This window comes from Paenibacillus sp. 32O-W (genome assembly GCF_007679495.1).
Taxonomy (GTDB): Bacteria; Bacillota; Bacilli; order Paenibacillales; family NBRC-103111; genus Paenibacillus_L; species Paenibacillus_L residui.
On record NZ_VEGP01000012.1, the window covers coordinates 1 to 57,671 of the forward strand.

Below are 57,671 nucleotides of genomic sequence, written 5' to 3' on the forward strand. Positions count from 1 at the left end.
TGACACATATCTCGTCATCGCCAATATGTAGGATTCGTTGCATCCGAATTTACGCCTGTGGAGTGTCATACCAAACGCGAGTAGCTCCGGCAAAAGCGGACACGGCGAAACAGGAAGCAAACAAGGATTTATAGACTTTTATAAGTTTCTTGGCAACGGGTTTTAGTGAACGATCAATTAAAGAACGATAGAAATCATGGTGCCGCTCTCGGCAAAAAAAGGAGTTGGCCTGCAGTGCTTCTTATTTTCTTCTTGCTGCTGGCCGTACTGGTTACTTTGATTGCCCTATATATTGTCAATGGCATGAAGCCGACAGCCTCCAACGGCGAAACCGCGCGCGTTACTATCCAGCCGGGATCGGGCTCCAAGCAAATTGCCGAAATGCTGGAGCAGGAGGGAATCATACGGAATCAGTGGGTATTTATAGGTTATTTGAGATATAAGAAGGAAGGGCTGCGGTTCCAGGCCGGAGAATATGAAATGAGTCCCGGGATGACCTTCGATCAGATTATCGCGAAGTTAAATTCGGGGGATATCGTTAAGGAAGAGATGATGCGTTTTACCATTCCGGAGGGCTTCACCATTCGACAAATCGCGGAGCGATTGAGTGAGCAAGGTTTTGTTGATGCGGAGGAATTTATTCAAATCGCGCAGGATCCGTCCGCAGTCCAATCCCCTTGGCTCGATTCGCTTCCCGAAGATCCAAATGTGAAGTATCGGCTGGAAGGATATTTGTTCCCCGAAACCTATGAGCTTAAGCTGGACAGCACCCCCAAGGATATTATTGTACGTATGGTAGACGAATGGAACCGGAAGCTGGCTAAGCTGCCTCCTGATTGGCAGAACGTCATGAAGGAACGCGGATTATCCTTCCATCAATTGCTTACTCTCGCGTCGCTAATCGAACGGGAGGTAGCCGTGGAGGACGAGCGTCCTTTGGTGGCCGGAGTCATTTATAATCGGATTCAGCAAGGGATGAAGCTGCAAATCGACGCTACGGTCCAGTACGCGCTGGACAAGCCTAAAGAAAGGCTGTACTACAAGGATTTAGAGGTGGACAGTCCCTATAATACCTATGAGAATGCAGGATTGCCGCCTGGGCCGATCGCCAGCCCCAGCTTGTCTTCTATTGAAGCTGCGCTGTATCCGCAGGAAACGAAGTACTTGTACTATGTGACTAAAAAGGATGGCTCCCAGCGCCATCTGTTCGCCGAAACCTATTCCGAGCATTTGAAGAATAAGGAAGAGAGCGAGAAGCAGTAATTCTTGAACAATAAGTTGAAGCCAGGAAGATGGCTAATTCGTTGGAACGGCAGGAGGGAAAGACAATGACCAAACCGGAGCTGCTGGTTACGGCAGGAACACTGGAAGAAATGGAGAGATTGATCGATGCAGGGGCCGACGCGGTGCAGCTTGGCGAGCAGAGATACGGAATGCGGCTGCCGGGAGACTTCGATCTTCCGATGCTGGAGCAAGCTGTCCGATTGGCCCATTCCAAGCAAGCCAAGGTCTATGTGGTGGCCAACAACATAATGAACAATGACGTATTGCCGGAATTGCCGGCCTACGTTAAGGAAGTCGCCCGGATCGGTGCGGACGCTCTAGTATTCGGAGATCCGGCCGTCTTGATGGCTCTGAAGCAGGCCGGTGTCGAAATGCCCCTGCACTGGAATCCGGAAATGACGGCGACCAACTATGTGACGGCCAACTATTGGGCGGGCAAAGGGGCTACCCGTGTCATTCTTGCCCGGGAGTTGAATCTGGAGGAAGTTTTGGCGGTCAAGCAAAATGTGAAGATGGAGGTTCAGGTTCAGGTTCACGGGATGACGAACATTTTCCATTCGAAGCGGGAAATGGTCTCCAATTACCGGAAGCATCAGGGGCTGGCTCCAAATCCGTCTGACCACGGCAAGGATCAGGGATTATTCCTTATCGAGGTGGAACGGCAGGAGGAGAAATACCCCGTGTATGAGGATTGCAACGGTACCCACATTATGAGCTCCGATGACATCTGTATGCTGGAGGATTTACACGAGCTTCTGGCTGCCGGCATCGATAGCTTCAAGATAGAAGGCTTACTCAAGCCTCTGGAATATAACGTAACGGCCGTTAGAGCCTACCGGCAGGCGATTGATGCTTATGCGGCTGATCCGTCCGCTTATGAATTTAATCCGGAGTGGCTGGAAGCGATAGAGAAGATTCAGCCGGCCGGCAGGGAGCTTTCTTTCGGATTTTTCTACAAAGAACAGGTTTATTGAGGTGATATGATGTCAGTGCAATTGGAAACGTCTGAAGGACAAAAGCGGACGCTTGCCCGACCGGAGCTGCTGGCGCCGGCAGGCAATTTGGAGAAGCTGAAATTTGCGGTTCATTACGGTGCGGATGCGGTTTATATAGGCGGACAGAAATACGGGCTTCGTTCGAATGCGGACAATTTTACATTCGAGGAAATGCGGGAAGGCGTCCAGTTTGCCTCCCGCTACGGGGCCAAAGTGTTCGTGGCTACGAATATTTATGCCCATAATGAGGACTTGGAGGGACTGGAGGATTATTTGCGGACTCTCCAAGACATAGGTATTGCCGCCATTATTGTCGCTGATCCGGCAATTATCGAAACTTGCCGCCGGGTGGCGCCGAAGCTGGAAATTCATCTGAGCACACAGCAGTCGACCATGAACTGGCAGGCGGTACAATTTTGGAAGGACAACGGGGTCGACCGGGTTGTTCTGGCGCGGGAAGTCAGCATGGCCGAAATTAAAGAAATCAAAAAACAGGTGGACATCGAAATTGAAACCTTCATCCACGGGGCCATGTGCAGCTCTTATTCCGGCCGCTGTGTGCTGTCCAACCATTTTACCGACCGGGATTCGAACCGCGGGGGCTGCTGCCAATCCTGCCGCTGGAAATACGATTTGTTTGTAGGCAGCGAGGACTCCCCTTTATTTGAACCGGAGGATGACAAATTTACAATGGGGTCCAAGGATCTGTGCATGCTTGAATATATTCCCGAGATGATCGAGTCCGGGGTGGAGAGCTTCAAGATCGAAGGAAGAATGAAGAGCATCCATTACGTAGCTACCGTTGTGAACGTTTATCGCCAGGCGATAGACAGCTATCTGGCGGATCCCGAGCGGTATGAGCTTAAGCAGGAATGGCTGGATGAAATTCACAAGGCCGCGAACCGGCCGTTGAATACGGGATTTTTCTTCGATGCCCCGGATCATGAGGATCATATTTTCGGGCCTGAAGAGAAGCTGATTCCATATGAATTCGCCGGCATGGTTATGGAATATGATGAGAGCACCGGTATGGCCGTAATCCAGCAAAGGAATCATTTCAAGCCGGGGCAGGAGGTTGAATTCTTCGGCCCGAACGGCACGGCTTTCAAGCAAATCATCGGCGAGATTTGGGACGAGGAAGGTCAACCGCTGACTGCGGCCCGGCATCCTTTGCAGATTGTAAAGCTTAAAGTGGACAGCCCGGTTCAACCTTTGGATATGATGCGGAAAAAAATGGACGGTTAATTTTTAAAAAAGACTAAAAAAAATGGGTCGAAATGCCGAGAAAATAGTCATCAAGACTTAAATAGGATGGTGGCTGTCTTTGAAACTTTCGAAAAACCCATTTAAGAAGCTGTTTTCACGCAACCAAAGACCTATTTCTCAAGATGGTCGCTCTTTTTCCTGGAAAAATATAAAGCTGAAAAGCCCGGGCAAATCCGTAGGAATGAAGCTGTTTCTCATTTTCTTCTTCAGCATTCTGGTGCCGGTAGTGTCACTAGGTATATTTTCCTATAACTTGTCCAAAGACATTATCGAGAACAAAGTGTCCCAGGCAAGCGAGCAGACCGTTGAGCAGGCGACGGATAAGCTGGATCTGATCTTTCAGAATATTATGGATGTGACGACCCAGCTTTTTGCCGACAGTGAATTTTTGAGAAATTTGCAGATGATCAACGTTCAATCCACTGAAGACTACACCACTTATGATTTAATCAACAAGATTCAGCAGCGCTTGAATACGCTTATCAATTCCAACAACATGATGTACGGAATTTATTTGATTCCGACGGGAGAAGGCCGGATGCTGGGCAGCGGGTCCCTCAGCACAATTAACAGGGCCGAAATCGTAAATGAAGAATGGTTTAAGGAAACGATCGAAGGCGGCGGAGTTCCCGTATGGCTGCCCACCAAGAGATACGGATATGTAGGCGGGGATACCGTCTTCGGCATATCGAGGCTGCTCTCCAAAGAATACGTCATTCTCGCTGAAATCCGTGTCAACGTACTGAACTCCGGCATAGCGAACATTGCAACTGCCGGAGGGGAAGCGGTTATCGTGGATAACCAGAACCGGTTGGTCAGCGTCGAGGATATTGATCAAATCGGAGAGGTATTCGAGATTGATACGACGGACAACAACTCGGCATATGCAAGCTCCGTGTCCAAGAAAGAGGTTTATAACGGGGAAGAGCATTTAATCGTCTATAAGAAGATGAATGCTACCGGCTGGGCTGTTGTTACCAACTCCCCGTTGGCCGGGCTGGTCAAAGACACGAACCAAATATCGAACATTACTCTAATTATGGTCATCGTTTCGGTAGTGGTTGCTGTCCTGATCGGAATGTATGTCGTTCGGATGATCGGCAAACCTCTGTCTCATCTGCGGGATCTCATGAGTCAAGGGGCACAAGGGAACTTGACTGTGAGAATCAAGCATTCCGGTAAAGACGAGATCGGCGAGGTTTCGACAAGCTTCAACCAAATGATGGAGCAGATTACTCGTCTTGTTCAACAGACGAACCAGTCTGCCGCCGATGTATTGGATACGGCCCGCGTCCTTCTCCATTCCTCGAAGCAGACAGCGACCTCCGCAAGAGAGATCGCTATCGCAACGGAGGAAATTGCTAACGGTGCTTCGAGCCTGGCCATGGAAGCGGAGAAGGGGAACGGTCTTACTCAGGAGATCGGCATTCAGATGAAGCAAGTGGTGGCCGCCAATGTCGAGATGGGATCTGCTGCGGCTGAGGTTCATCAGGCAAGCGAGCAGGGAACGGCTTACATGGGTGAACTGACCAACAAGACGAACCTTACGGAGAAGATGACCCGCTCCATGGTCGAGAAGGTGGACAAGCTTAAGGAAAGCACCAGCTCCATTCGAAAAATATTGGATGTGCTTCAGAACTTGACGAGACAGACCAACATTCTCTCGTTGAACGCTACGATTGAAGCGGCACGGGCCGGCGCGGCAGGCAAAGGATTCATGGTTGTCGCCGACGAAATCCGCAAGCTGGCGGATCAGTCCAAGCAGTCTATTGAAGTCGTAGGAGAGATTACGGAGAAAATCCAAGGCGAAATAGATGAAACGGTGTCTGTTCTGTCCGAGGCTTATCCGGTGTTCCAGGAGCAGATAGAATCGGTTAAAGATGCGGAGCTGATCTTCCAGAAGGTGCAGGAGCAGATGGGAGCATTCGTGGAGCAATTATCCGCAGTAACCGACTCCATCCAGACGCTGGAGGAATCACAGGTTGTTCTGCATGAAGCTATGACGAATGTCAGCGCCGTGTCCGAAGAATCCTCCGCTACTTCTGAAGAAGTGGCATCTCTAAGCAACGAACAGCTTAATGTCAGCGATGAGCTGGTCAAGCTCTCTGAAAAGCTCGAAGAGCTGTCTAACTCGTTGAAAGATTCGCTATCTAAGTTTACAATATAAAAGTAGGAAGAACTTCCTGTTCCTTATCCAAGGAGCAGGTTTTTTTCTACGGGCATATCCGCTAAACCGGGAGCGGAAGCATTGGTTCAAATATATAGAAAAGTATAAATTTTGCCTTATACCTGTTCTTAGATTTCATCGGTTAACGCGCCTGTCCCAAGGACGGCGATAGCCGTTTATCCTTGGGGCAGTCAAAGAACATCAAAGGAAGTGTGGATCACAAAGTGAAGTATCCCGTTTATAAATGGTTTACCATTCTGCTGCCGACTCTGATTATCGGAGGATTCGAATTTATCCGCCACGAATTCCTGCTCGATGTTCTTACGATGGAAGCCGGTAACGTTTATATTACCGTCATGACTCTGATTCTGTTCTATCTGTTTGCGACCTGGATGTTCCGGCATATTGAAATGACGAACAAGAGACTGGCAGAAGAACAGGCGAAACGGGCCGTCTACGAAGAAAGAGAACGGCTGGCTACGGAGCTGCATGATAATATCGCGCAAACGTTATTTTTTCTCAACGTAAAGCTGCAGAAGGGCCAGCTTGAGGAAGCGCGGTCCATGATTTCCGGGATTAATAATGATTTGCGTCAAGCGATCTTTAATCTGCGGTCTTTGCCGGAAGAAGGGGTTATCTTCGAAGATCGGGTAGAGAAATGGCTCGATGAATGGAGTTTGGTGACCGGGGTGGAGGTTCGCTTGAAAATGGAGCTTAACGGCCATCGGTTTACTTCTGCTGAAGAGGTTTTGTTATTTGGAATTATCCAGGAAGCGTTTACGAATATCCGCAAGCATGCGCGGGCCAGCCTCGCTGAAGCGCAGTTGGTAGTACAGAAAGAAGGCTGGATGCTTAAAATTGCGGATGATGGAATTGGCATTATGCCGAATAATGATCAGGATAGAAGATATGGACTCTCGATGATCAAGCAGCGCGCGGATCAATTAGGAGCCGTTCTTCATATCGGCAAAGGAGCGAAAGCAGGGACGGAGCTTACCGTAGCCTGCAAGAAAGGAGGCCTCCTGCAGTGAATAAATATCGGGTACTCATAGCGGATGATCATCCGTTAGCGAGGCAGGCGGTAAGAACTTTGCTGGAGGATGATCCGGCATTCGACATCGTAGGTGAGGCAACCAACGGAATCGAGGCCGTGGAAGCTTGCGAACGGCTCCGGCCGAACGTGGTGCTTATGGACATCCATATGCCGGAGATGAACGGTCTAGAGGCGACTCGGAGAATTAAGGCGCAGGATCCTGCCATTAAAATTGTTATCCTGAGCGTATCCGACGCCGCCGCAGACTTGTTCACGGCCATACAGTTCGGGGCCCAGGGATATTTATTGAAAAATATGGACCCGGGGGATTGGGCCGATTATTTGCATGCTTTGCTGGAGGAGGATACCGAAACCGCCCGCCGAATGGCTGATAGATTATATTATCAATTTAAGGCGGTGAAACCGTCTCAAGGCCCTCCGCCGAGCCTGTTAACCCCAAGGGAGAAGGAAATTCTCGCTTACATTGCCGAAGGCGACACGAACAAGCAAATCGCCGACAAACTGGTGATTGCCGAGAACACGGTTAAGAATCATGTGAAGAATGTGCTGGAGAAGCTCAGTCTGGACAACCGCGTTCAGTTGGCCGCCTACGCCGTCAGCCACCGGATTTCCCGTTCGGGTGATGAATAAGTTGACCTCCGTAAGCTGACGGCAGCGAGGCGGTCATTGACCGGCCTCCTTATTCCTCCTGTTCCACTGCATGGATAAACGGTTTATTCGGTAAATAGTGCAGCGTCTTGATAAATCGTATGGTTCTCGTCTTTACCCTCATAACAATGGAATGCGTCTCTGCGCGCTGTCCGGGCAAATAGGATACCCCGCCCAGAAATTCGCCGGGAGTAATCCCCGTGGCAGCGAAGATAACGTCTTCCTCGCCAATCATATCCTTCATGGTCAGGATTTGGACGGGATCCTTCAGCCCCATTTGAATGCAGCGCTCATATTCCTGCTCTCCGGAAGGCTTCAGCCTTCCCTGCAGCTCACCCCCCAGGCAGCTTAACGCAGCGGCGGCAAGCACTCCTTCAGGGGCGCCGCCCGATCCGAGATACAGATCGATACCGGATTCCGGGAAGGCGGGAGCCATCGCTCCGGCAACATCGCCGTCGCTCAGGCATTTAATTCTTACTCCTACCTGGCGCAGCGTGTTCATAATTTCCTGATGGCGGGGTCGGTCAAGAATCATTACGGTCAAATCGGACAGCGGCTTGTTCAGTGTTGAGGAAGCGGTGCGCAGAGTGGCCTCGATAGGGTCATCGAGACTTACCTTACCGGCAAGCGCAGGCCCTACCGCAAGCTTGTCCATGTACATATCGGGAGCATGCAGCAGATTGCCCTTCCCTGCAACAGCAATGACGGCAAGCGCATTGTTCAGGCCTTTCGCCACCAGCTCCGTTCCTTCTAACGGATCGACGGCGACGTCCACCTCCGGTCCTTGAAGATTACCGACACGTTCTCCAATATAAAGCATTGGCGCCTCATCCATTTCCCCTTCGCCGATGACGACCGTCCCCCGTATGGAAACCGAGTCGAGCATCGTTCTCATCGCTTCGGTGGCTGCGGCGTCTGCGTTTATTTTATCTCCACGTCCCATCCAGCGGGCAGATGCCAGCGCGGCCAGTTCCGTTACCCTCACGATTTCCAATGCCAATTCTCTCTCCATCGTTCTCTCTCCCTTGTTGTCAATTATGTAATGCATCATAAATAATTTTATGATATATCATATATATGTGCAATTATTTTATTTTGCTTTATTAAATTACGAATTAGGGTGGCTTTTATTGGCAGCAATATGACGTTATAATAGGGATTGTTAAAGGAAATCATTCGCAGGGAAACCTGCTTAGATGTCAGGAGGGAGCCGTCATCGAATTATCTACCCGACAGTTGGAGATCGTGGAGCTGGTCCGGCGGCATGCACCGATTACAGGCGAGCAGATCGCCGAGGCGCTTGGTTTGAGCAGACCGACCATCCGCTCTGATCTGTCGCTGCTCGTCATGCTTGGATATTTGGATGCCAAGCCTAAGGTCGGTTATTTTCTCGGGACATTCGCCGCGGAAACGTCGCGAACTTATGCCCGCACTCTGGGATTGAAAGTAAGAGATGTTCAGGCGGTGGCGGTCGTTGTGCAGCATACCAGTACGGTTCAGGATGCGGTGGTCACTCTGTTTACAGAGGACGTAGGCGGGCTTGCCGTACTGGATGACAACGGCCGGCTGGCCGGGGTTGTTTCCAGGAAAGATCTGCTCAAGGTGACTCTCGGCAATGCGGCCGCCGCTTCTATGCCCATCAGCCTTGTTATGACAAGGGAACCGAATATCGTCACCGTTACTCCGGAAGATACGGTGCTGGATGCGGCCCGCAAGCTGATTTCTCATGAGGTGGACATGCTGCCGGTCGTGTCCGAGGAAGAGCATCCGGATGGTAAGGAAGTGGTGGGCCGGATTACGAAAACGACCATAACTAAAGTATTCATGGGGATGGCGGGAGAGTAGAACCATTCAATTACGGACAATGGTACGGACCAGGTCCGCGGCAGGGAGGAAATATCATTGAACGAGAGTAAAAGCTACACAGTCTATATTTGCTCCGATTCCGTCGGCGAGACGGCCGAAGCGGTTGCGAGGGCCACGATTCGGCAGTTTGACTCGCAATCTGTACGACTTCGCAGGTTCGGCCATATTCAGACTGAGGATGAGATTAGGGCGGTAATGGAGGAAGCGGCGAGCACAGGCGGTTTCGTGGTCTACACGCTGGTACAGCCGGAATTAAGAGAGATGCTGCGGGCCGAGGCGATTCGTCTCGGAATAAGAGCCGTTGACATTATGGGGCCTATGATGCAGGCGTATATCGATACGTTCAACGGTTCGCCCAAGCGCAAGCCCGGTTTGCTGCATGAAATGAACGACGATTATTTCCGTTACATTGAAGCGATCGAATTTTCCGTACGATGTGACGATGGCAAGGACACGCATTCATTAACCCATGCGGATGTGGTGCTGATCGGAGTGTCCCGGACTTCCAAAACTCCGCTCAGCATCTTCCTGGCATACAAGGGCTACAAAACGGCGAATATTCCGCTCGTCCCGGAAATCAAGCCGCCGAGGGAGCTCTATCATGTCAACCGGAAGAAAATCATCGGATTGACTATGGAGCCGGAGCATCTGCTGAAAATCCGCACGGAAAGGCTGCAAGCCGTCGGGCTTCCCTTTGGAGCCAAGTATGCCTCTATGGAAAGAATCTGGGATGAACTGGAGCACGCGGCCCGCGTGATGGAACAACTGGGCTGTCCCGTTATCGATGTGACGGCCAAAGCCATTGAAGAGACAGCCGGTTTGATAATGAAGCGCTTTTGAGGTTTTAATGGAATGGAAGGGGAGGCCCGGGTCTTGTTGACCTTAGAGGCAGCCCTTTTTTCATAAACTGAGGCTTCGGGGATTCCATCGCTTCTCCGGGATACGGAAAGAATGCCCAGTTTGCTTTGCGCTTCTGACTGTTATCCCCTTTGCTCAGAAATGTCCCCGTAACCCGGGTTCCATCCGACTGACTTCATCCATCTGTATTGTTTCAAACCGTGAATAAGCCCGGCGCTTCTTCTTGAACACACCTGACTGAAGGGGATAGTGCCCGGAAGGGAGCTGCGAGAGGGATTACGGCCCACAACGTGAAAGATCCTGAACGAAAGGGATAATGGTCGGTATCTATTTTTTCAGGGAAATTATCTCTTAGGGATAACAAGATAGGTTTTATGTCATCAAGATAAGGGACTAAACTGATATTGTGTTGACGGAAGCAAAATTTGGTTAAAAAAATCTGGGTACTTTTACCTTGAAAAGGCGTACTTTGTGAAAAGTTGAACGTTTTCATAGAAAAAATAGGAATAAAGTGGTGCTTTTGTAGTCTTTTTAGCCAGAGAGAGGGAAAGCAAGATATGTTAACAGTTCAACAAGAAATGAAAATTATTTGCTTTTAACGTATGTTAAGATTTGATTGTCGAAAGCGTTCACAAATAAATGGGCGGGCTTCCGGTTAACCTATGTTGTGAAGGAGGGACGGATCTTGAAAAGCTACACCCACTTACCTACCAACCGGGCGCTTTCCAAAGACAAAATTTATATCCGCAACCGCGAATCGGGCATTCAAACGTCCTGGCCGCTGCACTCTCATGAAGGCTATGAAATCTATTATTTTATTGAGGGAGTGGCCAGCTATATTATTGGGGACAATATTTTTCAACTGCTGCCGGGAGATATGCTGATTTTTGAAGGGCAGACTCTCCATCGCGTCAATCCGGATACTGAAGTGCCGTATGTTCGCAGCTACATCAACTTTTTGCCGTCCTATCTCGAATCGTTGGTGCCTGCGGACCTTCTTGATAAATTGTTAACCCCTTTCAATAATGTCAACGGCAAGTTGATTCGCTGGGGGGCGGAAGAGAAGGAAGAGATTGAGTCTATTTTTACCCAAATCGTTTGGGAAAGGGAGAAGGAGAAGACCGGGCATCGGTTCATGGTCCAGGCCTATCTGGCCCAATTGCTGACGCATATTTACCGCAAATCCAGAGAGATGGACCCGGCCCTCGTCGTTCCTAATGCTACGCAGAAGGAAATGTACGTGCATCGGATCCTCCGTTTCATCAACGATCATTATCAGGAAAATCTGTCACTGGATCAGATTGCCGGCTCCCTGCACCTGAACAAATATTATATGTGCCACTGCTTCAAGGAAGTGACCGGTTATACGATCAATGTCTATCTCTCCAAGAGAAGACTGGATGAAGCCAAGAAAATGCTGAGGACGACCGATCTGCCTATCGGACAAATATCCGACCAGATCGGATTCAACAGCCCGATCCATTTCAGCAGGCTGTTCAAGCAGCATTTGGGCGTCAGTCCTCAAGCGTACCGGAATATGAATACGAATCCCGATTATTAAATTATTATCCCGTTAATGCCGATTCATTACGGTGTAAGCCACAGCCGTTCTTTGGTCGGAATGGCTGGTCTTAAATAATTATTATTTTAAAAAGGGAGTTGTCATGATGAGAAAAACATGGAAACAAGCTGCAGTCCTTCTTATGTCTGTCATTCTCGCGTTTTCTCTTGCGGCATGCGGCGGCGGGTCTAAAGAAGATTCTACCGGAGGCGGCAAGAAAGTTTCCCTTGATTTCGTTTGGTTTACGGACGGAGTAGAGGGAGAGGTCATGAAAGGGCTGATTAAAGAGTACGAGGCGCAGAACGAAAACGTTAAAATCAATTTGATCGAAGTAGCCTATAAAGATTTGGGAACCAAGCTGAAAACGATGATTTCCGGCGGTAAACCACCCGCATTAAGCCGTGTATCGGATACCGGAATGTTTGCCAACCAGGCTCTGGATTTAACGGAATATCTCGGAACAGCGGATGAGTTTTCTTCCCAGTTTATCGATTCCATCAAGCCGTATTACATTGTCGATAACAAAGTCATCGCTGCACCGATGGATGTGACGGCGAACGGAATGATCTATAACAAGACGCTGTTTGACAAAGCGGGTGTTCAGGTGCCGTCTTCCCCGGATGATGTATGGACCTGGGATGAATTCGCAGAAGCTCTTAAGCAAGTCCAGGAAAAAGGCGGAGCGAAATACGGAATGGTCGTTGACGTAACTCCGCATCGCTGGTCCACCATGCTGTATCAATTTGGCGGCAGCGTGTTCAATGAAGACGGTACCAAGACGCTTATTAATGATGAGAATGCCGTCAAAACTTTGGAATACTTTAAAAAGCTTCACGCGGACGGAATCATGCCGGATTCGGTATGGATCGGCGGCGAAAATCCGAACAACCTGTTCCGCACAGGCCAGGTAGGGGTTCATCTGGCTGGAAACTGGATGCTGAGCAACTATAAGGATATTAATAATTTCGAATGGGGCGTCACCTATATGCCCAAACAAGAAATACGATCTTCGGTTCCCGGCGGTAAATACTTGATGGCATTCCAAAATTCCGGAGTGGAGAAAGAAGCGGCAGAATTCATCAAGTTTCTGACCTCCAAGGATATCAACAGCAAGTACAATCAGGAATCTCTGTTCATCAGCCCGCGCAAAGACAGTGCGAAGCTGGATTATGAATTCGGCAAGGAATTCTTCGAGATCTTCTCCGAAGAATTGGCGGCTACCACTCCCAAAGCGGCTAATGACTGGTCCAGACAAGATGTCATCACGAAGTTTACGGACGATTTGAAAACCAATATCATCGAGTCGTTAACCGGCAAGCTTACTCCTCAGGAGGCGTTGGACAAAGTAGCCGAGAAAGCTGCGAAAGTTATCGAAGGGAAGTAAGCGGTATAAGGAAAACATAGAGTGGCTGCACTGGAGGCAGCCTCTCCTGTTTTATCCCATTAGGAAAGGAGCTTGAGCTATGGCGGATAGCATCACCGGCGGCTCCAACGAATACAGAGCGCCTAAAAACCCAAAGTGGAAAAAAACGATCGCTCCCTATTTGTTTGTCCTGCCAAACTTAGTGATATTTACAGTGTTCATCGTCGTTCCTGCCTTATTCGGGCTTATTTATTCGTTTACCGATTACGACGGGATTAACAAGATGAACTTCATCGGACTGGAAAACTATATTTATATTTTCCAGGATTCCGAATTTTGGTCGGCTCTTCGCCGGACTGCGGTCTATGCCGTTTTTGTCGTGCCTTTGCTGTTTGCGGCCGCACTAGGAATCGCCATTCTGCTTATTCAGCAGGTGAAGGGAAAGGGAATTTTCCGTTCGATTATTTATTGGCCGACGATGATTTCCTTCATTATTGTCGGTCTCACCTGGAAATGGATTCTCGGCGGCAGTTTCGGGATTGCGAACTATGTCCTCGAATCGATGGGAATGTCGCCTATCGGCTGGCTGACCGATCCTTTCTATGCGAATGCATCGGTTATCGTGGCCACGCTGTGGTCCAGAGTAGGATTTTTCATGGTTATCTTCATTGCGGGTCTTCAAAGCATTCCGCAGGATTACTATGAAGCGGCCAAGATGGACGGAGCGGGCAAAATTCGTTCCTTCCTCAGCATTACTATGCCGCTGCTGAAGCCGACGAGCCTGCTTGTTCTGATGCTGTCCCTGATTGATGCGTTCAAGGCTTATCCGCTTATGTTCGCGCTTACCGGCGGCGGACCGGGACGCGAAACGACTTATGTCGTTCAGCATATCTACCAAACCGGATTTACGGCCCAGGAGCTTGGCTTGGCCAGTGCCATGTCGGTCGTGCTGTTTATCATTATCGCTATTTTCACAGTGTTCCAGTTTAAACTCGGGAAAGGAGGGGCGATCGACTGATGAAAGGGGCAAACAAAGCGTTCGTTTACACCGCGCTCATCATCATTTCCCTGCTGTTTCTGTTTCCTGTCCTGTGGGTGGTGCTGTCTTCATTTAAGAACAATAACGACTTATACGCCTGGCCGCCTCAAATCTTTCCCAGCGTGTTTACTCTGGAGAACTACAAGGCAGCCTTCGATAAGGGAAATTTCGGCGTTTATTTCATGAACTCGGCTTTTGTCACCGTCGTTTCCACCGTTTTGCTGCTGCTGGTTAACTCCATGGCCGGATTCGCTCTGGCCAAGTATAGATTTAAAGGGGATACGCTGATTCTGGTCGGTTTTATCTCTACGCTGATGATTCCGCTCGAGGTCATCATGATTCCGATCTTCTCGGTCATCAGTAAGCTGGGATTGTACAACTCCTTATGGGGAATTATTATTCCTCCGGCGGCTACGCCTACAGGGGTGTTCCTCATCCGTCAGTATCTGCTGTCCGTGCCTAATGATCTGCTTGAAGCGGCAAGAATGGACGGAGCCTCGGAGTGGAAAATTTACCGGAGCATTATCCTACCTATTGCCAAACCGATTCTCGCTGTGTTGACGATCTTCTCCTTCATGTGGAGATGGGATGATTTCTTATGGCCGTTAATCGTTATCAGCGATCCGAAGAAATACACTATCCAGCTGGCGCTGTCCAACTTTATCGGTGAATATAACGTAGACTGGAGCAGCCTGCTGGCGATGTCTGTCATTACAATGATTCCGGTGCTGATCGTTTTCCTTATTTTCCAGAAGCAATTAGTGCAGGGAATCGTCACTACAGGAATGAAAGGTTGATTAAAGGTTATGGAGAATGAAGCCCGCTATAAGCCTCTTCGCCTTAAGCATCAAAGCATCAATCGATGGCGGATCGGCCAGACAATAGAGCAAAGAGTTCGTTTTGAACCGATGACGATGGATGGAGATATTAATGCTTGGCTGCTGGAGGGGTTTGCGATCCATGAAAATCCCTGCAGGAAAGAATTCGTAACCAAGCGGAGAGAAAATACCCCCGAACCGCCCGGAAGAATGGAAGGGGGCGCAGGTACCGGCGGCGGTGCAGATTCGGAGCCATCGGAGCTGTACTTCCCTTGGGGCAATCCCAGGGTGGAAAGATCCGGTTTCTGGATGGTGCCTACTCATCTGTCCACGTACGCCGTGACGCAGATTCACTCTCCACGCGCCCATAAATCGAAGCTGAAGCTGATTACTTGCGGTTCTATCACTTTGTGGATAAACGGCAAGCTGGTGGACGATTTCACTCCGTTTACCCGAAATCATGAGGCGGAGAAAGAAATCGAAGTCGAGTGGATGGAAGGAATCCATACAGTGGCGGTTTGTTTCGAAGATTTGGCCGAAAGAGACACGCAGTATTACTTCCGGCTCGATTACATGGGGACAGAGGACATAGATATCGTTCTTCCTCTCGGCGAGGTGAAGGAGGAAGAGGTACGGCAGCTGGAGAACGCTTTGTCTGAAGCTTATTTCTCGAGAGATACGGTTTTCTCGGGTCCGGTTGTGCTGAATATCCGAAACCCGCTTAATCGGGAAATTCCGTTCCGGCTCCGGTTCGGCAGCGACATCTTCGGGGATCTGCAAAGCAAGGATGCGGTTCTGCCGGACCGGGCGGAAGCGATGGAATTGGGCCAGGCGGAAGATTTCGGGATGGGCTATAAATATATCGAGCTGTCTGCCCGCATCGGCTCTCTATCCATTAAGAAACGGTTAGGGGTGCAAATTTATCCGGAGTCCGCTCTGGAATTTATGACGGAAGGCGATATTCGCGCACGTAAGGATGCCGCTCTGAAGACCATTGCCCAATATGGCGAACCGAATATTCATACGGCGCTGGCCTTGCTCAAGACAGGCGGGTCGGTGGAAGCGGCGGAAGCGATGATTCGTGAAGGAATGGAAGGCATTAATTCCCGTGCAGACTGCAGTGACTTCTTCCTGGTTTCGTTATTCCGTATTTGGCAGGATTACAGGGACAGCGGCTTATTCTCCGAAGCATTCTGGGAAGAGATGCGGGAATGCATTCTGAATTTCCGCTACTGGATGGATGAGCCCGGGGATGATGTGATGTGGTTCTTCAGCGAGAACCATGCCCTGTTATTCCATACTTGTGAACTTCTGGCAGGACAATTATTTCCGGAGGGGCATTTTACGAACAGCGGGGAAACGGGGGCGCAGCATCAGGCGAAAGCGGAAAGCAGGCTTAAGGAATGGTTCGAGCGGTTTATGGCTGAAGGGTTGGCGGAATGGAATTCGAGCGCCTATTTTCCTATCGATGCGGTGGGCTTCATCCAATTGCATGATTTGGCACAGTCTCCGGAAATTCGCCGGATGGCGAAGGAGGCTCTGGACCTGCTCTATTATTACATGACACTGAATTCGCACCGCGGGGTGCTGGCTTCTACTTATGGCAGAAGCTACGAGAAGGAATTGAAGGGTCACTATATCGTAGGAACCTCATCTATGTGCTGGATCGGTTATGGAATCGGGTATTTGAACAATTACTCGTTCAGCAACGTTTCCCTGTGTCTGTCCGAATATGCTCCCCCGGAGGCCTACCGGAAATATTTAACCCTGGGTAAGGACGAGCGATTTATCTTCCGCTTTGAACAGGGGATCGGAGGATACGCCAAGCTGTATAACTATAAAACCGGTCGATACAGCTTGTCCTCCATAGCCGATTTTAAACCGGGTCAGCCAGGCTATCAGGAGCACGTCATGCACTTGACCTTCGGACCTGAAGCTAATCTGTGGGTGAATCATCCCGGAGAATTGGCCGTTCACGGATCAGGCCGGCCGAGCAATTGGGCAGGCAACGGCTATTTGCCGAAGGCGGGACAGTATAAGGGACTGGGCATTCTTCTGTATCAAATTAATCCGAAGCATGACGTTCACTTCACTCATGCTTATTTTCCGACCGGTATTTTCGATGAATATGCGGAAAGAAACGGATGGTATTTTGCTAGAAGTGGAGACAGCTATGCGGCCATCTATGCGGCTAATGGCCTGAGGCTTCAGCAGCATGGTCCGGACCGGGGCAAGGAGCTGCTCTCCGACGGCTTGAATAATGCCTGGATTATCCGGGTGTCCGATCAGGACGAGAGCGGCAGCTTCGAGCAGTTTATTGAGCGTATCGCCGGCATCGCGATAACCGCGGAGGGCGGACAGCATCTGGCGCTTAACGACCCCGACTATGGAAAAGTCGAACTGCAATGGGATCGTCCGATTATAGTCAATGGCGAGGAACAGCTTATCGAAGGGTTTGGAATACAAGGAAAGCTGGAGTATTTGTGATCGGTTAGGGGAGGGAGAGTAATGACTGTGAATAGAGAGCAAGTAATGGCAGCCATTCACAAGGTTTCGGAAGCCATGAAAACTATGAAAAACGACAGCATGGAAGAGCAGTATCCTATCGGACTGATCGATATTCATTTATGGGAATGGCCTCAGGGCGTGGGACTTTACGGCATGTATCAATACTACGAGGAAACGAAGGACGAAGCCACCTTTCAATTTCTGGTGGACTGGTACCGCGCTCGGATCCGGGAAGGATTGCCGGAGAAGAATGTCAATACCTGCTCGCCGTTAATTACGTTGATTTCGATATGCGAGCAGACAGGGGATCCTCAATTTGAGGCGGTGTGCGATGAATGGAGCCGCTGGATTATGGACGGGCTGATCCGGACCGGAGACGGGGCGTTCCAGCATATGATTACGGGTGATCCCAACGACGGGCAGATTCTGATCGACACCCTTTTTATGACCGTGCTGTTCCTGGCGAAGGCGGGCGTTTATTTCAAGCGCCCCGAATATGTGGAGGAAGCCAAGAGGCAGTTCCTGATTCATATCAAATATTTGTACGACAAAACTACAGGCTTGTTCTATCACGGCTGGGATTTCTACGGCAAACATAATTACGGGGCGGTCCGATGGGGCAGAGGCAATGGCTGGTACACCTGCGGGGTAGTCGATTTCATCGATATGATCGGACTGGAAGGCGGAATCAAGGATTATTTGCTTGATACGATGCGTACCCAGGTAGCCGCGCTGATCCGGCTTCAGGATGAGTCCGGATTATGGCCGACGGTTCTGGACGATCCGTCCTCTTATTTGGAAACCTCCTGCACAGCCGCATTCGGCTATGGCATTTTGAAGGGAGTCCGCAAAGGATATTTGGATTCGTCCTGCTTGTCCAGCGGCATACGGGCGCTCGAAGCGGTAATGGGACAGATTGACGCTAACGGTGTCGTCGGGCAGGTCTCGTATGGAACTCCTGTCGGCAACGACGTGCAATTTTACAAGGATATTCCGATCAGTCCTATGACTTATGGACAGGCGCTTTCGCTGCTCATTCTGATGGAAGGCTTGAAGCTATCCTGATACAAAATGATTCATAAAATAGGGAAGGGGCATATCAGCATGATTACGCTAACCGGCTTTGCCGATGAAATTTCCGCAGATCTGAAAGAACAACTGGATTGCCTTCAATCCGAAGGAATCCGTTATCTCGAATTTCGCGGGGTATGGAATAAAAACGTCCTCGATTTGACGGACGAGGAATTGGCTCAAGTGAAGGAAATGCTGGATGAACGGGGAGTACAAATTTCCGCTATCGGCTCCCCGATCGGCAAAATTAAAATTACCGATCCTTTCGAGCCGCACATCGAGAAGTTTCATCGGGCGGTGCAGATCGCCAAGTATTTTGGCACACGCTATATCCGAATCTTCTCCTTCTTTATACCGGAGAACGAAGACCCATCCGTGTACCGTGACGAAGTGATGAGGAGACTGAAGGAATTGGTCAAAATAGCCGAGGAAGCGGACGTTATTCTGCTTCACGAGAATGAGAAGGAAATTTACGGCGACAACACGGAAAGATGTCTGGATATTCTCACGACCTGCAGCTCCAGTCATTTGCGCGCCGCTTTCGATCCGGCCAATTTCGTGCAATGCGGTGTCAAGCCTTTCGATCAAGCTTACGCTCCGCTTAGGCCTCATGTGGAATATGTTCACATTAAAGATGCGCTTTTTGCCGACGGCTCGGTAACTGTGGCCGGACAAGGGGATGGCCAGGTTCCTGAGGTGCTGGCGGCTTTGAAGGAATCGGGATATACGGGCTTCATGTCGCTGGAGCCTCATCTGCAGGCAGCGGGAACGTTCCAGGGCTTTAGCGGCCCGGATTTGTTCAAGGAAGCTACCGGCGGACTGAAGAAGCTGCTTTCCGATTTGAACTGGTCCTGGAATTAACGAAAATTTGCTGGTTTTACGGCATTGTTAACGTTTGCAATCGCTGAGATCGATCCGGTCGCCCCGCCATGCATTGCAAAGCATGATGAAGCAGCTCGCGTTAAGAAAATTTCTTAATGACTCGCTGTGCTATTGGTTGGGGAACTGCGGCATAAGCATGTAACGGCTTCCTTATGGGGGCCGTTTTGTCATTCCACCAGTCCCATAGCCATATAATCATGCTGGTTGACCACCCCGTCGACCGGAAGGCCATGCGCCTTTTCATAGGCCTTCATAGCCTGTTCCGTAGAGGCCCGGAATTTGCCGTCGCAAGGCCCCTCATAATAGCCTGCACTGCGAAGCCGGCTCTGAATGAGCTGCACATCGGCTCCGCTATCGCCTCTGGCAAGATCCCGCGGGTTGCGGTGAGGTTCACCGAGCGCATGCCCAAGGATGGAGACGGTAGTTCCCACCTTCACCCATTCAAACAGCTCCTCCACCTGGTGGTTTCTCATGCGAATGCAGCCGTGGCTGGCATCCTGTCCAATGGAGGAAGGCCGATTCGTTCCATGGATTCCATAAATGCCCCAAGGCACGTTCAGACCGATCCAGCGGGTGCCGAAGCCCGAGCCCCAATGGGTATATTTGTTAATGACCTTCCAGTCTCCAGCTTGTGTAGGAGTCTGAGGTTTCCCCAGAGCGATCTTGTATTTTTTGTACAGCTTGCCGTCAATCATAACTCTTAATTCGTTACGCAAAGGCAGAATTTCAATCGTTACCTCGCCCGGCGGGTGAGGACTTGGTTTTCCCCCTTGAGCATCGTTCTGAACGATAGCTTGTTCCATGGATCCAATAACTGTCGAGCCCATCCATTCCAGGGAAGAGCAATTCTCCAAGGATTGAGCAGATTCCCGGACTATCCCCCGTTCCCTATCCGGATGCATCCAAACCAAAGCTGTTTTCCGCTCCAAGGGGCCGTCAACATCAGGCAATGACATAGAGGAAAAGGAGAAGGTTTCACACAGCAAGCCGGCGGCTAGAAGCAGCATAATCGGGTTCATGATTCACCTCTGACGACCGTCAAGAATGAACGGATGATTCCATTTTATTAAAGGGAAGCAGTTCGGAGACGGTAACAAAGCGGAAGCCCCGCTGCTTGAGTTCGGGCAGGATTTGCTTTAGAGCCTCAACGGTCTGCGGATTTTTCTCCACATGGTCGTGAAACAGTACGATGTCACCATTCCTTGCATTATCGAGTACTTTACGGACGATTTTATCTACCCCAGGAGAACGCCAATCCTTCGTATCCTGATGCCATGACCAGAGTACGGTTAAATAGCCTGCTTCCTTTGAGGCCTCCACTATATTCTCACTATAAAATCCGCCAGGAGGCCGAAATAATCTCGGTTTGTGCCGGGTGAGCGAAGTGATTAGCTGCTCATTTTTCAAGATTTCCTGACGAATCTGTTCGATCGGGGTGCTCTGTTTGAAATACGGGTGATTATAAGTATGGTTGGCCAATTCATGTCCCTCATTCGCTTCCCTGCGGACAAGATCCGGGTACTTCTCCATGCGTTTGCCTACCACGAAAAAGGTCGCCTTGGCGTCATATTGCTTGAGCAAGTCGAGAATTTGCGGGGTTTGTGCCGCATTCGGGCCGTCATCGAAGGTGAGGGCGATGACTTTCTCATCGGTATTGATCTCCCATACGATCTCCCCCCGGGCTTCATAGTATTCCCGGCCTTTATCGTTGCTTCCGCCTTGCTTCTGAGCTGTAACGAACGAAGGGAAAGGAAAGGCGGCCAACACCATGGCGAGCGGCATCAATAGGAGAATTTTTCTAAATATAATGGATCGCATAGCTTCCTCCGGTAGTCTTTAATCTGTTCACAGGTTGTCCAGCCCTTCTCCATTCCATTCCGGGCATGGCTGGGTATGAAGCATAGTATTACCAAGTCCGCTTCCGATAATTTATCCGGCAGAATGTTCATATTAAAAAGCAAATATTATGGCATGGTCATATGAGATCAATGCCCCTTAAAGGTGATACGCAATGAGAATCAGATCTTGGATAGGGTTGCTTCTAATAGCCGTAATATGCACCGGATTGGAGCCGCCAGCTGCTGCCCGGGGACGCCCGGCAGATTCGGCCTTCCTAACGGTCAAGAGCTCTCCCTCCGCTTCATACGAAACGACTGGGGAACTGCCCTTCAAAGGGTTAAAGAAAGCCATTGCCGAAGCCGATCGTGTCCATGCAGGAGCTCTGCCTTATACGGACCGTTATCTGACTATAAGAAGCGGGGGGCAATCTTCGGTGTGGCAGGTAGGGAGAGACGGGAGGTTGTATAATGCGGAATCCGGGGAACGGCTGCAGTTGGCCGGAGAATGGACAGATAAGTTAAAGCAGTATGCCGACGAAATGAGCAGGAAGCATTACGGGGAGCTTGTAGACTGGACGGAGGCCCGTCAAGCGATTTCCGTTAAAAGCACAGTGACGTTGATCGATTTGGAGACAGGTCTGTCGTTCCGGGCACAGCGCAGAGCGGGGCGGCATCATGCCGATGCGCAGCCGGTTACGAAGGAAGATACGAAGGTGATGAAGCAAATTTATAATGATAAATGGAGCTGGAAAAGAAGGGCGGTTCTGATTCGCCATGGAGACAGGCTGTACGCGGCCTCTATGCATGGAATGCCGCATGGGGGAGACGGGATTCCGGATAACGGCTTCTCCGGGCATTTTTGCATTCATTTTCGGAACAGTACCACCCACGGCTCCAAAGCTAGAGACCCTGAGCATCAATTAATGGTTCATAAAGCCTCGGGCCGCCTGGAAGAGTATGTGCGAAGCCTGGGCCCGCAGGAGTTAGCAGATGCCTTCATCGCGGCCGTCCACCTCCAGCAGCATCACATGCTCGGATTATTTTTCAAATCTTCCCGTTCCCCGGAATATGTCCGTCTTATGGAAGAGGTACGTCCGCTGATCTCACTCCGTCCGATCCAACAAAAAAAGGAGATCAGTCAGGAAGCAACGGGATGGGCCGCGGAAATTCCGGCAGAGGTACAAATCGAGAGAGCAGGGCGGAAAGCGGTCCGGCACAAGCTGCTCTTTAGAATGCATAGGGATGCCGCTGGAAGCTGGGTTTTAGCCGGGGTGGAAGGACTTGCGAACGGCAAGCCATAGGAAATCCAACGAATAGGAGAGTGATCCTGGTGAAGCGATGGCTGTTCATATTCATATTACAGGCAATTTGGCTACCGCCTCTGATCCTTGGACCCGGCATAGCTTACGCCAAGCCCGATAAGATGAGGCCCAACATGAGCTCGGCGGCCGTGGTCATTGACGATTTTGGCAATAACATGAAGGGAACCGACGAAATGATCAATCTTCCTTTCAAAATAACCGTAGCGGTCATGCCTTTCTTGCCCTCGACCAAGCAGGATGCGGAGAAGGCATATAAGGCCGGGCATGATGTCATCGTCCATCTTCCGATGGAGCCCCTATCGGGGAAGAAGAGCTGGCTCGGCCCGGGGGCCATCACGACCGATCTGCCGGATGAGGAAATTCGCCGCAGAGTCCATGCCGCCATCGATGATGTTCCACATGCCATCGGCTTGAACAATCATATGGGCTCCAAAGCGACATCGGACCCGAGAGTAATGAAGGCTGTTCTGGAAGCATGCAGGGAAAGGGGACTCTTCTTCATCGACAGCCATACCCATTACCGCAGCGTTATTGCCCAAGTGGCCGAAGAGGTTGGGATCCCTTGCCTGGTGAATCATCTATTTCTGGATGACGTTAAGTCCAAGAAGCATATGACCAGGCAGTTATCTTATATGAAGGAGCATCTGGATGACCATACGCCTTGTATAGCAATAGGCCATGTGGGAGCCGGAGGCAAGCTGATGGCAGAGGTTCTGGCGGAAGTTATTCCCGGTATGAACAAGAAATTTAACTTTGTCGGAGTATCCGATCTGTTGGCCGAAATGTACCCTATGGTTTCCGATCGTTAACTAAAGCTCCCCGCAGCGGCAGGGGAGCTTTAGTGCTGAATCAGGCCAGGGGGCAGGTTGACTTCCGGATGTTTAAAGTGCCTGGCAGGACAATTTCCTGAGCCTGCATCCCGGCGGGCTCCTTGACCTGCTGGAACAGCAGCTCCACCGCCATGCCGCCCATTATTTTGGCCGGTTGGATTATGGAGGTGAAATAATCGACGTATTCTGCCGGCAGAGGGGAATACACGTCGTCGAAAGTAACCAGATTAATATCCTCTGGAATTTGTAAACGGTACTCGCTAATCACTCGGACAGCGGTTAACAAATCCGCCGCCTGGGCAATGAAGACAGCCGTCGGCCTGTTCTCCTGAACCAGGAGCTTTCGCATGGCCTGCTCCATCGTTACTCCGTCTCTGTCGAGATCGATCAGCCGCTCCGGACCGGCCTCTATTCCTCTTTCCAGCAGGGCAATCTGGAAACCGCGGATCCGGTCCTTATAGGTAGAGAAACGCGACGGCGTCACCATGGCGATATTGGAATGCCCGAGGGAAAACAAGTAATTCGTCAGATTCATCGCCCCGGACAGATTATCGCCGCGAACCAGGTGCAGATGTTCTCCTTCCACCCTCTGGTCCACCAATACGCAAGGGATTCCGCTCTGCTTAAGCTGAAGAAGGTGATCGCTCGATTCGTTCTTGCTCAGCAGGATGATCCCCTCGACATCGCGGGCCATCATTTGGCTGACCACCGCTTTTTCTTTATTCGGGCCGCTGGAGTTTCCAACAAGAACCATGTAATCCTTCTCGAAGGCTTTCTCCTCCACTCCCAACAGAATATCCATTCCGAAGGAATTGGCCGCAATGCTGCTCGTAAGAGGCAGCACCAATCCGATCATCATCGTCCCTTCATGGGACCGTTTCATCTCATTGGCGTTCAGATTCAGCTTTCGCATCGCTTCCCAAACGCTTTGTCTGGCGGCAGCGGAGACATTCTCATGATTATTGATGACCCGGGAAACCGTTGCTTTCGATACACGGGCCAAATCCGCAACTTCTTGAAGCTTCGACATTGCCGGTCTCCTCTCTGAAACGTTGCAATTTGATTCTAATCATAACTTAGGATTGTTTTTATTGTCAAAAGGTTGTACGGCAAAAAGGTGCAGCAATATTTAGGGAAACGAGGACCGGCTAAAATTTGCTTGATAGTTCCGGACAGACCTCTTACAATAGTGAATATGAAACGTTTCTGAAACATAACATAAACGTGAATTAGCAATAATTGTCTTTAATGAGAAGGAGGAAACCACTTTGACAAAACATTCAGAGGAACCAAAGCGGCACAGACACCTGATGAGCATGCGCAAGCCTGCCCTGAAATGGCTGGATGCCTTGCCGAGCGGAAATGGAACAATGGGAGCCATGGTATATGGAAGCATTCAGGAAGAAACGATCCTGTTAAATCATGAAGAGCTGTGGGAAGGAAGCCGTACGAAGCCGCTGCCCGATCTGTCCCGGCATTTGCCCGAAGTCAGAAGATTGCTGGCCGAAGGGAGGTACAGGGAAGCCAATAGATTGTATCCGGATAAGCTTAGAGAAGCGGATTATATCGTACAGACGGCCCGGTTTCACCCCGGGTTCGATCTCAAGCTGTGGACGGAGACGCATTATGCGTTCCGCGAATACGTTCGCGAGCTGGACATGGAGACAGGTCAGGTTTCTGTCCGTTGGTTGGATGGTCCCATCCGGTATGAACGCCGCCTGTTTGTTTCACGAAGCGATGATATGATCGCCCTCGTCATCCGAGCAGATCAGAAGGAAGCAATTTCGGTAGAGATGCGGCTTGAGCCTCATGATTTGAAGGATGCGGTGGATAAGGCCGGACGTCCGCTGGAACTTCCCTTTTCCTTTGAAAGCGCTGTCCAGGAAGAGTTCCTGATGATTACCGGGAAACGGCTGCGGGAAGGAACGGAATTCGGAGCCTTGGCCCGAATCGCTGCCGTTGGAGGAAGCCGCACGATCCGCGGCGATAAGCTCGAAATCACGGGGGCGGACGAGGTTCTGCTGCTGATCCGGCTATTCCCGAACGGGGACAGCCGTGCGGAGATGCCGAATCTGAAAGAGAAGCTGCTATCCCTGCCGCCTGACTACGACATGCTGTTCGAACGGCATCAGTCCGAGCATAGGGAGCTTTTCTTACGGGCAGAGCTTGATTTGGGAGCCTCGGAATCCGAAAGAGCAGGGGTGAACGAACAGATGCTGCTCGACGCTTACGCTGGAGAGGCCTCACCGGCATTTATGGAACGCATGTTTGATTACGGGCGCTACCTGCTTATGTCCAGCTCGCGGCCTGGGGGGCTTCCTGCCAATCTGCAAGGAGTTTGGAACGGTTCCTATGCTCCTCCCTGGTCCAGCGCTTTTTTCAACAACGAAAATATCCAAATGAATTATTGGCAGGCCATGCCCGGGAATATGCCGGAAACGATGCTGCCTTTTTTCGACTTCTTCGAATCGCTGGTTCCCGATATGAGGAAGAATGCGCAAGCTTTCTACGGCTGCCGCGGGATTCTTGCCCCGCTATTTGCCTCGCCAGACTCAGGCTTGAAGAAAAATTTGCAGCCCCACGTCGTTTACTGGACAGCCGGAGCGGGCTGGCTCGCCCAGCACTTTTACGATTATTGGCTGTTTACCGGAGACCGGGAATTTTTGCGGAACCGGGCGCTTCCTTTCATGAAGGAGTGCGCCTTATTCTATGAAGATTTCTTCTATGAAGGGGAGAACGGGTACTACATTTCATCCCCTTCGAATTCCCCGGAAAACTGGGCGGACGGGTCATTTGACGGGGCTCGGGAAATATCGGTTTGTGTCAACGCGACGATGGATTTCGCCGTGGCCAAGGAAGTGCTGAGCCATCTGTGCGAGGCTTGTGCCGAGCTAGGGATAGAGCCGGAGAATGTGGAGAAATGGGAGGCTATGCTTAACAAAATTCCTCCTTATGAAATAAACGAAGACGGTGCGATCCGGGAATGGATGCATCCGGATTTGAAGGATAATTACCACCATAGGCATCAATCACATATTTATCCGCTCTTTCCCGGTCTGGAGGTTACGGAGGAGACGCATCCGGAATGGTTCGAAGCCTGCCGTGTCGCCGTGGAGAAAAGATTGGTCATCGGCTTAAAGGAGCAGACGGGCTGGTCTCTGTCCCATATGGCCAACATTTACGCGAGGCTGGGAGAGGGAGACCGGGCGCTGGAATGTCTGGAAATTTCAGGCCGATCCTGTGTTGGAGACAATTTCCTTACTTATCACAACGATTGGCGGAGTCAGGGGATCACGATGAAGTCGATGTGGGGCTTCAGCGCTCCCTACCAAATCGATGCCAACCTCGGCTGGACCGCGGCGATGCTGGAGATGCTGCTGTTCTCCGCCCCGGGAATCATCAAGGTGCTGCCTGCTCTTCCCGGACGCTGGAAGCAAGGCAGCATACGGGGGATACAGGCGAGAGGCGGAGTGGAGGTCGCGATACGGTGGGATATGGAGGCCGCCCGTGCGGGGGTTCGGCTTCGGTCAAGCAGGGATCAATGGCTGACGGTCAAATTCCCGCGGGCCATAAGGCAGCTTGATTGTACCGGCGAGTGCAGGGATTCCTCCTATGGTCTACTCTACCGGGAAGTATTTGTTCAAAGAGGCCAGGAGCTGAAAATGGAGATAGAGTTCGACTCTTGAGCAGAAGAAAAGTCCGTTGCATGACAGACATTGGGTTGTCGTAATGATGAATCGGCTCACGCAAGTCATAAGCCCGTTTTCGGATAAAGGAGCGAGTGAAGGATGTTCTTCAGAATAGAACAGTTGAGCAAGCAAGTGGAGGAATTGGCGGAGTATCGTTACCGGGAGCAGAGGCGCCTTTCTCCTCTGCGCCTCAAGCCCGATCCTTCAGGAGAGGCGGCCGCATACCCGACAGAGGAAGGAGATTGGACCGAGGTGCGGATAGGGGACCGCTGGAAAGGGCAGGATGCCTATTTCTGGCTTGCGGCCGATACAGTCATCCCGCTGGAATGGAAGGACAGGAAGGTGGTCGGCAGATTTTGCTTCGGCAGCGGGGGAGGAGGAAATAATAGAGGCTTTGAAGCTCTGCTCTTTCTTAACGGACGGCTTTATCAGGGGGTGGACACGAACCACCAAGAGGTCTTTCTTCCGTCTGACTGTGCGGGCTCTCAGGTGTCGCTGAGGTTCAGGCTGTGGACGGGTCTCAACGGCTACGGCGCAAGGAGGCCGGTTGAGCATCAATTGATGCAAGCGGATTTGGCCTGGCTCGATCCGGCGGCCGACGATTTCTATTATACAAGCAGGGCGGTGATCGAAACCGTCCAGGTGCTGCCGGAGCATCAGCCGGAGAGGCATGAACTGCTGTCTGTGCTTCACCGGTCCTTCCTGCTCGTCGATTGGTCGCGCCCCGGCTCCCGGGCTTTCTACGATTCTATAGAAAGCGCTCTGCAGCGGTTGAAAGCCGGATTAGCCAAGCTTCCCAAGCATCATGCGGTAACGGTTCATTGCGTGGGACACACCCACATTGATGTAGCCTGGCTGTGGCGACTGAGGCATACGCGCGAGAAGAGCGCCCGCTCCTTCGCCACCGTTCTGCGTCTCATGGAGCTATACCCCGAATATGTCTTCATGCAGACACAACCGCAGCTTTACGACTATTTAAAGCAGGATTATCCCGAGCTGTACCGGGAAATCCGGGCCCGCATCGAGGAAGGGCGCTGGGAGCCCGGCGGGGCTATGTGGCTCGAGGCGGATTGCAATCTGCCTTCCGGGGAATCGCTGGTCCGCCAGCTTCTGGCGGGAACCCGGTTTATGAAGAGAGAGTTCGGCATCGAATGCAAATATTTGTGGCTGCCGGATGTGTTCGGCTACAGTTGGGCTTTGCCGCAAATTATGAAAAAAGCGGGCATCGAAGTTTTTATGACGACCAAAATAAGCTGGAACCAATACAACCGGATGCCGCATGATACATTCTATTGGCGCGGAATCGACGGAACCGACATCCTGACCCATTTTGTTACGACACCGGACCCCGGCGGGGGAGTAGGTGCCTTCTATTATACGTACAACGGAGGGGTAACTCCCTTCTCGGTAACCGGCATCTGGGAAGGATATCGGGATAAGGAAATCAACCGGGAGCTTCTGCTTTGTTACGGTTATGGAGACGGCGGAGGCGGGGTGAACCGGGAGATGCTGGAGATGAGGCGGCGTCTGGCCGAGCTTCCGGGAATTCCGCACGTAACGACCGGCCGGGCGGATGAATATTTTACCCGATTGCAGGAGCGGGTGGGTGCCTCGGAGGAATACGTGCATATCTGGGACGGAGAGCTGTATTTGGAGATGCACAGAGGAACCTATACGAGCCAAGCCTATAATAAGCGGATGAATCGGAAGCTCGAGCTTCTGTATCGGGAAGCCGAGTGGATGGGGGTGGCTGCCGGCCTGCTCGGCAAGGATTGGTCGCACTATCGCCAGGCCGAGCTGGAGGACGGCTGGAAGATCATACTGCGGAACCAGTTTCATGATATCATTCCCGGTTCATCGATTACGGAGGTTTATGAAGACAGCCGCAGGGAGTATGACGAAGCCTGGCGGACAGGGCAGCAAGTGTGGAGGAAGGCGGCTGAAGCCATCGTGGACTTGGTACCCAGCGGCCAGGTGGCCGTAACGGTGTTTAATTCCGCCCCTTGGACACGGTCTGAGCCGGTGGAGATCGAATTAGGGGAGACGGCCGGGCACGGTGTCTGGCGGGATGCCGGCGGAAGCAGGCTGGAAGCCCAGTATGACGGCAGGAAGTGGTGGGTCCGGGCGAAGAACGTTCCTTCCATGGGATGGACGACATTGTATTTTGACGGCCATTCGGCACCGGAACCGGCTTCGGAAGACAACGATGCTTTCTCCGTTACGGAAGGGGGGATTACAACCCCTTATTACGAGATCACATGGAATGAGAGCGGGCAGTTAACCCGCATCTATGATAAAGAGGCCGAACGCGAGGTGCTGCAGGAAGGCCGGCGGGGTAACGTGCTGCAGGTATTTGAGGATAAACCGAAAAGCCGCCACGAAGCCTGGGATATCGATATTTTCTATCAGGAAAAAATGAGAGAAGTCAACGAGCTTGCCGCAGTATCTTACCCCGACCTCGGTCCCTTAAGAGCGGTAATTCGCCGGGAATGGACCTACATGGACTCGAAAATAGTGCAGAATATGATCGTGTACAAATACAGCCGGCGCATTGATTTCGAGACGGAGGTCGATTGGCGCGAGCAAAGACGGCTGCTCAAGGCGGCGTTCCCGGTCGAGGTCCGGGCGACGGAGGCGACCTATGATATCCAATTCGGAAACGTGAAGAGGCCCACGCATTGGAACACCAGTTGGGATTATGCGAAATTCGAATCGGTAGGCCATCAATGGGCCGATTTGTCCGAGAGGGGCTATGGAGTCAGCCTGATGAACGATTGCAAGTACGGATATGACATTAAAGGCCAGGTTCTTCGCCTATCGTTAATCAAATCGGCGATGGCCCCGGACCCGGCTGCCGACCAAGGGCGGCATTCGTTTACTTATTCGCTGCTCCCACATCCCGGGGATTGGTTTGCAGGGGGAACAGTGCAGGAGGCGTGGGCGTTGAATCAGCCGCTTACATATACCAGGGGCCGGTCCGTGACCCCGAGCTTTGCCCTGTTTGCACTTTCTTCCGATCATGTGATGATAGATGCCGTCAAGAAAGCCGAGGACAGCCAACTGGTCGTGCTGCGCTTTCATGAATATGGAGGCAAGCGCGGGGAGGTGGACATCGAGTGCGGATTCCCGGTCGATTGGTGGCAGGAGTGCAATCTGCTGGAGAAGCCGGAGGGCGAACGCTTCTTGAACCGCCCCATCCGGACAACAATCCGGCCTTATGAAATCAAGACGCTGCTGATTTGCTGCAGATTATAGAGATAGCTATCGTGGGGATTCAGACAGACAGCCGGTTTCCCGAGCGAGTGCTTGTTCTATTAGAGTCGATAAAACCTGCTTCTTCAGGAGGGGAAGGATATGAAGAGAAAAGGATACAGACGCCTGTTATTCTCCTACCTGCCTATCTTTTTCTTTACCACTACGGCCATCATATTTCTTTCCGTGCTGTCCGCAAGCGAGCTTTCCAAGAAGGAGGCCATTCACGCCAACGAAGTCTTTGCGGAGCATGTCATGCAGATGATCGATCACACGATGCGGTCGATAGAGCAGCAAATCATCAAGGAAGTCCAGACGAACGACAAGCTGGCCCGGTTCTATGCCGAAAATTATAACGGGGCTTCGGCTATGACTCTTTATGAAATCTCAAATCTGCTGAGAGAATGGATAGTCAATGTCCCGATGATCGATTCGGTCTATTTGGTCCGTTCCTCCGACCTGACGATTTTGAGCAACCATTTCATGACTTCGGTGAAGGAGTTCGAAGACCGCGATTTTATTATGGAAGCGTTGAACCAGCACACCGCTAGGACTTACCGGTGGACGGATATAAGAAGCTACAAAGTGTTTGAAAATCAGCCGCGTCCCATCAAGGTGGTCACCCTCGTCAAACAAGTCCCTCTTCTGAGCGGTGAACAGGGCATTATTGCGGTCAATGTACAAACCTCCGCCATTGAAAATATGATGGAGGACTTGGCCGCCTCCAGCGTGAACTTTATCCGGCTGCTGGACCGGCAGGGGCATCCTATTCTGGGCCACGAGACGAAAGGGAAAGTATTGACCAGCAAGGAATCGGGCTATACCGGCTGGAAAATCGAGAGCGGCCTGGTCGGCGGCCGCTTGCCGGTCTTCATTTTTTCCTACTCATCCCAGGGCTTTGCCCTGAATCTGCTGCTGATCGGCATCGGATTAGCCTGGATGCTTGTAGTGACCCGCCGCAATTACCGGCCGATTGAAGCCATTGTGGCCCGGATCGATGCCTATGCTGCACAGAAAACAGGGCCACTCGCAGGCCAGGACGAATACCGGTTTATAGAAACGGCCCTGGATGATCTGGTGGAAAGATCGATTAATTATCAGAAGCAGAGGGAGAACGATCTGATCTATCGCAAAAGAATATTTTTCAAGGAACTGGTCGAGGGAGCCTCCCTCATAACACCGGAGCAATTCCAGGCGGAGATGCGGCTGCTGGGCTTTGAAGGCCATATCGGACAGATAGCGCTGGCGGCGGTGGAGCTCGACAAATATGCGGAGTTCAGTGACCGCTACGGCCAGAGGGACCAGTATTTGCTCAAATTCGCTCTCAGCAGCGTCATTGCGGAATTGTTCCAGAAGGACGGGATAACGGTTTGGATGGAATGGACCACGGCTTCGCAATTAAGCGTGATGGTCCATCTTCCGGATACGGCAGACGACATACGTTTCGCCGAACAAATATTCGAGAACGTGCTTCAATGGGTGAATGAGCATCTGGCTTTCACGGTCACCATAGGGCTCTCCTCCCTAACGGGAAAGATCGATGACGTTCCCGGTCTGCACGAAGAAGCTTTGGAGTCTTTGAAGTACAAGCCTGTTCTTGGCGGAAACCGGATTATCCGCATGGAAGCTGTAAAAATATGCCCGCAAGGGGAAATTTACAAGCATCTGAATTTACTGCGCTCTGTGGGCCGGAAGTACCGGCTGGGTGATGCGGAATGGGAGCCGGAATTGAAGCAAATGTTCCGTGAATGCGCCGACGGTCTTCTCACCCGCGACAATCTGTCGGCTATTCTCCACAATATGATTTATCATCTGCAGCGGGAAATGATGGAGCAGCCTCCGGAAATTCAGAAAATATGGAATGACGAAACTCTCCCCCTGCTGAACCGGGCCGTCGAGCGGATGGATACACTTGAGGAATTGGAGCGGGACCTGCTGTCCATTCTTAAGACGGCGGCAGGCCGGATGGAGCAATGGAGGGAATCCCGGAATCATGACAACCTGATGCTGCGGATCAAAGCATTCACCCATGAGCATTACTCCAACCCGGATCTGTGTCTTACTTATTTGGGCTGCCAATTTGACCTGAACGCCAAATATATCAGTCAGATGTTCAAGGATAAGCTCGGCATCAATTTCCTTGATTATTTGTCGGCGGTACGGATCGGCCATGCGGAGAAGCTGCTTACGGAAACCGACAAGCCGATTCAGGAAATCGGAGCCCTCGTCGGCTACACCAACGCGAGGTCTTTCCTGCGTGTGTTCAAGAAGGTAACGGGAGTGACGCCGGGGGAATATCGCAAGAAATAATGCCGTCAGGGAAAAATGACCCTTGAAGAAATATGACATATGGACTTCCGAACTAGGGGAAACAACAGCTTTCTGGAAATTTGTAACGCCACAGAATATTGACAATTGTCTGTGGAGGTAGATTCAGTTACATTGGATTTCAATCTTATGGAAGGAGAGGTGAGGCGGTGGAGCAGCCGTTAAACAGCCCGAACATACCTGCAGTGAATCGGAAATTATCTCTGGATCGCAAAAGAAGATTCAAGCAAAACCTTCCTTTGCTCATCATGTTTATTCCCGTCATCGCTTTTTATCTCATTTTTAAGTATGCGCCCATGGTTGGCGTGATCATCGCGTTCAAAAACTATAATTTTGCCGATGGGATTTTCGGGAGTCCGTGGGTCGGCATGAAAAATTTCCAGCTGTTGTTCAGCAACCCGAATTCACTGCTCATTATTCGTAATACGCTGATGCTGAGCCTGTTGAGTTTGTTTATCGGGTTTCCGTTTCCGATCATGCTCGCGATTTTGCTGAACGAGGTCAGGAGAATGTGGTTTAAGAAGGCGGTGCAGACCCTAGTCTTTCTCCCTCATTTTTTGTCGTGGGTCATTGTCGGGGGCATGGTGGTAACGATTTTCTCCCAGCAATCCGGGGTCATTAACCATCTTCTGGAGCAGTGGATAGGGTCCACCTACGCCTTCCTGTACAACGAGTTCTCCTGGATATCGATCTATGTCGGGTCGGGCATTTGGAAGGAAGCCGGATTCAGCGCCATTATCTATATGTCGGCCTTGTCTACGATCGACCCCAGCCTATACGAAGCGGCAAGCATAGACGGGGCCAGCAAATGGAAGAAAATATGGCATATCTCGCTTCCGGGAATTACCCCGGTCATTGTCCTCATGCTCATTCTTTCCATGGGAAGAGTGATGGAGGTCGGCTTCGATCAGGTCTATACCTTGCAAAACTCGGTGGTGGCCAACGTTTCTGAAGTCATCAGCACCTATATCTACAGCTTCGGCTTGCAGAGGGGGCAGTTCAGCCTGACGAGCGCCATGGGCTTGTTCGAATCGGTCGTTGGCTTTGTTCTCGTTGTACTGGCCAACACGATTGCCCGCAGGTTCGATCGCGGACTTTGGTAGGCCGCAGTTAATCCGAAATTCTTATATTTCAGGAGGGTCCGATGGGAAGAACGTCAGGTGAAAAATGGTTTATAGGAGCGGTCGCCGTACTATTGTTCATTGCCGGCGCCAGTTGCCTGCTCCCCTTGCTGCATGTTGCATCCGTATCGCTCAGCGATCCCCATTATGTCCGGTCAGGGGCGGTGACTCTATGGCCGCGCGGCTGGACGCTGGAATCCTACTCTTTGCTGTTTAAAGGGTCCAAAATTGTTAGCGCTTTAAAAAATAGTGTTATCCTCACCGTCGTCGGAGTTTTGCTGAGCATGCTCTTTACGACGCTGGCCGCCTATCCGTTGTCCCGCAACTATTTTTATTTCCGCCGTTTTTTTACTCTGGCCATCGTGTTCACCATGCTGTTCAGCGGCGGCTTAATTCCCACCTATCTGGTCATCAAGCAGTTGGGCCTGATCAATACATACGGGGCTCTGTGGCTTCCCGGACTCATAAGCACCTTCAATATGCTGATCATGCGCACGTATTTCGACGGAATTCCGGAAGAATTGGACGATGCCGCGCGGATGGACGGCTGTGGGGAGTGGCGTTATTTGATTCAGGTAGTGCTGCCGCTGTCGCTCCCGGTCATTGCGACGCTGTCCGTTTTCTATGCGGTCGGCTATTGGAACGCCTTCTTCTCGGTCCTGATCTATATCAACGATACGAGCAAATACAATTTAACCGTGCTGGTACAGCAGATGATCCAGAGCCAATCTTTAATGCAGGAGCTTAACGCAAGCGACATGCAAACCTTCATTACGCCCGAGGGAATCAAAACCGCAGGAATCGTGGTCATGGTTCTCCCGCTGCTGGCCGTCTATCCGTTCCTCCAGAAATACTTCGTCAAAGGCGTCATGATAGGAGCGGTCAAAGGGTAGCCGGATGCATGGGCGGGTAGGGAAAATGCAGAATGAACGGGCAAGATTGGATTCGCAACAGGGCCGGTGCCATGGCGAGTTTTCAAACAAATGTAACCTGTATGGCGGCAACGTTTCAGAGGGCGGATGTTACACGACTGAAGGTTACACGACCGCAGGCGTGGGAAGTGCACGGACGTGGCTGCAGCGCCTATTTATTTCAAAAAAGCGAGGGGTAGATATGATGCAAAGAAGAAGATCCAAATGGATGACCGCCGGAATGCTGCCGGCATTGGCAATGACGGTAGTGATGTCGGGCTGCTCAGGCGGAGGCTCTCAGCAGCAGGGTCAAGAGCCGGGATCGAAGAAGAAAGAGAACATAACGGTTTCGGTTTATGATCGCGGTCTGGTTCCCGAGAGTGAAGGAACGATTGAGAAGAACCGCTGGACGGAGTGGATTAACGAGAACGGACCGGCCAACGTCAAGTTCGTCGCCATTCCCCGCAACGATGCTACCGCGAAGCTGACGACCTTGTTCGCTTCCGGGAGCGCACCTGATTTGATCTTTGAGTACTCCAACACTCTGCGGGATCAGCTTTATTCACAAAAGCAGCTGCTAAGCGTTGACGATTTAATTGAAAAGCACAGCACAACTTATAAGAAGCTGCTTGAGGAATATCCGCTGCTGAAATCGGTCGCCACCATGCCGGATGGAAAAATGTACTCCTTCGGTAAAATCAACGGACTGCAAACGAATCATGCCCTCTATCTCCGGGCCGATTGGCTTAAGCAGGTCAATAAGGAGGTTCCGAAGACGACCGAAGAGCTCTATGAAGTGTTAAAAGCATTTACGGAGCAGGATCCGGATGGCAACGGAATCCAGGACACTTACGGCACATCACTCGCCTATATCACCAGTCATATCATCAATGCGATGTTCCAGAATGTACGCTGGGTCGTCGAGGACGGACAGCTGGTCCGCGATTGGGAAAGGGCCAAGGCGGCCACCGAGTTCAGGAAACGGCTTTATGATGAAGGCTTGGTTGACAAAGATTTTCTGACCGACAAGGGTGGGCAGAAGGCGCAGCAGGACTGGGTTAACGGAAAAATAGGCATGTGGGGGGGACAGACGAACGGTCCGGCCTGGTTTCAAATTTATGAGTCTTTGAAGAAGAACAATCCGTCGGCTGAAGTTATCGTCATTCCACTGCCGGAGAGCCCATTCGGCCAATTCAGTCCCACCATTCAAAATCCGGTGCAGCTTACTGCAATGATTAACGCCCAGGCCAAAAATCCGGAGGCCGTGATGGAGTATATCGATTTCATCTCATCGGAGTCGGCCGGAAAAACTTTGAAGTACGGATTGGAAGGCACCCATAGCACCCAGGGCTCCAACGGCTGTCAAACCTTCGTGGATAAGGACAAGGCCAAAGAGCTGTCCTACACGGATGATTTCAGAATGCTCTATTCCCCCGTATTGGAAGGCAAGTGCGGGAAATATGAAGAGACGTTGAACCAGGATATTCCGGTGGAGAAAGAGTTTTACGATCTGGTTAAAATGGCTGACGAAGCTTATTTGACCCCGGAAAGACCGATCGCGGACATTACGCATGGAGAGCATATGCCAACACCTCCGGAAGATATTCAGATGATTGTCTCCAGCGTCAACAAGCAGATCGATGATCTGTGGAATAAAGCCATCGTCAGCGGCCCGTCCTATACTGCCGATCAAGCCATGACTGAGGCGAAGACTCTGTGGGACAAGGCGGGAGGCAAGCAAGTCGAAGAATGGTATGCCAAATGGTACAGCGAAAACAAGGATACGGCGCTGCTGCGAGACAAATTGTATGAATTCAAGTGATAAAGCAAGCCCCCCTTGGAATTTGCAGGCGCTGTCGCGAAGTCCCCGGATTTTTCCTCTGCCGGAATGGGAGGATGGGGACATTAAAGCGCTGTTCTATGAGGGAATGCCTTACCAGGGCCGTTCCACCCGTGTCTTCGCTTACTATGCCCTGCCTGAATCGTCTGCGGGGAAGAAGGTGCCCGCCATCGTGCTGGCGCATGGAGGAGGGGGAACGGCTTTTAAAGAATGGGTGCGGCTGTGGAAGGACCGAGGCTATGCCGCCATTGCCATGGATTTGGAGGGCCAGCTCCCTCTGGGGAAGGACAGCCGGGGGTTGAGATCCGGGCATGAATGGGGAGGCCCGCGCAGGCAGGGAATTTTCGCCGATTATGGTGAATCCCAGGAAGATCAATGGATGTACCACGCGGTGGCGGATGTCATTCTTGCCCATTCCTTTATCCGAACCCTGGAACGGGTCGATGCAGAGCGGATAGGGATTAGCGGAATATCGTGGGGAGGGGTCATTGCGAGTATCGCAGCGGGAGTGGATCACCGCCTGGCCTTCTCCATTCCTGTATATGGCTGCGGATATTTATATGAAGCCGACAACCAGTATGGCGACAGCTTCAGGGAGATGCCGCCGGAGGCCGCCGCCATGGTGAAGCGCCTATGGGACCCGTCCTCTTATTTCCGGCAAGTCTCGATTCCTGTGCTATGGGTCAATGGGGGCGAGGATTCTCACTTTCCGCTGCATTTGACCGGCAAATCATATGAGGCCGCTCATAACGGCATCCCCGGGTCCGCGATGTGCATTCATTTTGGCTTGGGTCATTCCCATCACGCAGGGTGGAGTCCGCCGGAAATTTATGCCTTCGCCGATCATGTGGCCCGGGGCGGAAAGCCGCTTGTACAAGTCATTCGTCAAGATTCGGACGGAAAGCAAGCTCAAGCTGAATTCCGCTCCGACATTGCCGTAACCAAGGCGGAGTTGAGGGTATCCCATTCGGATAAGTATAAAGTCGAATGGGAGCCTCGGGAAGCCCGAATCGACAAGGATACCGGCAAAATTAGCGCCGAGCTCCCGGAGCAAGCGGCTGCGTATTTTTTTCAAATCGTGGACGAATGGGGAAGGCTGGTGAGCACTCCCCTTGTGAGTCTTCAATAAAGATAAAGGCGGATAAAGCTTTGCCCTCGAACCCGTGCCGGGACAGGTCAACGGGTGGGCATTTTTAAACTCAAACCAAGATGGAGGATGGAATCGGAATGCAGTACAGACGTTTAGGAGCCAGCGGCTTGAAGATAAGCGAAATTGGCTTGGGCAGTTGGCTGACCTATGGAAATTCAATGGAAGAGAAGCAATCGGAAGCGGTCGTGGACAAGGCTTACGAGCTGGGGATCAATTTTTTCGATACGGCCAACATGTATGGCAGAGGTGCCGCAGAACGAATCATGGGCAAGGCGTTGTCAAAATACCCGCGGCATTCCTACGTCATTGCGACGAAAGTGTTCCATCCGATGGGGGACGGGCCTAACGACAGAGGGCTGTCCCGCAAGCATATTATGGAGCAATGCGAAGCCAGTCTGCGGCGGATGGGTGTCGATTATATCGATTTGTATCAATGTCACGGCTACGATTCGAACACTCCTCTCGAGGAGACGCTGCGGGCGTTGGATGATTTGATCACGCAGGGGAAAATTGTTTACGCCGGGGTAAGCCGCTGGAAGGCGGCCCAACTTGCGGATGCCGTCCACACTGCCGAGAAGTATAACCTGGACCGGATCATCTCCAATCAGCCCCAGTACAGCATGTTCGCGCGGGGTCTGGAGCAAGAGGTGCTGCCCTTGTGCGAACGGCACGGGATCGGGCAGGTCGTCTTCTCTCCGCTGGCTCAAGGGGTGTTGACCGGAAAATACAAGCCGGGCATGGCTCCGCCGGAAGATTCCCGAGCCGCCGATCCGAAATCGAACATGTTCATGCAATCATTCATTCAGGAAGCAAATCTGGTTAAAGTGGAGAAAATGCGGCCGATTGCCGAGAGAAACGGGCTTAGTATGGCTCAGCTTGCTCTGGCTTGGATTCTGAGGCAGGATAATGTGGCCAGCTGTATAATCGGCGCCTCCCGTCCGGAGCAGGTGGAGGATAACGTCAAGGCGGCGGGAGTGAAGCTGCCGGCCGGAGATCTGGAAGAAATCGAAGCCATTTTAAACGGATAATTCGGTTTTTCATCGACGTAGGGCAGTTGACGATAGCCAATCGTGAGCGGCTTCGAGCCGGCAGGCAGGCTGATTTACCGGGAGTGAATTATAGACATTTTATAGTTAAGTCGCTTACTCTCTTTTGCATTATAATGGTCGTAAGTAAGGGGGATCGGTAGAAAATGCAGCCGGAGCCGCCCGCCATCCGATCCTGAAAGGGCTGTCATGGCCTGTCTTGTCAGCTTTGTCGGTCCGAGGCACGAATCCATTATGAGGAAAGAGGGTAAGGACAATGGAAAAGGTTGATTTGGAGAAGCTGGCTTTAAACGGTGGAGCTCCTGCCCGGAGCAAGCCGCTCCCGCCCAATTATCCGGGGGCAGTCGTCATGGGAGAGGAGGAGGCGGTTCACGCCGGTCAGATCATTAGGGCCCAGTCTCCTTTTCGCTTCTATGGGCCCGATGTGCGGAACGCGGTAACGACGCTGGAGAGCATGATGGAGCGGGACTTGAATGTCCCTTATGCCTTGGGGGTAACCTCCTGTACGGCCGCTCTTGTAGTTGCTTTGAAAGCTTTGGGGATAGGATATGGGGATAAGGTCATTGTTCCCGCCGTCACTTTTCTGGCTACGGCCGGAGCCGTAGTATCCGCCAATGCGGTACCGGTTTTTGCCGATGTGGATGAGAGCTTGAATCTTGATCCCGCCGACTTGGAGCGCGTCATGGATGAGGAAGTGAAAGCGATTATCGCGGTCCCCATCCTCGGCGTTCCCTGCGACATGGACCCGATTATGGACTTTGCCCGCAAGCATGGAGTTCCGGTTATCGAGGATGTGGCCCAATCCTGCGGGGTACAGTACAAGGGTCGTTACGCCGGGGCTATCGGCGATGTCGGGGTTTTCAGCTTTCAGATGAATAAAATCATTACCGCCGGCGAAGGTGGAGCGGTGGTCACTCACAGTGCGGAACTATATGAGCGTGCGGCAAGGTATCATGACCAGGGGCTGCTGCGGCCGCAGTTGAAGGAGCGTCACGGGCTGAATCCGGATGAGGAAACCGCGGCGTTCATCGGGCAAAACTACCGGATGAGCGAAATTACCGGAGCCGTTCTGATCGAGCAATGGAAGAAGCTGGACGGAATCGTGGCGACGATGAGGATCCATCACCGGTATTTGAAACAGGCACTGGCTGACAGTGTGCCGGGCATCCGGTTCCGTTCTTCCCCGGATGAGGAGGGTGATATCGGGTCCAATCTCGGGATCATCCTGCCGTCGGCTGAGCAAGCACAGACCTTCATGAAGGCTATGCAGGCGGAAAATATTACTGCCCATACGTTATATGGAAATCTCCCGGTTTACAGGGTTCCGCAAATTTTTCATCAGCGGACCGCAGAGAAGGATAACTTCCCTTTCAATTACCCGTTTCAAAAACCGGTTATCTATACGGAGGACATGTGTCCGCGGGCGGTTGACCTGCTGCCGCGCACCGTCTTCGTACCGCTCAGCCCGGTGCTGGAGCAGAACGATCTGGATGAAATCGTCAGCGGCATAACGAAAGTCTATCGGACCCTGGACTAGACGGCAAGAGCGGGACACCCGCCTTGGAGACAGGGATGAATGCAGTCCGATGACAACGTATATGAAATAGATAAGAAAGCCTGCTTCCCGTTCCGGGCTGCGGGCTTTTTCTCCGGGATTCGAAATCGGTGGTCTGTTCTTTCGCAGAAGGAAGAGGTATTAAGGGGGCTGTGGAAGCTAAAAGAGAGCTGGTGCCGGGGAACGGGATGGAGGCTGAATCAGGTCCGGAACCCGAACCGGAACCCGAAACCCGAACCCCGAACCCCGAACTCGGAAATGGAGCCGCAGCCCTGTTTACCAGATTGACATCGGTGCCGGACAAATGCTACCCTTCAAATAAGTGGACTTACTTGTATTGGACAACAAAATTATAAATACGGAACAACCCACCATTCGTTCACGTATTTGACAGGAGAGATGAAGACGATGTTATTTTCAAAGTTACTGGTAGCTTATGACGGGTCCGAGACTTCGAAGAAAGCTCTGGATAAGGCGATCAGCTACGTCAAGGAAAATCCGGCAGCCCAGATGGAGGTCGTCTACGTCCTGAACATGCAAAGCCTCATTATAGGAGAAGCGATGATTAACATTCCGGTTCACCTCGAGAATGAGATGTACGAGCAGGCGGAATCCGTCGTGAAGGAAGTGAATGAGCGGCTGGCCGAGTTCTCTGGAGCGAAGGCGATTCTCAAGCGCGGTGCGCCGGCCCGTACGATTCTGGAGTATGCGGAGGAAGGCGGCTTTGACGTCATCGTCATCGGAAGCCGCGGGCTTGGCGGACTTCGCGAGTTCATGCTCGGAAGCGTCAGCCATAGCGTAGCCCAGCATGCCGAAATTCCGGTGCTTATTGTGAAATAACAACTGAGATAACAGTTAGCATGAGGTAGGCCCCGAGGAACCGGGGCCTTTTAGTTTGCGGCGTGCCCAGTCAAGCATGCCGCATCAAAAAAGTGAAGCTCCGCTCACGGCATCCTCCGTCTGGTTGCGGATGGGAAACTATGAGCAGCAGAGACATTCCGCAAGGAGGCTGACGGCGCTGGGGGAAGTGGAGGCGATGAACGCCTGACCGGCATTCCAGGAGGCCTGAGCTACCTGGGCCCGGGCATTCTCTGTGGTCAAGCGTTAAGACGGCCGAACAGCTCCGACACTTGCCGGACGGTCCGGCGGATGATGTCGGCCGCCCCTTCCGTCCGGCACAGGGCGGAGGCCTGTCCCGCCCATAGCGACATGCCTTCGGCATCGCCGGCCCTCGCGGCCGCTTGCCGGATATCGCGCGTCAGGGCATTCTGGACGGGGTAGGGCGGTATCCGCGCCTCGCATCGCTCCATGTCCGCGATGAACGAGTTGCGGATGCCGCGCGCGGGCTTGCCCGAGAACGCTCGGGTCAGCGTCGTGCTCTCATCGGTGGACCGCTTAAGCTCCTCCTGGTAGCGGGGGTGAGCCCCGCTCTCCAGAGCGGTCAGGAAAGCGGTCCCCATCTGCACGCCCGACGCGCCGAGAGCGAGCGCAGCGGCTACCCCGCGCCCGTCCATAATGCCGCCGGCGGCGATGATCGGCACGCGGACGCGGTCGGCGATCTGCGGGATGAGCGCCATCGTGCCGACGAGCGCCTGCTCGTGCGGGACGGCGAATGTGCCGCGGTGACCGCCGGCTTCGCTGCCCTGGCCGACGATCAGGTCGATCCCGGCCTGCTCCAGCTGGACGGCCTCGCTCACCGTAGTCGCCGTGCCGATGGTGACGATGCCGCGGCTTCGCAGCCGGTCGATCACATCGCCGGAGGGCTGCCCGAACGTGAAGCTGAACGCCGGCACCCGTTCCTCCAGCACAGTCTTGAGCTGTTCTTCGAACGGTTCACTGTACCGGTCGGGAGCCGGCGGGGCTTCCGGGAGGCCGAGCTTCCGGCGGTACGCACCGAGCGCTTCGTTCATCGCTGCGATGTCCTCGGGCCGCACTTCGTACGGCTCCGGAATGAACAGGTTGACGGCGAACGGCCGGTCCGTCAGCTCGCGGATGCGGCGAATGGCTTCGCGGATTTGCTCCGCCGTCATGTAGCCGGCGCCCAGCGAGCCGAGTCCGCCGGCATTGGAGACGGCGGCGACGAGCTCCGGCGTCGTGCCGCCTCCGGCCATCCCGGCCTGGATGATCGGGTAGCGAAGGTTCAGTTTTTCGCTGACAGCGGTTTGGTACCAGGGCAAGGAAGCGGAGGATGGGGCGGCGTTCGTGTCGGTAGAAAGCCCCGAAGCAGTTTCATTGGCAGAGAATGCGGGCGTAATGTTTGGTTTGGCCATACATATCAGCTCCTTTTTATCGAATGATCTTTAGACTATTGCTGAGCTGTCAGTTCATGGTGGATAAAGCGAAATTAAGATGATTGTGCCGGGGTAAAAGTTCAACGGCTGTGTAGCAGCAATGAAACCGGACAGGCAGCGATGTCACATCCGAGGCCAACGATTCTGTAACGGATTAACAATGGCGCACAACAAATGGCAGTTGAACAGTACAAGGCAACATGGCACAATAGATGGCCCTGAGCCTGTAACGATTAACAATGGCGCACAACAAATGGTAATTGAACAGCACGGGCATCAATGACACAACAGACGGTAATGAAACTGTAACGGACTTAGGAAGGCTGTCGATTCATTTGGGAAAGGTATTACAACAGGATGTTGTACTAGTGAAAAGTCTGATTGATATAGTATCAATGAAACTAGTTATGGTTAAACAGCGAAAATGTAACGGAACTGGGAGACCCTATTTCGTCAAAATAGGCCGTTTTTTTAAACTAACGGAACCAGGCGCGCTTATTGCTTGGAATTCTCCTACTTTCGCGAGCATTTCTAGGGAATAAGGTCATCTGGTTCCGTTAAAATGACCGAAAGGCCCTTTTGGGGCGAATAAGGTCATCTGGTTCCGTTAAAACCAAAACCCTGCAGGATCTTCGCATGATCTCTGGTTGCATACCATTAATCGACAGCCTCTTAGGGGACCTTATTCTGCCCAAATCGGCCGTTTTTTCGTGCTAAACGGACACAGATGCGCTTATTTCATAAATTTCTGCTGTTTTCGCCTGCGTTTCGTATAAATAAGGTCATCTGAGTCCGGTAAAATCGCTGAAAAGCCTTTCTGGACCGAATAAGGTCTCTGGTGTCCATTGCAACCAATATTGCTAAGCTGGACATGCATCCTAATTATCCGCAACCGCATATGTTTCCGGGCAATTCATCCGAAATCATGGAACGAACAGGCTCGTCCATGTGGATGAAGTGAAAATTCGATGTGCCGCTGGCCGGAAAGCGGGACCTTATGACAAAATGCGGCCGGATGCCGCAATCCGCCCACGCCTTCCCGCGGAGCGGGAGTTCAAACCTATTATAGTCTATAGAAGTTTCCCTCTTCTACTTTTTATCATGAAGGTTGAAGAATCGGGCAGCCAGCTGTCCATTTAATATCCGGCGAGAAGAAAGGTGGTTCGCTCCGAAAAAGATGGCGATTTGCTAGTTTTTGGTGTGCAAAGGCTGGACCCTCGTACCATATGTGCACATTTAACTGTATGATATTTCATACCAAGGAGCCTCACTCACGGAATTAGTACGCCCATCTGTACGGTATTTCATACAAAATGCACCCGTTCGCTTCAAGCTAACACGCATTTGTACCTCTAGCAGGCAGTTTGCTGCCGGGGACGCAGAGGTTGAGAACAAAGGAAAGGGGAAAGTGGAAACTTGAGCACCTACGGAACGGCTCCATACCAAGTCCTGTTAATTCACGGAGGGCCCGGGGCGGCCGGAGAGATGGCCCCTGTTGCAGAGAGGCTGAGCGGCGAAACAGGTGTGGTCGAAGCATACCAAACCAAACGAACGATAGATGAACTGTTGACAGAATTAGATGACATCATTGACAAAGCATGTGACTCCCCGGTTACATTATGCGGCTATTCCTGGGGAGCTTGGCTGTCCTATATATATTCCGCAACATACCCTGACAAAGTAAGAAAGCTCATACTCATCAGCAGCGGGCCCTTCTATGAACACTATGCCCCTGAGATCGCGGCAGCCAGAAGGAGCAGAATGTCTGAGGAGGACAAGCTGGCTCATGATCGTCTGGTGAGCAAACTCAATCGTAACGGGACTACGAAATCCGATGATTTACGAGATTTCGGCAGGCTGATGACCCAAATAGACAGTTATGCTCCCCTTCCATTGGAAGCCGATTCCATGAATGTAGACATGGAGATTTATCAGAGGATTTGGCCGGAGGCCAGCAGTCTGCGGGCAAGCGGCAAGCTGGCGGAGTATGGAACAAGCATTTCTTGTCCGGTTGTAGCGATCCATGGAACCTATGATCCTCATCCGTATCAAGGCGTTATCGAGCCTTTATCCGGACGCGTTAAAGACTTCAAGTATATTTTGTTGGAGAAATGCGGACATACTCCGTGGATCGAAAGATATGCACGAGACCGTTTTTACGAAGTGCTCCTTCCAGAATTGGAAAAATAGCCCTATCCCTCATCAATAAGTTGCCGTTTTTTAAGTGAAAAACTTAATAAAAGTGAACATTCGGTGAACCCCGTCCTCAAACCGGCAGGGGCATGCTACAATGAAACAAAATACGGTAAAGAGGTGACTGCGTTGTGGGCACAGCGATGGTTGTTTCTTTCATATGCGTGATCATTGTATCCGCTATGACATTCTGGGTGACCCGGCTAGCCTATTCCAGGAAATGGGAGGAATCGGATTCGGATTAATTCCATTCATTTATTAAGACAGCACCGATAATAGTTATAGAGTAATTAACCGGCCATTCTCATGCGAAGCGGCCGGTTTTTTGCATAGGCTGCGATATAAATTAACGAGCCTGTTGTCCGGTGCTCTTATATTCTTTCGCCACATGACGCCGCTGCAGCGCTGCAAGGAGGGCGCCCGGGCACCAAAGCTTGCAGGCATATTTTACTCAAGAAAAATATTTCCAACATATAAACCAAGAACCGGCGGTATGCCGGATGGGGTGTCGAGTCGGTCCCGGCCGGCGCTTCCGCAACCCTTCAAGGCACGCTGCTGCTTTGTCTGGATATCTCTTGAGCGATCCATTCGTCTTTGCTTTCTCACGAACGCATCGGCTTCCCCTTCTCCTTCTCCTTTCGATTTTCAACCCTTCCTATCCGGAAAACGTGAGTGGAGGCTGATTAAGGAAGACCCGGAAAATGACGGCGATATGGCACCTTTAGCCTTAGCTTGATTATTTTGGCAAAATATTTCACAATAAAAGCAAAGCAGAGCTTCGATTTCATACCGCTGAGTGCTTGACCGATACCGTTGCAAACCGATGAACCTTATTTCAAAAAAAGGGAAGAGGAGGGGCTCAGGCCTTGAAAAACGCAGCAGCCAGTACTAGCATTGTTCTGCGCCTGGAAATCGACAAGGAGCAAACATCCTTCGGACAGATCGCGACCGCAATTGGCGACGCCGGAGGAGATATTATCGCCGTCGACGTTACCCGGGCGGGTAAAACCTCGACGACCCGGGATATCACCGTTCAACTGACGGACGCCTCGCTCAGTCAAGACCTCGTCCGAAGCGTCGCCCAATTGCCCGGCGTCCAGGTAATTAACGTCTCAGATTCGACGTTCTTACTTCATCTGGGCGGCAAAATTGAAGTGACGCCGAAGATGCCGATCAAGAACCGCGATGATCTGTCCCGCGTCTATACGCCGGGCGTTGCCCGCGTGTCGATGGCGATCCACGAGAAGCCATCCCGCGCCCATACGCTGACGATCAAGCGCAATACGGTGGCGGTCGTCTCCGACGGAACCGCCGTGCTCGGGCTCGGGGACATCGGCCCGCTCGGGGCGATGCCGGTCATGGAAGGCAAGGCGATGCTGTTCAAGCAGCTGGCGGGCGTCGATGCTTTCCCGATTTGTCTGGATACCCGGGACACGGAGGAAATCATCCGCACCGTCAAAGCGATCGCCCCGGCCTTCGGCGGCATCAACCTCGAGGACATCTCGTCCCCGCGCTGCTTCGAGATTGAGCGGCGGCTCAGCGAGGAGCTCGACATCCCCGTGTTCCATGACGATCAGCATGGAACGGCAGTCGTGCTCCTGGCAGGCCTGCTCAATGCAGTGAAGCTCGTCGGCAAGCGGCTCGCCGACTGCAAAATCGTGCTGTGCGGGCTCGGCGCGGCCGGCATCGCCTGCACGAAAATTTTGCTTGCCGCCGGCGCGCAGAATATCATCGGCGTCGACCGCTGCGGCGCGCTCGTCGCGGGGAAGACGTATGCGCATGAGGCGTGGAATTGGTACGCCGCGCATACGAATCCCCACCGCGAGCAGGGAGCGCTATCGGACGTCATCGCGGGAGCCGATATTTTCGTCGGCGTCTCCGCTCCGGGTGTCCTGCGGGTCGACGACGTGAAGAAGATGGCGCCGGACGCGATCGTGTTCGCGATGGCGAATCCGACGCCGGAGATCGCGCCGGAGGAGGCCGAGGGCTACGTGCGCGTCATGGCGACGGGCCGCTCCGACTATCCGAACCAGATCAACAACGTGCTGTGCTTCCCCGGCTTATTCCGCGGCGTTCTCGATTGCCGGGCGTCGCGGATTACGGAAGGGATGAAGCTGGCAGCCGCGAAGGCGATCGCTTCGGTTGTCGGGGAGGATGAGCTGAACGAGCTGTACATTATCCCGAGCGTGTTCAACCAGAGCGTAGCCGAGAAGGTAAGAGAGGCGGTCATCGATGCGGCTTATGCAGAAGGTGTAGCCCGCCGCAGGGATTTTCGCGAGAACAAATAGCTGAATCGCTTTGTCGGAATCTATCAGAGCGTGGCTGGTTGGAGAGACGGCTTCCTTGTAACCGATAATGCTCCATAGTTGAGTTACTTTCCGACAGATCGTTTTGTTCGGTATTTATCAGACTTTTTTTACGATTGGCAGGAGGACACGGTGAATGAAAGAGTGGATTGAATATGGCTTGGCCAAGAAAGGGGCGTTCAAGGATTACCCCTTCGGAGCGCAGCCGTTGGTTCTGAAGGTGGGCACCCGAATGTTTGCCCTCATCGATGAAGAAGGGAATCCGGGGAGTATGTCCTTGAAATGCGATCCGGAAATGGCCCATCTGCTTCGGCAGCAGCATCCTTCGGTCAGGCCGGGGTATCATCTGAACAAGCAGCACTGGAATACAATCAGCTTGGACGGCACCGTGCCCGAGGAAGATATAAAGTGGATGATGGATCACTCTTATGAATTGGTCGTCAAGGGCATGAAGAAATCGGAAGCCCGCGAGTTGGGTTTACTTTAAAATATTAGAAACTATAGGAGAGTATAATATTCACCTAGTGCCCGAAGCCTTGATTTCGATTGACATTAGCCTGCACATTTGCTCGTCTTTAGCTGATGCTAGCTAAATTTCGTCTAAGCACCTGCATTATTGCACGTGCTTATCCATTAAACTTTCCCCAACGGCACTTCGAGGCAAGGACCGCTGCAGACCATACTGCCGCGGTCCTTCTTTTGGAACGGATTGAAGCCGAATAAATGAGCATGGCCTCCTTCCACATGAATAATTCATTCCATCCCGACAAAAGTTAGGAAAAATGATGGAGGAAACCTGTATGAAAAAAGCATTGGCAGCAGCCATTATTTGTATCGGTGTGGTCATGTTCGCCCCTGAGGCAGCGTCTGCCGACGGGAATCCGGCAAGTCTTGAATGGCAGGGACCGTTCACGTTTTCTTTAGTCCATAATGCGGAGCGGAACGTCCCGGAATACGCCAAGTGGGGAAACCTGGCTATGAGGGAAGCCAGCAAGAAGGGCTATCAAATTTTAGATTACAAATATGTAGGTAAACAAAAAATCAACCCCACGGTTACCGAGCAAATCTTCAAATTCTGGGTTAAGAAAGCCGGTAAGCCGATGGGGCTGTATGTGTCGCTGCGGTATGAGACCGCTACGGAAAGAGTATTGAATATCGATTATCGGGAGACCGCCCGTTAGGCCTAGGCTTGATGCTCTTTGTCCGAGGACAAGCCCACATAAGCATCGCGTCCCGCTCCCAGGCCAAAGATGAGCAGAAGCAAGACGGTTGCCAGAAGCAGAAGCAGCGGAACGGTCCAGTTAAGCGTATAATCATGAATCCAGCCCATGAGCATGGGGCCGACGGCTGCCAGCAAATAACCGATACACTGGGCCATACCGGACAACCGGGAGGTTTGCCGGGGATTCTTCGTCCGCAAAGCTATAAACACAAGTGCTAGACTGATATATGCCCCGCCGCCCAGGCCGATGAAGGCTACCCAAAGCGGCAGCAGAGACGCCCCTCCGGCAAACAGGCCGAGGTAGCCGATCGCGGAAAAGCAGAAAGTAAGGACGACGAAGCTGCGTTGACTGGGTCGGCGTCCGGCCAACAACGGCATAAGGAAAGAAGTCGGCAGGCTGCAGAGCTGCATCAGGGAAAGCATCCAGCCTGCAGCGGTAGCGCTGTAACCGCGGTCCGCCACGATTTCAGGCAGCCATGTTACGGTTACGTAGAAGAGCAGGGATTGCAGCCCCATAAAGAAAGTAACCTGCCAGGCTAAAGCCGATTTCCATAAGGGGCTGTTCTGATCGGCTTTCGCTGTCACTTCCGGCCGATGAGAACGCAGTTGAGGCAGCCATACTATAATAGCCAACACGGTAACCCCTGCCCAGCAGACGAGAGCCCCCCGCCAGCCAAGCCCGAGTCCGACGGCCATCGGGACACTGATTCCGGAGGCCAATGCTGCCCAAAGATTCATGGACATGGTATAAACCCCAGTCATAAGTCCGACATGATTGGCGAAATGCTGCTTGACCAGAGCGGGCAGCAGGACGTTGCATACGGCAATCGCAAGCCCGATCAGCAGCGTTCCTGTAAACAAGGTAAGGGTATTAGGAAGCGACCGCAGCACGGTACCGACAGCGAGCGTAATTAAGCTGGCGAACAATGTATTCTCCGCCCCGAACCGATTAGTGATGGACGGTGCAAGCGGAGAGAGAATGGCAAAGGCGATCAGAGGAAGGGTGGTAAGCATGCCGACCAGCGCACCGGATAAGCCGGTGTCCGCTTGGATCGTTCCGATTAAAGGCCCGACGGCCGTAATGGAAGCGCGCATATTAGCGGCTACCAGAATAACGCCGATGACCAGCAAGGCTCCGGTCAGTTTAATAGGTTTATTCATTACTGCAGGTTTTGTCATGTTTCTCATTGTTGGCTTTCCTTCCTTCCCGGTGGTGAAGACTGGTTTGCAGAGCTTCGATGTAAGAACGCACGGCTTCCTCCGCCGCTTCTGGATCGGAGTTGGCAATCGCCTCAACCATATCATGATGCGCCTCATGATGAGGCTCAATAGTTAGCGTTTCGTCCACGGCGGTGTCGATGGATTGAAGAAGCGCATCCGCCATGTGCTCGTATAAATCGATCAGCAGACCGTTATAGGTAGCCGCCAGTACGGCTTGATGCAGCATCAGATCCGCCTTGATGTAAGCGGCCGTATCGTTGCTTCTGAGCGCAGCATTACGACGCTGCAGACATGCGCGCATCTTGTCGATGTCCTCTTCGGTACGCCTCATGGCGGCCAGCCTGGCCGCTTCCCGTTCGAGGCAATACCGGACCTCAAACGTGTCGGCAACGCTCGATTTGCGCAGCCGGCGCTGAATCGCTGCCCTCAATTCACTGGAGGAGCATACATAAGTGCCGTCCCCGGGCTTCGCCTCCAGCAGCCCTGTATGGATTAAAGCCCGAACCGCCTCGCGAATCGTATTCCGGCTGACTCCCAATTGATTCACGAGCTCCGGCTCCGCGGGAATTCGTGAGCCTACCGGCCATTTCCCGGAACTGATCAGCTCTTCCAGCTGGGCCGCTACCTGCTGGGACAGGGTCAGTCGGGTAGGTTGCTGCAGTTTCAATTTTATGACCTCCTTTTTTCCATAAATGTATAGGTAATCACTCAATTGTCTCGATACGAGCAGTGATTTTAAGAATGGATGAAACTGGCGAAAATAGGCTTGGATAGATGATGTAAACATTATCCAATCATCCAAACGTAGGATGTTTGATACTTTGACCATTATACGCCTCACTTTTAATGGATGCAAGCCTGAAAATAGGCGCCATTAGAGCGATACGATAAACTTTCCCTTAATCATGCTGCCGATCCGGCCGGATGAAACCGGGTCAATTTTGCATTGAATGGCCATCTTGGTTTGCTGTGCCCCCATGGAAATGTTATCCTTTAAATATTGCCCTTTTCCAAAATTTTTTTAATGAGGTTAGTTTTATGGTTTATTCGGTGCTTCACAAATTGAAGAAAGTTGATCCGGTCATTATTTGTATATTAGGCTGCTTCATGATTCTAAGCACGATGGTCATCTACAGCGCGACCTCCGGCACACGGCTGGACGGACTTCATATCAGCAGCCTGAAGCTGTATTTCCTGCTTATGATCCCGCTGTTTTTGACGGCATTTATCAATTATAAATTTTTGATTCGATACGGTACTTACGGGTTATATGTTATAGGATTGGGTTTGCTTGTCTATGTCCTGCTCAGAGGAGTCAATATTAACAATTCGGTTCGATGGATCAGCATCGGCGGGCAACAGTTCCAGCCTTCCGAGCTTGTCAAGATTTTTATGATTCTGATGCTGGCGAAAATATTTTCCCGCAGACAGGGAGAACAGCTCAGACTGGTCAATGATATCCTTCCGGCCGGCTTGCTGACGGCGGTTCCCGTTCTGCTCATTATGAAGCAGCCGGATTTGGGAACAGCGCTTGTATTCGTTGCGATATTTATCGGAATGCTGTGGATGGCAAACGTGCGCCTCGCCCATATTCTTCTGGGGCTCGTATTGGCCGCACTTGCCGTTGGCCTGCTTGTATGGCTCTATTACAATCAATTTGATTTGTTTGCCAAAATTATTAAGCCGCATCAGCTAAGAAGAATAGAAACCTTCCTGGACCCGTCGACAAATCCCCAGCAAAGCTGGCATGTTCTCAATTCCATAGGCGCAATCAGCGTCGGACATTTACTCGGCAAAGGTTTTTTGCATGGAGATTTCGTCCAGAACGGCTTCATTCCCTATCATTATTCCGACTCTATCTTCGTAGTGATCGGGGAGGAGTTTGGCTTCATCGGCTCGGCGGTTTTGCTGCTGCTCTATTTTCTGCTTATTTACCGGATGATCCGGATAGCACTCGGCTGTAAGGATTTGTTCGGCTCCTACATAATTATAGGGATCGTCTCCATGTTTACGCTTCAGGTGTTTGAAAATATTGCGATGCATATCGGACTTCTGCCGCTTACGGGTATATCCCTGCCGTTCGTCAGCTACGGGGGAAGCTCGCTGCTCACCTACATGATAGCCATCGGACTGGTGTTTAACGTCAAAATCCATTCCGAGGAAGCTGTTATTCCCGAATAGCCCCTAAGCCGTCAGGCGGATTTAAAGGAGGCAAGCAGGTAAAACCATCATTCGTACGGACATCCGTTCTTGCCGTGAAAGATAGAAACGGTAAACTACGGATGTTTTTTCTGTATATCTGACCTTCAACGGCAGATTTCGAAGGAACCATAAGCGCGATTTTTAAGATTACATTAATGTTTCTATGTTAAGTTAAGGAAACGTAGCAGGGGAGGTATCGTAGTTGAACAGTTCAAGGTTCCGTTGGTCTGAGCCGTTCGTCGTTTTTTCCTTTCTGATGGTGTTAAAAATTAATTTAGCCTGGTTCGTCATTTTTGGCGCGGCGAACGTCATTCCTTTTTTGGTCGTCAGCATTCCGTCCGTCTGGGTTCTCTTCGGCTTGATCGAATGGTTGGCGGTCAAGAGAAAGCTGTTGTTTTATATGCTGGCCAATCTCATAACGACATCCATTTATTTTGCTGCGATCATGTACTATAAATATTACGGGGTTATAGTTAATTATAAAGCGCTTCAGCAAGCCAAGCAGGTTGTTCAGGTTAAAGCGAGCGTCTTTGATCTGATGCATCCGCATTATTTGCTGATTTATCTGGATATTGTTATTTTGCTTGGAGTATTTCTATGGAGCAAAAAATCGCGGACCTGGGGAAAAACGCAGTCCCCCATTGCCCGCAAGGGGATTCCGGTCATCCTCTCCGTCTCCTTGTTAACCTGTCTGATGACGGTCTGGACCAATCGCGGGATAGCCAATGAATTGAAGCAGGCGGAGCAGATGGGGATATTGAATTATCAGGTCTATACGGTATTTGCCAACATGCGGAAGGAAGAGCCGATTCCGGTCGATTTGGATACGATACGTGAGCTTAAGAACATCGAATGGAAGGAAGACGAAGACCGGGTTTATTGGAAAGCGGCGGAAGATAAACATCTTATCGTCGTTCAGCTGGAATCTTTTCAGAACTTCCTGATCGACCTTACAGTCAACGGCCAGGAGGTCACTCCGGTATTGAACAGGCTGGTGGAGCAATCCCTGTATTTCCCTAAAGTTTACCAGCAGGTCGGACAAGGGAACACATCGGATTCCGAATATATGTCCAATACGTCATTTTATATTCCAGCAGGAGGAGCGGCCTCGGAGGTGATCGGCCATAAGGAGATTCCATCCCTGCCCAAGCTGCTGAAGGAGAAAGGGTACCGCTCGGCCACCTTCCATACGAATAGCGTCAATTTCTGGAATCGTATGGAGATGTATCCTGCCCTAGGCTTCGATCAATATTATGACCGTGAATTTTTTGGGGATGAGGATCCGATCGCTTTCGCGGCATCCGATGAAGTGCTGTATAACAAGGCGGCAGCCGAAATAGCCGATTTGGTGCGCGAAGGAGACAGACTCTATGCGCAGGTTATATCGATGTCGAACCATCACCCTTTTGAATTGCCGGAAGACAAACATCGGATCGAGATTCCCGACAAATACAAGGAAACGCTTGTCGGCAATTATTTGCAGGCAGCCAGCTATGCGGATTATGCGTTAGGTTTGTTTATCGATCGACTGGAGGAAGAAGCGGTCCGCAGCCAAAGCGTAATCGTTATGTATGGAGACCATATGGGGCTGCCGATCTATTCTCTCGATGGACCCGAAAGGGAATATATGGAGGAGCTCCTCGGCAAACCATATGAATATGTGGACATGTTGAACATCCCGCTGCTGATCTATGCTCCCGAAATCGTTGAACCGGGCGTCGTCGATCATCTGGGGGGACACGTCGACATTATGCCTACGATAGCGAACCTGATGGGAGTATCGCTTAAGGATCACATCCACTTCGGCCAAGACTTGATAAATTATACGAGCAATTTACTTCCCGAGAGGTATTATTTGCCATCCGGCTCCTATATTTCCGATGATTTTATTTTCATTCCCGGCGTGGGCGTAGAGGATGGAGAGATATATCCGCTGGCAGGCTATGAGGAAACTGCCTCCGTACAAGAGAGGGACTATGAACGGGCTCTGCGCCTCCTGGAATTGTCGGACAGTTATTTGCAGCAGCTGCCGGACCGAGACCGGGGAGAACAGGCGGATGAATAGGAAGGTGTACTGTTTATCCGAAATGTAAAAAAATAGCGGATTTTCATTGAAGCCGGGTACCTTTCACGATATGCTTAAGGAGGTAGATAATATTTTAATGATGGGGGCCCAATATGAAACGCACTTCCAGAATCCTCTTATGGATTCTCTTGCTTTGTCTGGCGTGGGGGACAACGGGCTGCGCCAGCCAGCCGGCTCCCGGACAATCCAATAGCCGTCAATCGCTGAACGATGGTGCCTCGGCTTCTAAGGAACCGTCAGGCACGGAGGCAGCGGCGAATACGGCAGCACCGGCACCAACGCCTTCTCCAACTCCGGAGCCGGAAGAGACGGTCACTTCCCTCACCTTCGTGGCGGTAGGGGATGTACTCATTCACAGTTCCTTATACAAAGACGCCTACACGCCTGAAGGATATCATTTCGATCCGATGTTCGAACTGGTTGCGCAAACCATCAAGGATGCTGATTTCGCCATGGCCAATCAGGAATCCATGATTGGTGGAGTGGAGATCGGGTTGTCCGACTACCCCAGCTTCAACAGTCCGTTCGAAATCGGAACGACTTTGAAGGAAGTAGGCTTCGATGCGGTGACGATTGCCAATAACCATACGCTGGACCGCGGCGAACAGGCCATTCTCAACGCTATCGGGCATTGGGATGCCATCGGGATGACCTATGTCGGGGCTTATCGTTCCCGGGAAGACCAGGAGACTCTGCGAATCGCCGAGCAGAACGGGATTAAGCTGGCACTTCTTGGTTACACCTATGGAACGAACGGAATTCCCGTACCGGAGGGCAAGGACTACCTGGTTAATCTGATTGACCCGGAAGTGATCGTCCGTGACATTCAGGAAGCCTCCCGGAAAGCGGATGCCGTCGTCGTCAATCTTCATTTCGGCCGCGAATATGAACGGATGCCTAATGAGGAACAGAAGAAGCTGGCCGAACGGCTGGCCCAGGCCGGGGCGGATTTGATCATCGGGCACCATCCCCATGTGCTCCAGCCATGCGAATGGATTGAAAGAGAGGATGGAGGACGGACCTTCGTCATCTATTCGCTGGGCAATTTCCTTTCCGGGCAGGAAGGGGTGTACAAGGAAATCGGGGGAATTCTTCACGTAACGATTGAGAAGCGCGAAAGAGGGGATCAGCGATCTATATCCATATTGGAGCCGGCTCTGCTGCCCACCTGGACCCATAAGAAAAATTGGCGCCAATATAAAATCATCCCCCTCGATCAGGTTACGGAGCAGCAGCTCCCCGGAGCGGCTGAATATCGTGAAGAGATTCGTCGGCATATGACCCAATGGATGCCCGAACTGACCATTCTCACCTCTGATCGGTCCGGATAACGAACCGGGGACAGCTCTCCAAGGAGCTGTCTTTTTTTGCGTTTTCGGGGCTCCCCGGAAAGTACCCGTCACACGGGCTTATCATCTTTCCACATGACCGCTTTACCCTCGGGCCCTCTTGCGGTATTCCAGAGGGCTCACTTTGGCCAGTTCCTTGAATACCCGGCCGAAGTGGGCGATATTCTCGTATCCTACCTGTTCCGCAATTTCTATTATCTTCAGACGGGATTCCCTAAGAAGTTTCTGTGCCTCCTTGATCCTCACGGTATTTACATATTCCACGTAAGTAAATCCAGTCACTTCCTTGAACTTCCGGCTTAAATAATACGGACTGATATAATGCTTCTCCGCAACCGAGCCAAGGGTAATGGCGGACATGTAGTGGTTGTTGATATATTCGACGATATCATAAATTTTAAGCTGCAGCGGATTAGCCTGCTCGGGGGAAGGCTCCGGCTCCGCCAAGCATTTTCTCCCGGCCAGAATGAGCAGTTGAGCCAGCTTCGCCTGCAGGCTGGTCTTCCATCCCGGCGACTTCGTGTCCTCCTCCTCCAGCATCGAGAACAACAGCTCCTCTACGGCTCTTCGGTCCCCGGAGTTTAATTGAAGCCGTCTGGTCCGGCTCTGGAAAGGCGCAAAGCATACCGGATCGGCAAACGAATTCAGCCAATGTTCGTCAAAATGAAGCAAAATCCTCTCATGATCCGCCACTCCGGTATCAGTCGTCTTGTGAAGCTCATATTTATCTATAAATACAATGCCGCCTTCCTTAAGAGGATGCGTCCGGTCCTTGATAAAATAATCCCGCTCCCCGCGCAGCAAGTAGTAGATTTCATAATACGGATGAAAATGATTATCGGACATGGTGTAGTGGCCGGTTCTGCGAATGTGCTCGATAAAGAAGGATTTCAACAGCCGCTCTTCCTTTCTTGTACTGTTTCAGAATATTATACAATATTTGCGCTTGATATGGACAAAAAATGCAAGGTTTTATCCTCTTTAAGCAATAATTGATTAGATTATAATCTATTCTTGCGCTAGAATTAGGAAAAATTGATTATAAAAGAGGAGAATGTCAGATGACGCTGAAGAGGTATGCGCTCGTGGGAACCGGCGGCCGTGCGGAGTTTTTCTATGGCCCGCTGGCTCAAAAATATCGGGAAACCTCCCGGTTAGTCGCTTTTTGCGATATCAATCAAACGAGGATGAATTACGCTAACCGGCTGCTACAGGACAAGTACGAAAGTGCTCCCGTTCCGACTTACAGAGCCGACGAGTTCGACCGGATGATTGCCGAAACCAAGCCGGATATTGTCATTGTGACCTCTATCGACCGGACTCATCATACTTACATTATTAGGGCCATGGAGCTGGGTTGCGATGTGATTACCGAGAAGCCGATGACCGTTGATGAAGAGAAATGTCAGCAAATCATCGATGCGGTGAAGCGGACAGGCCGCCACTTGCGGGTAACCTTCAATTACCGATATGCCCCGCACAATACGAAAATTCGCGAGCTGATTAAAGACGGTGTCATTGGGGAAGTTTTCTCGGTCCATTTCGAATGGCTGCTCAATACACAGCACGGGGCCGATTATTTCCGCCGTTGGCATCGGGATAAGCGCAATAGCGGGGGGCTGCTGGTTCACAAGTCTACGCATCATTTCGATTTGGTCAACTTCTGGCTGGGCAGCCGGCCGGAAACCGTCTACGCGATGGGAGGACTTCGGTTCTACGGGCGCGAGAATGCAGAAAGCCGCGGGGTGACGCAATTTTATCAAAGAGCTCATGGCAGCGAGGCGGCGCTCAATGACCCGTTCGCTTTGCATATGGAGCGCAACAGCCATTTGAAGGCTCTTTATCTGGATGCTGAGCATGAGGATGGCTATCAAAGGGATCAAAGCGTATTCGGGGACGGAATCAGCATTGAGGATACGCTGGGAGTCATGGTGCGCTACAAGAACAAAGCGATCATGACCTACTCTTTAAACGCTTACTTGCCTTGGGAAGGGTTCAATGTTGTGTTTAACGGCAGCAAGGGCCGCTTGGAGGTAAATGTCGTGGAGCGCCCTTATGTCAATTCCGGCGGCAATAAAGCCGATGAAGGCGCCCTCAAGCACAAAACCGTGACCGTTCACCCGATGTTCGATGTCCCGTATCAAGTCGCTATCGAGGAGAAGGAAGGCGGGCATGGAGGCGGTGATCCCATTCTGCTGAACGATCTCTTCGGGAATCCGGAGCCGGATCCGCTTAATCGGGCGGCCTCGCACGTGGATGGAGCCATCTCGATTCTGACCGGCATCGCGGGAAATATTTCGCTGCGTACGGGACAGCCGATAAGCATCGATCATCTGGTCCGTTTCTGATTAATAACGCCATGCCGATTATATTCGGTTGCATCTTGTGAGGCAGATAGCGGCCAAGGGCGGAACGTTAATCCAAGCTGAGGGTAGGCGGAGGAAATAATCATGGCGAGGGGGAGCAAGATTGGACCTTTATTTATCTTTGATTGAAAAGTGGAGCGAAGCGGAAAATAATGCGATTACGGAAAATATTT

The 57,671-nt window shown here is 51.7% G+C and carries 46 protein-coding genes (1 of these 46 running past the window's edge); 37 read left to right on the plus strand and 9 right to left on the minus strand.

Annotated elements, in window-relative coordinates:
- The first annotated feature begins 234 nt into the window (after positions 1-234).
- The 6 genes from mltG (at position 235) to FS806_RS07000 (ending at position 7,396) form a co-directional block, all read left to right on the plus strand.
- Positions 235-1,263, plus strand: a complete 1,029-nt coding sequence (gene mltG / locus FS806_RS06975; protein WP_144933870.1) for an endolytic transglycosylase MltG — start codon at positions 235-237, stop codon at positions 1,261-1,263.
- A gap of 65 nt (positions 1,264-1,328) precedes the next feature.
- Complete coding sequence (locus FS806_RS06980) at positions 1,329-2,258, plus strand: peptidase U32 family protein (protein WP_144933872.1); 930 nt, start codon at positions 1,329-1,331, stop codon at positions 2,256-2,258.
- Positions 2,259-2,264: 6 nt separating this feature from the next.
- Positions 2,265-3,524, plus strand: coding sequence for a peptidase U32 family protein (locus tag FS806_RS06985; RefSeq protein WP_397346946.1), 1,260 nt, complete (start codon positions 2,265-2,267; stop codon positions 3,522-3,524).
- Between the two features lie 202 nt (positions 3,525-3,726).
- On the plus strand, positions 3,727-5,712 hold the full coding sequence (locus FS806_RS06990) for a methyl-accepting chemotaxis protein (RefSeq protein WP_144934008.1): 1,986 nt from the start codon (positions 3,727-3,729) through the stop codon (positions 5,710-5,712).
- Positions 5,713-5,936: 224 nt separating this feature from the next.
- Positions 5,937-6,743 (plus strand): sensor histidine kinase, encoded by an 807-nt coding sequence (locus FS806_RS06995; protein WP_144933876.1) that lies wholly within the window; start codon positions 5,937-5,939, stop codon positions 6,741-6,743.
- A complete protein-coding gene (locus FS806_RS07000) occupies positions 6,740-7,396 on the plus strand; it encodes a response regulator (protein ID WP_144933878.1) in 657 nt (218 codons plus the stop codon). Before FS806_RS06995 ends, FS806_RS07000 begins: the two co-directional genes overlap by 4 nt.
- Positions 7,397-7,445: 49 nt before the next feature.
- Here the strand turns inward: FS806_RS07000 and glpX are convergent, their stop codons facing one another.
- A complete protein-coding gene (glpX, locus tag FS806_RS07005) occupies positions 7,446-8,426 on the minus strand; it encodes a class II fructose-bisphosphatase (protein ID WP_144933880.1) in 981 nt (326 codons plus the stop codon).
- A gap of 224 nt (positions 8,427-8,650) precedes the next feature.
- Between glpX and FS806_RS07010 the strand changes: the two genes are divergently transcribed.
- The 9 genes from FS806_RS07010 to FS806_RS07050 all read left to right on the plus strand — a co-directional run bounded on the left by FS806_RS07010 (position 8,651) and on the right by FS806_RS07050 (position 19,359).
- Positions 8,651-9,259, plus strand: coding sequence for a helix-turn-helix transcriptional regulator (locus FS806_RS07010; protein WP_260982013.1), 609 nt, complete (start codon positions 8,651-8,653; stop codon positions 9,257-9,259).
- Positions 9,260-9,316: 57 nt separating this feature from the next.
- Positions 9,317-10,120: a pyruvate, water dikinase regulatory protein gene (locus tag FS806_RS07015; protein ID WP_144933884.1), complete on the plus strand. Its 804-nt coding sequence runs from the start codon at positions 9,317-9,319 to the stop codon at positions 10,118-10,120.
- A gap of 703 nt (positions 10,121-10,823) precedes the next feature.
- Positions 10,824-11,699, plus strand: a complete 876-nt coding sequence (locus tag FS806_RS07020) for a helix-turn-helix transcriptional regulator (RefSeq protein WP_144933886.1) — start codon at positions 10,824-10,826, stop codon at positions 11,697-11,699.
- A gap of 106 nt (positions 11,700-11,805) precedes the next feature.
- Complete coding sequence (locus FS806_RS07025; RefSeq protein ID WP_144933889.1) at positions 11,806-13,083, plus strand: ABC transporter substrate-binding protein; 1,278 nt, start codon at positions 11,806-11,808, stop codon at positions 13,081-13,083.
- 79 nt (positions 13,084-13,162) lie between these two features.
- Positions 13,163-14,080 carry a carbohydrate ABC transporter permease gene (locus FS806_RS07030; RefSeq protein ID WP_144933890.1) on the plus strand — a complete coding sequence of 306 codons (918 nt, stop codon included), beginning with the start codon at positions 13,163-13,165 and terminating at the stop codon, positions 14,078-14,080.
- Complete coding sequence (locus FS806_RS07035) at positions 14,080-14,898, plus strand: carbohydrate ABC transporter permease (RefSeq protein ID WP_144933892.1); 819 nt, start codon at positions 14,080-14,082, stop codon at positions 14,896-14,898. The genes FS806_RS07030 and FS806_RS07035 overlap by 1 nt, the downstream gene beginning before the upstream one ends.
- Before the next feature lie 9 nt (positions 14,899-14,907).
- Positions 14,908-17,406 (plus strand): hypothetical protein, encoded by a 2,499-nt coding sequence (locus FS806_RS07040; protein ID WP_144933894.1) that lies wholly within the window; start codon positions 14,908-14,910, stop codon positions 17,404-17,406.
- A 21-nt stretch (positions 17,407-17,427) separates the two neighbouring features.
- Positions 17,428-18,492, plus strand: coding sequence for a beta-galactosidase BglB (gene bglB / locus FS806_RS07045; protein ID WP_144933897.1), 1,065 nt, complete (start codon positions 17,428-17,430; stop codon positions 18,490-18,492).
- 6 nt (positions 18,493-18,498) lie between these two features.
- A complete protein-coding gene (locus FS806_RS07050) occupies positions 18,499-19,359 on the plus strand; it encodes a sugar phosphate isomerase/epimerase family protein (RefSeq protein WP_260982014.1) in 861 nt (286 codons plus the stop codon).
- A 188-nt stretch (positions 19,360-19,547) separates the two neighbouring features.
- Here the strand turns inward: FS806_RS07050 and FS806_RS07055 are convergent, their stop codons facing one another.
- The gene (locus FS806_RS07055) at positions 19,548-20,399 is read right to left on the minus strand and encodes a L,D-transpeptidase family protein (protein WP_260982015.1); all 852 of its coding nucleotides are present in this window, start codon (positions 20,397-20,399) and stop codon (positions 19,548-19,550) included.
- Between the two features lie 19 nt (positions 20,400-20,418).
- Entirely contained in the window at positions 20,419-21,198 is a 780-nt protein-coding gene (locus tag FS806_RS07060; RefSeq protein ID WP_144933901.1) for a polysaccharide deacetylase family protein, read from the minus strand.
- A gap of 193 nt (positions 21,199-21,391) precedes the next feature.
- Between FS806_RS07060 and FS806_RS07065 the strand changes: the two genes are divergently transcribed.
- Together FS806_RS07065 and FS806_RS07070 are read left to right on the plus strand one after the other, a co-directional pair.
- Entirely contained in the window at positions 21,392-22,519 is a 1,128-nt protein-coding gene (locus tag FS806_RS07065) for a hypothetical protein (RefSeq protein ID WP_144933903.1), read from the plus strand.
- Between the two features lie 29 nt (positions 22,520-22,548).
- Positions 22,549-23,349: a divergent polysaccharide deacetylase family protein gene (locus tag FS806_RS07070; RefSeq protein ID WP_225312484.1), complete on the plus strand. Its 801-nt coding sequence runs from the start codon at positions 22,549-22,551 to the stop codon at positions 23,347-23,349.
- 40 nt (positions 23,350-23,389) lie between these two features.
- Here the strand turns inward: FS806_RS07070 and FS806_RS07075 are convergent, their stop codons facing one another.
- Positions 23,390-24,400: a LacI family DNA-binding transcriptional regulator gene (locus FS806_RS07075; RefSeq protein ID WP_144933905.1), complete on the minus strand. Its 1,011-nt coding sequence runs from the start codon at positions 24,398-24,400 to the stop codon at positions 23,390-23,392.
- Positions 24,401-24,638: 238 nt separating this feature from the next.
- Here FS806_RS07075 and FS806_RS07080 point away from each other — a divergent pair, with 238 nt between their 5' ends.
- From FS806_RS07080 to FS806_RS26615, 11 genes are all read left to right on the plus strand, one after another.
- Complete coding sequence (locus FS806_RS07080) at positions 24,639-27,056, plus strand: glycoside hydrolase family 95 protein (RefSeq protein ID WP_144933907.1); 2,418 nt, start codon at positions 24,639-24,641, stop codon at positions 27,054-27,056.
- 102 nt (positions 27,057-27,158) lie between these two features.
- Positions 27,159-30,314, plus strand: coding sequence for an alpha-mannosidase (locus FS806_RS07085; protein ID WP_144933909.1), 3,156 nt, complete (start codon positions 27,159-27,161; stop codon positions 30,312-30,314).
- 99 nt (positions 30,315-30,413) lie between these two features.
- Positions 30,414-32,621: a helix-turn-helix domain-containing protein gene (locus FS806_RS07090; RefSeq protein WP_144933910.1), complete on the plus strand. Its 2,208-nt coding sequence runs from the start codon at positions 30,414-30,416 to the stop codon at positions 32,619-32,621.
- A 266-nt stretch (positions 32,622-32,887) separates the two neighbouring features.
- Entirely contained in the window at positions 32,888-33,742 is an 855-nt protein-coding gene (locus tag FS806_RS07095; RefSeq protein WP_144934014.1) for an ABC transporter permease, read from the plus strand.
- A gap of 41 nt (positions 33,743-33,783) precedes the next feature.
- The gene (locus FS806_RS07100; RefSeq protein ID WP_144933912.1) at positions 33,784-34,653 is read left to right on the plus strand and encodes a carbohydrate ABC transporter permease; all 870 of its coding nucleotides are present in this window, start codon (positions 33,784-33,786) and stop codon (positions 34,651-34,653) included.
- 220 nt (positions 34,654-34,873) lie between these two features.
- On the plus strand, positions 34,874-36,493 hold the full coding sequence (locus FS806_RS07105; protein ID WP_260982016.1) for an extracellular solute-binding protein: 1,620 nt from the start codon (positions 34,874-34,876) through the stop codon (positions 36,491-36,493).
- The gene (locus FS806_RS07110) at positions 36,480-37,640 is read left to right on the plus strand and encodes an alpha/beta hydrolase family protein (protein WP_186328243.1); all 1,161 of its coding nucleotides are present in this window, start codon (positions 36,480-36,482) and stop codon (positions 37,638-37,640) included. Before FS806_RS07105 ends, FS806_RS07110 begins: the two co-directional genes overlap by 14 nt.
- Before the next feature lie 98 nt (positions 37,641-37,738).
- The gene (locus FS806_RS07115) at positions 37,739-38,689 is read left to right on the plus strand and encodes an aldo/keto reductase family protein (protein WP_144933918.1); all 951 of its coding nucleotides are present in this window, start codon (positions 37,739-37,741) and stop codon (positions 38,687-38,689) included.
- Positions 38,690-38,963: 274 nt separating this feature from the next.
- Complete coding sequence (locus FS806_RS07120) at positions 38,964-40,244, plus strand: DegT/DnrJ/EryC1/StrS family aminotransferase (protein ID WP_144933919.1); 1,281 nt, start codon at positions 38,964-38,966, stop codon at positions 40,242-40,244.
- A 426-nt stretch (positions 40,245-40,670) separates the two neighbouring features.
- On the plus strand, positions 40,671-41,102 hold the full coding sequence (locus FS806_RS07125; protein ID WP_144933921.1) for a universal stress protein: 432 nt from the start codon (positions 40,671-40,673) through the stop codon (positions 41,100-41,102).
- A 76-nt stretch (positions 41,103-41,178) separates the two neighbouring features.
- Positions 41,179-41,310, plus strand: a complete 132-nt coding sequence (locus FS806_RS26615) for a hypothetical protein (protein WP_260982017.1) — start codon at positions 41,179-41,181, stop codon at positions 41,308-41,310.
- 49 nt (positions 41,311-41,359) lie between these two features.
- Here FS806_RS26615 and FS806_RS07130 read toward each other — a convergent pair whose 3' ends face one another.
- Entirely contained in the window at positions 41,360-42,532 is a 1,173-nt protein-coding gene (locus FS806_RS07130) for an NAD(P)H-dependent flavin oxidoreductase (protein WP_144933923.1), read from the minus strand.
- A gap of 1,437 nt (positions 42,533-43,969) precedes the next feature.
- Between FS806_RS07130 and FS806_RS07135 the strand changes: the two genes are divergently transcribed.
- On the plus strand, positions 43,970-44,743 hold the full coding sequence (locus tag FS806_RS07135) for an alpha/beta fold hydrolase (RefSeq protein ID WP_222126606.1): 774 nt from the start codon (positions 43,970-43,972) through the stop codon (positions 44,741-44,743).
- Positions 44,744-45,193: 450 nt separating this feature from the next.
- Here FS806_RS07135 and FS806_RS26080 read toward each other — a convergent pair whose 3' ends face one another.
- Entirely contained in the window at positions 45,194-45,334 is a 141-nt protein-coding gene (locus tag FS806_RS26080) for a hypothetical protein (protein ID WP_222126607.1), read from the minus strand.
- 278 nt (positions 45,335-45,612) lie between these two features.
- Here FS806_RS26080 and FS806_RS07140 point away from each other — a divergent pair, with 278 nt between their 5' ends.
- The 3 genes from FS806_RS07140 (at position 45,613) to FS806_RS07150 (ending at position 48,233) form a co-directional block, all read left to right on the plus strand.
- Positions 45,613-47,034, plus strand: coding sequence for an NAD-dependent malic enzyme (locus tag FS806_RS07140; RefSeq protein WP_144933925.1), 1,422 nt, complete (start codon positions 45,613-45,615; stop codon positions 47,032-47,034).
- A gap of 154 nt (positions 47,035-47,188) precedes the next feature.
- The gene (locus FS806_RS07145; protein ID WP_144933927.1) at positions 47,189-47,539 is read left to right on the plus strand and encodes an MmcQ/YjbR family DNA-binding protein; all 351 of its coding nucleotides are present in this window, start codon (positions 47,189-47,191) and stop codon (positions 47,537-47,539) included.
- Between the two features lie 313 nt (positions 47,540-47,852).
- Positions 47,853-48,233, plus strand: coding sequence for a DUF3889 domain-containing protein (locus tag FS806_RS07150; RefSeq protein ID WP_186328245.1), 381 nt, complete (start codon positions 47,853-47,855; stop codon positions 48,231-48,233).
- Between the two features lie 2 nt (positions 48,234-48,235).
- Here FS806_RS07150 and FS806_RS07155 read toward each other — a convergent pair whose 3' ends face one another.
- Entirely contained in the window at positions 48,236-49,435 is a 1,200-nt protein-coding gene (locus FS806_RS07155) for a CynX/NimT family MFS transporter (protein WP_260982018.1), read from the minus strand.
- Positions 49,428-50,162: a FadR/GntR family transcriptional regulator gene (locus FS806_RS07160; protein WP_186328246.1), complete on the minus strand. Its 735-nt coding sequence runs from the start codon at positions 50,160-50,162 to the stop codon at positions 49,428-49,430. Before FS806_RS07160 ends, FS806_RS07155 begins: the two co-directional genes overlap by 8 nt.
- A gap of 395 nt (positions 50,163-50,557) precedes the next feature.
- On the opposite strand from FS806_RS07160, the gene FS806_RS07165 reads away from it, so the two are divergent.
- The 3 genes from FS806_RS07165 to FS806_RS07175 all read left to right on the plus strand — a co-directional run bounded on the left by FS806_RS07165 (position 50,558) and on the right by FS806_RS07175 (position 55,114).
- Complete coding sequence (locus FS806_RS07165) at positions 50,558-51,676, plus strand: FtsW/RodA/SpoVE family cell cycle protein (protein ID WP_313960566.1); 1,119 nt, start codon at positions 50,558-50,560, stop codon at positions 51,674-51,676.
- Between the two features lie 223 nt (positions 51,677-51,899).
- Positions 51,900-53,762 (plus strand): LTA synthase family protein, encoded by a 1,863-nt coding sequence (locus FS806_RS07170; RefSeq protein ID WP_313960567.1) that lies wholly within the window; start codon positions 51,900-51,902, stop codon positions 53,760-53,762.
- A gap of 113 nt (positions 53,763-53,875) precedes the next feature.
- Positions 53,876-55,114 (plus strand): CapA family protein, encoded by a 1,239-nt coding sequence (locus FS806_RS07175; RefSeq protein WP_144933937.1) that lies wholly within the window; start codon positions 53,876-53,878, stop codon positions 55,112-55,114.
- Positions 55,115-55,216: 102 nt separating this feature from the next.
- Here FS806_RS07175 and FS806_RS07180 read toward each other — a convergent pair whose 3' ends face one another.
- The gene (locus FS806_RS07180; protein ID WP_144933939.1) at positions 55,217-56,026 is read right to left on the minus strand and encodes a helix-turn-helix domain-containing protein; all 810 of its coding nucleotides are present in this window, start codon (positions 56,024-56,026) and stop codon (positions 55,217-55,219) included.
- Positions 56,027-56,193: 167 nt separating this feature from the next.
- Here FS806_RS07180 and FS806_RS07185 point away from each other — a divergent pair, with 167 nt between their 5' ends.
- On the plus strand, positions 56,194-57,480 hold the full coding sequence (locus tag FS806_RS07185) for a Gfo/Idh/MocA family protein (RefSeq protein WP_144933941.1): 1,287 nt from the start codon (positions 56,194-56,196) through the stop codon (positions 57,478-57,480).
- Positions 57,481-57,601: 121 nt separating this feature from the next.
- Positions 57,602-57,671, plus strand: the 5' portion of a protein-coding gene (locus FS806_RS07190; protein ID WP_313960568.1) for a tagaturonate epimerase family protein. The gene runs 1,469 nt beyond the window's last position; 70 of the gene's 1,539 nt are visible here — the first part of the coding sequence; the start codon lies at positions 57,602-57,604; its stop codon lies beyond the right edge, outside the window.

Bases quoted from the DNA above. Each gene is read 5' to 3' on its own strand.
- FS806_RS06985 (WP_397346946.1), top strand. From the start codon at position 2,265: ATGATGTCAGTGCAATTGGAAACGTCTGAAGGACAAAAGCGGACGCTT.
- FS806_RS07175 (WP_144933937.1), top strand. From the start codon at position 53,876: ATGAAACGCACTTCCAGAATCCTCTTATGGATTCTCTTGCTTTGTCTG.
- FS806_RS07025 (WP_144933889.1), top strand. From the start codon at position 11,806: ATGAGAAAAACATGGAAACAAGCTGCAGTCCTTCTTATGTCTGTCATT.
- FS806_RS26615 (WP_260982017.1), top strand. From the start codon at position 41,179: ATGCCGCATCAAAAAAGTGAAGCTCCGCTCACGGCATCCTCCGTCTGG.
- FS806_RS07145 (WP_144933927.1), top strand. From the start codon at position 47,189: ATGAAAGAGTGGATTGAATATGGCTTGGCCAAGAAAGGGGCGTTCAAG.
- FS806_RS06990 (WP_144934008.1), top strand. From the start codon at position 3,727: ATGAAGCTGTTTCTCATTTTCTTCTTCAGCATTCTGGTGCCGGTAGTG.
- bglB (WP_144933897.1), top strand. From the start codon at position 17,428: ATGACTGTGAATAGAGAGCAAGTAATGGCAGCCATTCACAAGGTTTCG.
- FS806_RS07090 (WP_144933910.1), top strand. From the start codon at position 30,414: ATGAAGAGAAAAGGATACAGACGCCTGTTATTCTCCTACCTGCCTATC.
- FS806_RS07050 (WP_260982014.1), top strand. From the start codon at position 18,499: ATGATTCATAAAATAGGGAAGGGGCATATCAGCATGATTACGCTAACC.
- FS806_RS07100 (WP_144933912.1), top strand. From the start codon at position 33,784: ATGGGAAGAACGTCAGGTGAAAAATGGTTTATAGGAGCGGTCGCCGTA.
- FS806_RS07040 (WP_144933894.1), top strand. From the start codon at position 14,908: ATGGAGAATGAAGCCCGCTATAAGCCTCTTCGCCTTAAGCATCAAAGC.
- FS806_RS07055 (WP_260982015.1), bottom strand. From the start codon at position 20,399: ATGAACCCGATTATGCTGCTTCTAGCCGCCGGCTTGCTGTGTGAAACC.
- FS806_RS07150 (WP_186328245.1), top strand. From the start codon at position 47,853: ATGAAAAAAGCATTGGCAGCAGCCATTATTTGTATCGGTGTGGTCATG.
- FS806_RS06980 (WP_144933872.1), top strand. From the start codon at position 1,329: ATGACCAAACCGGAGCTGCTGGTTACGGCAGGAACACTGGAAGAAATG.
- FS806_RS07110 (WP_186328243.1), top strand. From the start codon at position 36,480: ATGAATTCAAGTGATAAAGCAAGCCCCCCTTGGAATTTGCAGGCGCTG.
- FS806_RS07065 (WP_144933903.1), top strand. From the start codon at position 21,392: ATGAGAATCAGATCTTGGATAGGGTTGCTTCTAATAGCCGTAATATGC.
- glpX (WP_144933880.1), bottom strand. From the start codon at position 8,426: ATGGAGAGAGAATTGGCATTGGAAATCGTGAGGGTAACGGAACTGGCC.
- FS806_RS07075 (WP_144933905.1), bottom strand. From the start codon at position 24,400: ATGTCGAAGCTTCAAGAAGTTGCGGATTTGGCCCGTGTATCGAAAGCA.
- FS806_RS07185 (WP_144933941.1), top strand. From the start codon at position 56,194: ATGACGCTGAAGAGGTATGCGCTCGTGGGAACCGGCGGCCGTGCGGAG.
- FS806_RS07115 (WP_144933918.1), top strand. From the start codon at position 37,739: ATGCAGTACAGACGTTTAGGAGCCAGCGGCTTGAAGATAAGCGAAATT.
- FS806_RS07155 (WP_260982018.1), bottom strand. From the start codon at position 49,435: ATGAATAAACCTATTAAACTGACCGGAGCCTTGCTGGTCATCGGCGTT.
- FS806_RS07120 (WP_144933919.1), top strand. From the start codon at position 38,964: ATGGAAAAGGTTGATTTGGAGAAGCTGGCTTTAAACGGTGGAGCTCCT.
- FS806_RS07095 (WP_144934014.1), top strand. From the start codon at position 32,888: ATGTTTATTCCCGTCATCGCTTTTTATCTCATTTTTAAGTATGCGCCC.
- FS806_RS07130 (WP_144933923.1), bottom strand. From the start codon at position 42,532: ATGGCCAAACCAAACATTACGCCCGCATTCTCTGCCAATGAAACTGCT.
- FS806_RS07030 (WP_144933890.1), top strand. From the start codon at position 13,163: ATGGCGGATAGCATCACCGGCGGCTCCAACGAATACAGAGCGCCTAAA.
- FS806_RS07085 (WP_144933909.1), top strand. From the start codon at position 27,159: ATGTTCTTCAGAATAGAACAGTTGAGCAAGCAAGTGGAGGAATTGGCG.
- FS806_RS07125 (WP_144933921.1), top strand. From the start codon at position 40,671: ATGTTATTTTCAAAGTTACTGGTAGCTTATGACGGGTCCGAGACTTCG.
- FS806_RS07035 (WP_144933892.1), top strand. From the start codon at position 14,080: ATGAAAGGGGCAAACAAAGCGTTCGTTTACACCGCGCTCATCATCATT.
- FS806_RS07060 (WP_144933901.1), bottom strand. From the start codon at position 21,198: ATGCGATCCATTATATTTAGAAAAATTCTCCTATTGATGCCGCTCGCC.
- FS806_RS07105 (WP_260982016.1), top strand. From the start codon at position 34,874: ATGATGCAAAGAAGAAGATCCAAATGGATGACCGCCGGAATGCTGCCG.
- FS806_RS26080 (WP_222126607.1), bottom strand. From the start codon at position 45,334: ATGGATCGCTCAAGAGATATCCAGACAAAGCAGCAGCGTGCCTTGAAG.